Consider the following 57,671-nt stretch of genomic DNA (forward strand, 5'->3'; position numbering starts at 1 on the left):
CGGGCTTAACTGTTTTTCCATTGATTAAAGCCTTCGTTACTTGCCCGTGATTGGTTTCTATATACAAATGAGAGACTGGATTGTTCATCTGTGTTTTTGCATAGTATTCAAAAAGTCCTTGTAAATCTGTTCCCTTCATTTTTACAATGATTACTTCATTTTCAAAGGGCATTACTTCAAAGACGCTTTTCAATAGAATATCTCCTTTTCCGATGGTGGTACGGATTCCTCCGATATTGATTAAAGCGGCATCTACATCTTTATTAAGATTTGTCTTTGCCCAAGCATCAGCTCCGTCAAAAGTATAATCAGCTAAAAGATTTCCCAGATTACTATTGTCTCCTTCCTTGGTAAGATCTACGTTGGTATGGGAGATCTTCTGGTTCATTTCTTTATCCAGCTTTTGTTTATAAGGTTCAATAATTTTTACAAACTCCTCATCATTTTTCAGCTCATTATTAATAGAAATATTTTTCTGGGTTTTTACTTCCGAAATATGCATGGAAGAAGCCGATGAAGCTGTCTTACAAGCCGAAAGAGAAGCCAGAGCAATTCCTAATAACAAGAATTTATTTTTCATATGCAACAAATTATTTTTAAAAGGTCATATTGAGTTACCTGAATTTATAGGTAATTCTGGTAATATGATTTTTATAATACCTTTTAATATATGCAAATATAATTATATGTATAATAAAACATTCGTATTTATAACAAATTCTTGGGTTAAATTATTAAATTTGGAAAAATTATTCTAACAGATGAGCATTTTAAAAGGAGTAGGTGTCGCGTTGGTGACACCCTTTAATGAAGATTTATCCGTAGATTTCGATAGTTTAACGAAATTAGTTGAATATAACATCGAAAACGGAACCAATTATTTAGTTGTTTTGGGAACTACAGCTGAGGCTGCAACGCTTTCTGCTGAAGAGAAGAAACAGGTGGTTGAGCATATCATTAAGGTTAATAATAAATGCCTTCCATTGGTTTTAGGAATCGGCGGAAATAATACTCTTGAGGTCAAGAAACAGATCGAGGAGACAGATCTTTCTGCATTTGAAGCGGTACTTTCTGTGTCGCCTTATTACAATAAACCAAACCAGGAAGGACTTTACCAGCATTATAAAACAATTGCTTCTACAGGAAAAAATATTATTATTTACAATGTTCCTTCAAGAACAGGGCAGAACATTGAAGCAGAAACAACTTTACGCTTGGCAAAAGAATTTCCGAATTTATTCTTAATCAAAGAAGCGGCTCCAAATATTCTTCAGTATTTTGATATATTAAGAAAAAAGCCTGAAGGTTTTAATTTGGTTTCAGGCGATGATGAATTTACACTTCCTGTTACGCTTGCAGGTGGAAACGGGGTGATCTCTGTTATTGCGCAGGCATATCCGAAAGAGTTTTCAACAATGGTTCAACTAGCTTTTGACGGAAAAGTAAAAGAAGCATATGAAATTCATAACAAATTGGTTGATATCACGAGACTGATTTTTGCCGAGGGTAACCCTTGTGGAATAAAAGTTATTTTAACGGAAAAAGGAATCATAAAAAATTATCTGAGACTTCCTTTAGTAGCGGCATCTGAGGGGCTTTACGAAAAAATTAAAGCTGAAATGGCAAATATTTAACATTATTAAGGTAACATTTTAAGGTTACAAAAAACATATTAAGGTGAAAGGTATTGTGCTTTTCGCCTTTTTTATTCTTAAACAAATTATATGTTTCAGGGTAAGATTTAGATAAAATTTGAAATCAATGAAATTTATAAAAGCAACAGAAAAAGATATTCATCTCATTCAGAACCTGGCAAGAAGATCATGGGAAAATGCCTATGCAGAAATACTTTCCATCGAACAGATAGAGTATATGCTGAAGACGATGTATTCTCACGAGGAAATCAGTAAACAATTACAAGATGCTGACTATCATTATTTTTTGATATTTGATGAAATTAAAAAAACATTTGAAGGTTTTTTAGGTTATGAGCATGGTTATGAACAGAATACTACAAAACTTCACAGGATTTATCTGATTCCTGAAAGTAAGGGAAAAGGTCTCGGGAGAATGTCAATTGATTTTTTAAAGCAAAAAGTATCTGAAACTCATGATAAAAGGATAATCTTAAATGTAAATAAAAACAATACTGCAAAAATGTTTTATGAATCCCAGGGTTTCGACGTGTATAATGAGGTAATTGTAGATATAGGTAATGGTTTTGTGATGGATGATTATGTAATGGAATTTTATATCACTTAATTTTGACTTAAAATTTTGTAATATTTTCATGTAATTCTATAAAATGAGATGTATTGTTTTTTTACATCTTTGTAAAAGAACCGAATCATTATAAACAATATTCATATGCTTGGTTTTAAACTGTTTTTTCAGTTTTTTATCGGTATATTTTTTTCATCCTTAGTGTTTAAATTCCTGTATTTTTTAATGCAGGAGTTTTTTATTTAGGGCTTTTTATTGTAAAATTTTATTATATCACTTGAATTTGAAATAAAAAGTTTATATTTACTTAAACATTAAATACATAAGTTAAGGATGAAAATGTATGTAAAATTTGATTTCAATACCCTCTGTAGGAAGGTATTGGAAGATAAACTGAGGGATCAGGGTCTGAAATACAGGCTTATCAATTCCGGTGAAGTAGAACTGTATGAGTCTCTCACGCAGGAGCAATGCAAAGCATTTAAGGAGAATCTTGAGGACTATGGGATCGAAATTATTGAAAGCCAGAAGACAGCACTGGTTCAGAAGATAAAAGATGCTATCATGGAACTTGTGGCTTCTGACGAAATAATTCCCGTGAAGGCTTCCATATATATTGCAGACAAATTGAATCACAGCTACGGCTATCTCTCAAATCTCTTTTCGGAAATTGCAAATACTTCGATTGAAAACTTTATCATTATCCAGAAAATTGAGTACACAAAAGATTTGATTATCAGTGGTAAACATAATCTGACGGAAATTGCTCAAAGACTGAATTATTCCAGTGTTGCACATTTAAGCACACAATTTAAAAATATGACGGGGCTTACGCCTTCCCAGTTTCAGAAAATTGTTACAATGAGAAGGAAAATTCAACGGTACGATCACCAATATTCCAGGGCGATATGATTAAAGAATATCTTAATGTGATTTTGACAGATGGTGACGAAGGAAATGTCATCCTGTTTAAAAACATATTGCAGAATCTCAGAATCCAGGTGAAAATAAAATCTTTCTATAGTATTAAAGATATGATGGATCATCTCAATGCCAAAGATGCCATTATTCCTGAGATCTTATTTCTGAATTTTAATATTTCTCAGAAGAATTGTATTTCGTATTTGTCTGAACTAAAGGCTAATAATAAATTCGATCACATGACTGCCATAATTTATTCCGATCACTTATCCTCTGAAGATGAAGAGGAGATTTTTGTAAACGGAGCGAATGTTCTAATGAAAAAACCTGACAATTATAAAGATTTGAAAAAAAATGTAACGGAAATAATGACTGTCGCCTGGCAATATCATACTTCAGGACTTAATAAGAATAATTTTATCATGAAAGTGTGAAAAAAAACTGTCCGATTATTTTGATATTGAATTTAAAGTTTTATATTTGTACTTCAAGCTTCACAAAATAGTGAAAATAATGAAACTGAAAAATAAATGGTTAATCTTTAATAATAAGAACAAAATTTGACAGAAAAGTTAATAATGACAGTTGTTTTTTGAACTAAACTAAATTATATAAATCACAATGTTAGTTAAACAAAATGAATTATATGAATTTCCAATTACAAGCGCAGAAGATCTTTAAACAAAACGGTACAATCATGAAAACTCGAATTGTTAAAGAATATGTATGATGTTATTCTTTAGCATGTCAAGTTAGTTTTTATAAATAAGCAGATTGGGAACATAATTCATTTTGTTTTTTACTTATTTTAAGCTGAACACACCAAATTACATCACATATATTTTACACCGAATCACAAAATATTAAGCTAAAAAAAGTAAAGTAATTTCTTCAAATAACAGTTTTATAAGGGGGACCGCGTAAAGATTAATTTCTTTTCGCGGTTTTTTTATGAAATTTTACTCCATTTATTCTTACCGTTATAATGTCTCAGATAATAACTTTTAATGATCTGATTATCCGGTCTTGATAATAAAGGATCTGCTTCCAGAATTTTTTCTACCGTATTTTTAGTGGCTTTAATGATCGCTGAATCGTTCACTAAATCCAATCTTTTAAAATCTACCACACCACTTTGCTGTGTTCCAAGAATATCTCCCGGACCGCGAAGCTGCATATCGACTTCAGAAATTTTAAATCCGTCATTGGTCTCAACCATCGTTTTGATCCTTGTTCTACTGTCTTTAGACAATTTGTCGGAAGTCATGAGAATGCAATAGCTTTGCTCTGCGCCACGCCCCACGCGGCCCCTAAGCTGATGAAGCTGTGAAAGACCAAATCTTTCCGAGCTTTCTATTACCATTACAGAAGCATTCGGAACGTTTACACCCACTTCAATTACCGTTGTTGCCACCATGATCTGCGCATTTCCGGAAGCAAAATAATTCATTGCTACATCTTTTTCATCAGGTTTCATTTTTCCGTGAAGCATCGCGACATTGTATTTTGAAAAATTATCCATCACATTTTCCAGACCGGCTATCAGGTTTTTGTAATCTAACGTTTCAGATTCTTCAATTAAAGGATAAACGAAATATACCTGCCTTCCTTTTTGGATTTCTTCACGGCAGAAATTATAAACATATGCTCTGTCTTTTTCCCTTCTGTGAGCGGTAATAATAGGCTTTCTTCCCACCGGCAATTCATCAATTACAGAAACATCGAGATCAGAATAAAAGCTCATTGCCAGCGTTCTCGGAATAGGCGTTGCCGTCATCACAAGAATATGTGGCGGAATTTTATTTTTTGCCCAGAGTTTTGCACGTTGTGCCACACCAAATCGGTGCTGTTCGTCAATTATTGCTAATCCTAAATTCTTAAACTTAACCTTATCTTCCAAAACAGCATGCGTTCCCACTAAAATGGAAAGTTCACCGTTTTCCAGTTCTTCATGAATGGTATTTCGTTCAGATTTCTTTGTTGACCCTGTTAAAAGTTTAATTTTAACTTCCGTTTTTTCTAAAAGTTCCTTAATGCCGTTGTAATGTTGCTGGGCAAGAATTTCCGTGGGAGCCATAATGCAGCTTTGGAAACCGTTGTCTTTGGCGATAAGCATAGTCAATAGCGCTACCATCGTTTTTCCCGAACCCACGTCACCCTGCAGAAGCCTGTTCATCTGGATCGGACGTTTCATATCCATCCGGATTTCTTTTAACACTCTTTTCTGAGCTCCCGTTAAAGCAAAAGGAAGATGATTTTCGTAAAAATCATTAAAATAATCTCCGACTACAGGAAAGGGATTTCCGATGGTATGGCTTTTATGGTGAATTTTTTTTAATCCGAATCCCAGCTGGAAAAAGAAAGATTCTTCAAATTTTAAACGATAGTTGGCCTTCTCAAAATGTTCCATATCTTTAGGGAAATGGATGTTGAGATAGGTATGCTGCCTGGATAAAAATTTAAAAGCGTTCATCAGGTAATCCGGAAAATTTTCATGAATAAGATGAGGAATTTCTTTGCAGATATTTTTTAAGACAACTTGAAAAAATCTTTGATTTAATCCTCTTTTGGTTAATTTTTCCGAACTTGGATAAATGGGTTTTAAACGGTTTTCAGTGTCTTTTTTCTCTTCAATTTCAATTTCCGGATGTGGCATTGAAAACTGATTGTTAAAGACATTGATTTTACCGAAAATAAAAACTTCTTTGTTCACAGGAAGTTGCTCCTTCAGCCATTTTGAATACTGAAACCAAACCAGATCCATCGATCCTGTATCATCATTAAATTTAGCGGAAAGGCGTTTTGTTTTTCCAGTCTGTATTTCCTGAATATTCGTAATTTTTCCTTTCAGCTGAACATCGGTCGTCACATCGTGTAGCTGCGAAACTTTATGAACTTTACTTTTGTCCAGATAGCGAATGGGAAAGAAATTAAGAAAATCTTCTACGGTGAAAATTCCCAGCACATTTCTAATGAGCTTGGCTTTTTCGGAACCTATTCCTTTGACGTATTCTATGGAAGTTTCTAAAGTCATTTTTAAAGAACCACGAATTTCGGGAAAAATTAGAAATTAAAAAAGACTTTCGGATTTGAAAGTCTTTGTATTGGTTTTAATCTTTTATTTTTGATTTAAATTTTTTCTGGTAATCTTCCCATTGTTCCCTCGAACGGATTTTTTTGAAAAGATCTTTTGAAATAAGCTCCAAATAGGGTTCTAATTCTTTTGCGGAAAGCTCTCCCTGCAAAATGGTGATCGGCCCGCCTTGCTCGTCGAGAAAAACTGTACTCGGAACCGCTGCCACATTCATATATTGGGTGAATTTGTGTAAAGAATTTTTTCCTTTTCGGTGTTCTGTATTCGCATTTGAGAATTTTCTGCCAAAAACTTCTATGGTTTTTTTCTCTTCCGCATTAAATTTTACAGGATAATAATTTTCATTTAGAATGTCTGCTATAATAAGGTTTCCATAGGTTTTTTTATCCATAATCTTGCACGGGCCACACCAGTCTGCATAAAAATCGATCAGGATTTTTTTAGGATTTTCTTTTTGGGCTTTCAGTGCTTCTTCCATAGTCATCCATTTTACCTGCGCAAAATTTAGAGTGATGGCGAAAAGACAAATTATGCTTATAACTTTCTTCATGATTTGACATTTATGTAAAAATAAGCATAATTACTTATTTTTTATCTCACCTCCTGCATTAATTTTTTTACAAATGGTGATATCAAAATTAATACAATACCCGCAATTACAGCATATAATCCCAATTGTTTATATCCATCAGTATAAGAGATGAGAGCATCATAGTTTGTGGAACCGTCTTTTGCTGTTGCAAGGCCTGCTCCAATAATTCCGGCGACATACTGACCATAAGCGGAAGCCAGAAACCACATTCCCATCATCATTCCCTGAAGATTTTTCGTTGAAAGTTTTGTCATAATCGACAATCCGATAGGAGAGAGGCAGAGTTCTCCTAAAGTAATAACCAACAATGCAATTGTGAAGAAATTTAATGAAGTAATCCCTTGAAGATTAGCGAAAAACCTTGTGGCAAATAAAACGTAATATCCTAATCCTAGGAAAATAAAGCCTAAACCAAATTTAATAATGGTATTGGGTTCAATTTTCCTTTTACTCATCCAGATCCAAAGCAGTCCGATGAGTGGAGCCAGAAAGATAATAAAGAATGCCCCTCCGGAATTATTAACACCATTTGGATCCAAACCTAGTAAATCTTTATTTAAATTCTTCGCTGCGAAAATACTTAATGAACCACCGCTTTGCTCGTATATTCCCCAAAACAAGATAGAGAATAGGATGAAAACCAAAGCTGCCCAAAGCTTTTTACGTTCAGAAGGTGTTACTTTTGTCATTTCGTAGAACAGGTAGATCAACGTCAATGGCCCGACAATCCACATGAAATAGTCTGTATATTCCGTTTTTGCGACCATTATCATGATGATCGGAACGAAAATCAATGATAAAACATATACTCCGTATTCCTGCCATTTCGGGATGGGAGCCGATTTTATTTCGCTGTCAGGATGACCCGGCTGCAAACCAATTGTTCCTAAGCTTCTTTGCGTAAATACGAAATTAATAAGACTGATTACCATAACTATAGCTGCGAAACCAAAAGCAAGATGCCATCTTAATTCTTCAGGAATATAGTTTGCGAAAAGTTCTCCTTTACCGATTGCAATGCACAAATATCCTCCAAGCAATGCCCCAAGATTAATTCCGGCATAAAATAATGAGAAACCTGCATCTGCCCTTGAATCATTAGGTTTGTAGAGTTGCCCGACCATGGATGAAATATTGGGTTTAAAGAAACCTGTTCCGACGACTGTAAATGCAATTCCTAAAAAGAAAAATTTGTGTGGGTCTGTTGCCAAAATCAAACTTCCGACAATCATCAGAATTCCGCCCCAAAAGAGAGATTTTCGAAATCCTAATATTTTATCGGCAAATAGACCTCCGATAAATGTAAAGGCATAAACGAATGCCTGTGTTGCGCCATACTGAAGGTTGGCTTCTTTTTCATGGAAATTGAGTTGGGAAATCATGAAAAAAACGAGCATTCCTCGCATTCCATAGAAACAGAAACGTTCCCACATTTCAGAGAAAAACAGGCTCCAGATTTGTTTTGGGTATTTTCCTTTGAAATTTTGTATTTCATCTAAAGTTAAACTCATAATAGTATATGATTAAGTTTTAATTAAGGGTTTTATTCCTGCTTATTTGTCGACACAATGCGTCAACATTTGGAACAACATACGAAAATAAAAAAAACCTCCGACTTGGCAGAGGTTTACATTATATTTTATTTGATGCGGATTAATTTACACCGTGCATCATTTTCTTTAAGATTGGCGAAATTAAAGCTAAAATTACAGCTGCAATACCACAAAGAACTACGAATACCATGAAGAATTCAAATAAATTATGGATTTCAAATCCTACGAAAGTAGGATTCTCCAAAGGTAATTGTGCTTTTTCAAAAGCGGCAACCTGATCTGCATTCAGCGTAACCTTTTTATCTAAAACATCCTGAAGGTTCACTCCAATTTCCTGAGCTTTGGTAAATTTGTCTCCTGTAGCCGGAATTAACGCTCCCAAAGAACCTGCCAATGCATATCCCGCAGCATTGGAAATGAAGAATACGCCGTACAATAAAGATGCAAATCTTTTTGGTGCTAATTTACCAACCAATGATAAACCGATTGGGGATAAACAAAGCTCACCACAAGTCTGGATGAAATATAAAAGCATTAACCATTTTATCGCTAATAATCCGGAATTTCCAAGATCTTTTACGTTGTGGGCGATGATGAAGTAACTTAAAGCAATCAGAGCAAGACCCATTGCCTGCTTCATCGGAGAAACCGGCTCTTTTCCTTTTGCACGTAATTTATCCCAACATAAACTGAAAGGAACGGCTAATAACACAACGAAAATACCGTTGAAAATCTGAACCATTGAAGGCGGCATATTCCATCCGAAGATATTTCTGTCGGTCTGGTTGTCTGCAATAAACGTTAATGAAGATCCTGCCTGCTCAAAAGCTGCCCAGAAGAAAATAATAAAGAATGATACGATATAGATTACCCAGATTCTGTGTTTTTCTACCTTGTTTTCAGCAGAACTCATGATTAAGAACGCTAGGGAAATACCGGCCGCATAGATGAAAGGATAAATAATTCCTTTAATCAACTGTCCCATTTCTACTGCCTTAAACCCGAATTCTCCTACCAGTAAATATCTGAAGATAAAGAACAGGATAACAAATAATCCTCCGGTAATTCCTAAAGCTGCCCCTGAGAATTTAGCAGTCTGGGTTTCACCCTCTTCAAAATCGGCACTGGTATTATGTTTTGGCAATCCACCGATAGGTCTCCCTTCAGGTGTTACCACGTATTTATTTTTAAGAATAAAGAAGGTTACGGTACCTACAACCATGGCAATAGAAGCTGCAAGGAATCCCCATTTAAAAGCGAAAATATCTCTTACTCCTGTTGAAGCATCTTTTACATCACCTAAGTATGGACAGATAAATTGCCCTAAAAATGCTCCGATATTAATTCCCATATAGAAAATTGTGAAGGCAGAGTCTAATTTAGATTTTTCCTGTTTAGGATAAAGACTTCCCACCATCGAGGAGATGTTTGGTTTGAAAAATCCGTTACCGAAAATAATAACAAATAGCGCCAGCCACATAATCATTTTAGCGCTATCCAGACTTCCGGAAAATGTTGACGCACTGATGAAAAGTAAAAACTGACCGATGGCCATTAAAGATCCGCCAATAAGAATGGCGTTTCTGTTACCGATATATTTATCGGCTATAAAACCTCCTAAAAGCGGAGTAAGATAACATAAAGCTAAAAACCCACCATAGATGATCGCTGCATCAGCTTCTTTTATTAATAAGGAATTTACCATGAAGAGCGTTAAAAGTGCTCTCATTCCATAAAAATTGAAACGCTCCCACATTTCGGTTCCGAAAAGAACCCACAATCCTTTTGGATGTCTGGAACCTTTATTTTCTACAAATTCATCCTGTTTCGGATTTAATGCTTCAATATTATCCATATGTACTTGTTAAATTTTTGTTAAGACTGACAAATATAGTTTTTTTTGAGTTTTCGGCAAGGTTTTAATTTTATATTTAAACAAAAAAGCCACAGAATCATTCTGCAGCTCGATTTTGTTTATTTTTAATGAGGAATCAGTGTCCTTTTTCTTTCATGATTTTATTTAATCTCTTTAGCATTGACAATCCTAATACAGTAGCAAATATCAATAAAGCGAAATTCACAAGGAAATAATTCATTTTATTGTCATAACTGTACCATGTACTGGCCAAGATTCCTGAAAGTTTGTTCCCTACCGAGTTGGCGAGGAAAAAACCACCCATCATTAATGCTGTAATCCGCGCAGGTGAGAGCTTGGAGACAAAAGATAATCCCATAGGTGAAAGGCATAATTCTCCAACCGTAATCACTCCATAACTTGCAACGAGCCACCATGGCGAAACTTTAATGGCTCCGTTGTCTCCGGCCCAAACGGCTAAAACCATTACCAAACAAGACAAACCTGAAATAAAAAGTCCTAAAACAATTTTTGTTGGTGTTAAAGGCTCTTTTCCTCTTCTCCTTAAAAAGGCCCAGAATCCGACAATTAAAGGCGTTAAGGCAATCACCCAAAATGGATTGATAGACTGAAACAATTCTGTGTTGTATAAATAGGTTTTTGCCTCAGGATTTTTTTCTAATATGGCTCTTTTTTCAGGAGAAATGTTTTTAAAATAAACATCCTTCCCCTGTACTTTAATGGCTTTTCCATCTTTGTCTTTTTGAGACTGATACTGGTCATCGTAAACAGGAACTTCTTTGTCTTCATAACTTTTTCCATCAACCATGTAAATGCTCTCCAAAGGTTTTTCCATGGAAGCAGGGACGCTTCTGTCGGTATAATAATTGGCCCATCTAGTTAAGGCTGTTCCGTTTTGCTTAAAAACCGCCCAGAAAAACATACTGATCAGAAATACAGAAAGTAAGGCTCCGATAGATGATTTTTCTTCCGGTTTTGCTTTAAAATAAAGAGAAGTATAGAAATAAATAACCGGTACACAGGCAAAAATAAAGGCATCCGTACTGTCACTTCCGAAAATATTATCAGGAATGATCCATCCGATAACTCCGGCTATAATAGCAGGAACAAATACTTTTAACAAGATTTCAGAAAGCTTGGTATCACCTTCCTGTACAGGTTTCATTTGAGCTGCGTGAATGTAATGCTTCCTTCCAATGGTAAAAATAATGAGTCCCACAAGCATTCCGACTCCGGCCGTAATGAAGGCTTCACCCCAGCCGAATTTGTTTCGCATAAAAGCAGCAATAATGTTGCAGATAAACGCCCCGATATTGATTCCCATATAAAAAATATTGTATCCGGAATCTTTATTCGCTTTGTAAGGTTCTTCAGAATACAAATTTCCCAATAAGGTGGAAATAGTAGGCTTAAAGAAACCGTTTCCGATGATAATTAATGCTAAAGAAGAATAAAACAACGTAAGATCTTTGAAAACGCCCATCCCGATATATCCCGCTGCCATTAAAACTCCTCCCAGATAAATAGATTTGATGTATCCTAAAACTCTGTCGGCAAGGAATCCGCCGATAAAAGGGGTTAAGTAAGTAAGAGCAATATACGTCCCGAAAATATCATCTGCAGTTTTATCGGGAAGCCCAAGTCCGCCTTTAATGCCTGTTGGTTCAATAACGTACAATACAAAAATTCCCAGAATAAGATAATACCCGAAACGCTCCCACATTTCCGTGAAAAAGAGGAAAAGCAGTCCTTGAGGATGTTTAGTCTTCATAGTTGATAAATTTCAAATTTCACAAATATAGAATTTTAAAAATAATAATGGAATTTTGTTAACTTTGAGCAAATAAAAGATGGAAAAACTTCTCACGGAATCAGTTGAACAATATTTGAATCTTTTTGACTCAAAAGATAATTTTATAACTGATAATGCTTTTAAAGCGATGCTTCATCATTATTTAGAAGTAAAAATAGTTGACTTTTATTTAAAAGTAAATCCAAGTTATATTTTTATTTTACAATATGATAATTTAGGTATTTCAGTTACAACTAAAAGCTACAATTATCTTAGAATAATGTTTCAACGATTTTTTAAATTTAATAATGAGGATGATCAGATTCAAATAAGACTCGAACTATATTTTGAAAATATTAAAGATGATTCTATGTATGATGAATATTTTGAACTTTCAATTACTGATAATGATGAGATTTTTGAAGATAATATCATTTGTTTAGAAAAAGATCACTTTTATAATAGAGCAAAAAAAATGAAACCAACCAGTTATAGTTTACTGGTTCATTATGATTTTTAAAAGTATTAACATAAAAATTATTTTTCTATGATATATTAGGCTGATTTTTCAGTAATCTTAGTTTGTAAATAAATTTTGTATTTATATAAAAAAATCACTCAAAATTCTGAGTGATTTTTACTTTTAGCATCCCGCTTCAAACTTCCCGCTTTATCAAAGATTCTCCAAAATAAAATCAGTCATTTTCTGATACAGTTGCGGTCTTGTCTGGCCACCGTAAATACCGTGGTTTTTATCGGGATAAGCCATGAAATCAAACTGCTTTCTATTCTGAATTAAAGCTTCTGAGAATTCCATGGAATTTTGGAAATGCACGTTATCATCAGCAGTTCCGTGGATTAATAAGAATTTTCCTTTCAATAAATTGGCATATTCAGTTGGTGAATTTTTATCGTATCCATCAGGATTTTCCTGCGGTGTTCTTAAAAATCTTTCCGTATATACCGAATCATAATATCTCCAGTTTGTAACCGGCGCTACCGCAATTCCCATTTTGAAAACGTCTGCGCCTTTCGTCATAGCCAAGCTGGTCATATAGCCTCCAAAGCTCCATCCGAACATTCCGATTCTTGATTTGTCGATATATGACTGATTTCCGAACCATTTTGCTGCTGCAATCTGATCCTCAATTTCATATTTTCCTAAATTCATATAGGTTACTTTCTTGAATTTAGAACCTTTATAACCAGTTCCGCGTCCGTCTACACAAGCAATGATATATCCTTTTTGAGCCAGCATTTCAAACCATAAAGCATTTCCGTTATCCCATGAATTGGCAACCTGCTGAGATCCCGGACCGGAATATTGATACATAAATAAAGGATATTTTTTATTTTTATCAAAATTTTTAGGCTTAATAATCCATGCGTTCATCTGGTCACCGGCTTCGTTAGGAATAGTGAAGAATTCTTTTTCCGTGAAATTATCCGCCTTCAGTTTCTGAAGCTGTGCATCATTGTTCTGAAGTTCTTTTACAATTTTTCCATTTCCGTCTTTTAATACAAAAGTGTATGGTTTAGAAGCTGTAGAAGAAGTTTCTATGAAATAATTATAATTTTTACTGAAGCTTGCGGAATTATTCCCTTCTGCGTTTGAGATAAGCTGAGATTTCCAGTTTTCGATATTTACTTTAGAAACCACTTTATTAATGCTACCTTTTTCTGTCGTCTGAACGTAAATTTCCTTTGTTTTCGGATTAAAACCATAATAATCGGTTACTTCCCAATTTCCTTTGGTAACCTGTTTTTTCAGTTTCCCGTCTTTATCATACCAATATAGATGGCGATTTCCGTCCCTTTCCGAACCCCAAAGGAAAGAATCATCCTCTAAAAATTCTAAAGTCGGACTGTCAGTATCAATCCATTTGTCATCAGTTTCGGTAAATAGTTTCTGAACATTTCCTGTTTTTGTATTCACCTTTAAAACATCAGAAGCATTTTGAATTCTTTCTGAAGTAATAAGAACAATCTCGTCAGCTTTTGCTGTTTGAATAACATTTGGAATATAATAATTTTTAAATGAACTTAAATTCAAAGAAATTGTTTTTGCATTGTCAAGACGATACAGTTGTGCCGAAACTTTAGAATTTTTTTCTCCGGCTTTTGGGTATTTATATCGCATTTCAGATGGATAAAGCGTTTTTCCGTAAATAGGAATATAGATTTCCGGAACTTCACTCTCGTCTGATTTTACAAAAACAATCGCATCAGAATTTTTTGTCCATTCATATTGTCTGGCATGCCCAAATTCTTCTTCATACACCCAGTCTGCAAGCCCGTTAATGATTGAGTTTTTCTTGCCGTCAGTGGTAATTTGCGTAATTTTTCCTGAATTTAAATCCTGGTAAAATAAATTATTCTCGGCAATAAAAGCAACTTTTGTCGCATCAGGTGAAAATCTAGGTTCCTGAACAAATTTCCCTTCATTTAACGCAATTGTTTTACCTGATTTTAAATCTTTAACATCAAATTTTCCCAGAAATGAATGTCTGTAAATAGGTTCACTTTCCTTTAACAGAAGAATTTTAGACTCGTCATCAGAAAACTCATAGCTTTCAAATTGTCCGTCGACAATATTGCCTTCTTTTTGAGAAGTTTTGTAAGAATATTTGGCGATTCCTCCCTGTTCAATGACTAAATAATTTTCTCCGTTTTTCATGGAAGTAATCCCGGCGATGCCTCTTCCACGATAATATCCTGAATATATTTTGTCTAAAGTGATTTCCTGTGCGGCAACGCTTTGAAATGCAGCCGCTATTGTAAGCGTTAATATAAATTTTTTCATTTCTAATTTTAAAGATTTCAAATATAACAATTTTATGAATGGGAAAAAAAGCATTAAAACCGTAACTTTTGGCAAAAGAATTGAATATTAATTAATATAAATCAAATCACATAATAATTATGGAAACAAATGCTTACGATCAGAAATTGAATAGATACGAACTGGAAGACAAAATTGTTTATACAGGTTTTTCCAGTTATGAAGATGCAGCTGACTACAGTCAGAAAAAAAACGGTGAACTTGTAGAAATATGTTTCAGAGACGGAAATGACAATCCTGAAATATGTAATGAAGAACACTTACTGGAAAAAAAACTGCATTATTTCGTAAATGCGGGTGATGAGTATAAATTTATTCATTCTTCAGATCCCGGATTTAAAGATTATGCAGACGAATTACAAAAAATAAAAGCAAAGTTGCAGCAATCACCACCAGATGAGCGATATATTGCAAGTTTTGAAATTGAAAATGCAGAAGATCCAATTGTTGTTATCAAAAATGGCCACTTTGAATCGGTGACATCAAGAGAGCGGTCAAAATATCTTAAGCAGGCGAAAGTGTATGAAATAGGCGTTTCGGTACCAATATCTTAAAATATAAATAGTATGAGCAAAGAAAAATATTCAGAAAAAGCCCAGAAAAAAGTAGGGAAAGTAATGCACGAATTCAAGGAAGGAAAATTAAAGTCTTCTTCTGGAGATAAAGTGACGAGCAAAAAACAGGCAGTAGCCATAGGTATTTCTGAAGCCAGAGAAGAAGGTTTAAAAGTACCTAAAGAAAAAAAGAAAAAAGACTAGTTCGTAATAAAAAGCGGCTCGAAAAATTTTTCGAGCCGCTTTTTATTTATCCATTATAGTTATAAAGAATCTGATAATATTCGTCTGCCATACGGTCGCTGTTGAAATGATCTTTTACGTCGTTCATCGAATTGTATTGAATTTTTCTCCATTTGTCCGGATTGTCATAATATGCAGGAAGAATTTCGTTTTCAAGAATTTCGTATAACTTATTCATATCGTAATTATCCTGCTCGTACACACTCATATTGAGGTAATCGGCTTTGGGAACCACAAACGAATTTTCTCCATGTTTTGCAAATTCAGGAATCCAGCCATCATCGGTAGAAAGATTGACGGAGCCGTTCATTGCAGCTGTCATTCCTGAAGTTCCTGAAGCTTCCCTGGGAACCCTTGGGTTATTCAGCCAAAGATCTGAACCTTGCTTTAAAGATTTGCTAAGTGAAAGTTCATATCCTGTAAGAACAGCCATGTTTTTATGATTTTTACTTTCTTCCACCAGTGAATTGAAAATAGAAATTGCCGAAAAATCCATTGGGTAAGGCTTTCCTGCCCATATAATCTGTACAGGATATTTCGGATGATTCAGCAGTTTGTAAAATCTTTCTTTATCCTGTAGAAGAAGGTCTGCCCGTTTGTAACCTGCAAATCTTCTTGCCCATACAATCGTGAAAATATTAGGGTTAAAAAGATTGCCAGTCTGGTCGGCAACAATATTAAACAACCTCTTTTTTAAGTGTTTTTTACGATAATCGAAAATCGTTTCGTCGTTCACATCTTTCGCATTGTAAAGTACTTTATCCGACCAATATTTGAATTCCTGCGCATTGGTGATGGAAGTGATTTCGCAGATGTCTTTATATTTGCTCCACATCGCTCTTGATACCACGCCGTGAAGCTGAGAAACTCCGTTAGCAATATGAGCCATTTTCAGAGCGCACAGCGAATGATTGAATCGGTCGTCGGGAAATCCTTCAATTTTTTTAACATCTTCCATACTGAATCCTGAAAAATAAGACATGTCGTAGCAAAGTCTGAGATTATGCTTTTCATTTCCTGCCTCCTCGGGAGTGTGTGTTGTGAAAACCAGTTTTTCTTTTACTCTGTTCAGGTTTCCATTATATCTTTTCAATAAATGAAAGGCAGCCGGAAGTCCATGGGCTTCATTGAGGTGATAAATATCTCTTTCGGCATTCATTTCATCCAGCAGTTTTGCACCGCCTTTTCCTAACAGGATATACTGAGCCAGCTTGGTAGACTCATTGGCATCATACAGCTTATGACAGATGGTTTTTGAAACGTGGTCATTTTCAGGAACATCTGTAGACAGAAAAAACATCGGAGCGGTGTGGAAAATTTCAGGATCAAGATACCACACTTTTACCCAGACTGGTGCGCTGTGGATTTCAATCTGGAATTTTATTCCCGTATCTTCAAGGAAACTGTACATTTTTTTGGTCCAGACAGGCTGTAAGGTCTGGTCATGATTTCTTGCCTGGTCATAATATCCGAATTTCCACAGAATACCAATTCCAATAAGATCCTGTTTGAGATTGTAAGCACTTCTCATGTGAGATCCTGCCAGAAATCCAAGTCCTCCGGAATATATTTTTAAAACCTGCTCTATGGCAAATTCCATTGAAAAATAAGCTACTTTTTTAGAATATTTGGGATTAATGCTGAAGGGCATTGTAAAGTTTCTAAAATCCATGCATCACAGTTTTATATTTGAAAAGCCAAAGGTATTAAATATGAAAGTAAACTATATGTTAATTATTGGATAAATTATTTTAAAAAAAAGATTAGCATTGATTTTTTATTTATCTTTAGGTGTAAATTTTTGATAATCAAAACTTCATGACATGAAACCGGAAGTTTTATGTGTTCTATAACCCATAAAAAGCAAGCACATGAAAAAGGCATTTTCTGATGAAGATTTAATTAAAAATCTAAGCTTATATTATCTTAATCGACATTTGAAAAAGAAGCCGATTGAGAAATATCACCGTAAAATAGACGAATCTCCGCTGCATGACAGGGAAAAATACAAAAAAAAAGCAGAGATCTTACTTCTTAATTCTTTTATGCATCATTTTCCTGAAGTTAAATTTGAAGATTTAACTTGCGAAAGCCCCGACTTTATCGCAAAATTTAACGACAAAAAAATAGGAATAGAATTGACCGAGGTGATTAATCATCTTGAAATGAAAAAGATAGAAAGCAGCTTAAACAAAATTTTCCGTCAGGCAGAAATATTATTGGAACAGGAAAACACTACGAAATATCGTGGTGTTTATTTTTTAGAGTTCCACTCAAATATCCGTCCCGATACACCCGAAAATCAGCAGGAAATTATTTTAAATATTTATAAAAGTATTAAACGCGGAAAGCCGTTCGGATGTGTAAAAAGCCTGAGAAAGTCTTTTCATCGAAGAAATGTTTTCATCACCCACGAATACAATATGAATCTGTTTGACGAACTCTGCTCTGAAAAAATTGTTGAACTCATTGAAAAAAAGAATGAAAAATTTCCTTACTACGATACTTCTGTAGACGAATGCTGGCTGGTAATTGTTTCTGATATGAATTCTATCGCTTCCCGTTATACTTTTATTCAGGATAAAGAACATCTGCATCAGGTTAAAAGTCCCTTTCATAAAATTTTTCATCTCGAAAATCTTTGCGGAAATCTCACAAGTATAAAATGATTCTTTAAATATTTCTTATATTTTTAGGTTTTTTGGTGAATTGTTTTAAATAAATATGAAGTAATTGATGTGAAATGTTTATATTTGACAAACGCAACATTATTTCGCTAAAATAATAACCAAATTGAAAAAGCATGAAGAAATATTTACTCTTTTTTCTATTTTTACTATCACGAAATCTTTTTTCTCAGGCCGATTGCTCTACTGCGCTTTCAGTATGCGGAAATTCAGACATTACATATTCCCCATCGGGAATAGGTGCTACTAATGAAAATCTGGGAGGCTGCCTTATAAGCGGCGAACACAATTCGATCTGGTACAAAATTACCATCGCAACCGGTGGAACTCTTACCTTTGATCTGGTTCCTAGTGATCCGGATGCAGATTACGACTGGGCAGTATATGGCCCCAATTCGACATGTGGAAGCCTTGGTGCACCCATACGCTGCAATGCAGCAACGGTTATAGGTGTGGGAGCTTCAACGGGTTTGAATATGACGAGTACAATTACCAGTGCAGCAGGTGGCTCTCTTACGCCTTACTGCAGATATCTTGATGTTTTACCGGGGCAAACGTATTATTTGTACATCGACAATTGGGTAGATGTTTTTAATCCCATCACCGCTCCTTTTTCCCTTACATGGGGCGGAACGGCAACGCTGGCTTCTCCGTTTACGAATCCGAATATTCAGACGCAGCCCTTTACTCCGCCGGGAGCTCCTGCAGCGAACCCGGCAGATCCAAGAGAAATTATTATTTGTCAAAATCCTGCTGTTTTCGATTTCAGTACTTTATCCACGGGGATTCTGAATGGAAATTCCAATTTCCAGATTACCTATCATACTTCTCAGAATGATGCGCTTTCAGGAGCAAGTCCTATACTGACACCACAGACAGTGAGTATGACCGCTACCTATTACTACAGTATTCATTATCAGGATCCCGCCGATCCCAATAACCCGATCAATTCATGCAGACAGGTAGGCTCTTTTAAGTTTAAACAAGGAAATATTACCGGAACTAATGTCACCTTGTATAGCTGTAATAACAATAATGCGGGTACCGCAACATTTAATCTTACAGCCGCTGCTGTATTTGCAGATCCTACCGCTGTAAAACAATATTACCATACATTGAGTGATCTTAATGCAGGGATTAGTCAAATCAACAATCCCGCAGCATTTGTTTCAGCTGAAGGAATTGTATATGTAAAAATTACTTCTCAGTATGGCTGTGTGGGTACTGCACAGATTACTTTAAAATTCTACCCTCAGGTTGTAGTTACAGAAGCGACTTTAAGATCATGTTTCATTACGACGAATGTATCCACGGCATCGTTTAATCTTACTACAGCTGCGGTTACGGCTCAAACGGGCACAAAGAGTTATTACCCATCTCTTGCGGATGCACAAAATAATACCAATCCGATTTCGACTCCTGCAAATTACATATCCCCCAACGGAGTGGTTTTTATTAAAGTAACTGATGCAAATGGATGTTATGCCATTGCAAAAGTCAATCTGATTGTTCTTCCGCCTGTGTATTCAGACGTTCTTAAGGATAAAATTATTTGTATGGAAGATAAAACCACACTGGATGCAGGGCCAGGTTTTATATCCTATGAATGGAGCAGTGGAGCAACTACACAAGTTATATCCAACGTAGGAGTGGGAAGTTATTGGGTGAAACTGAAAACGGGAGATTGTGTCGCTTTACAGAAGGTAAATGTCTACGCCTCCGAACAACCTGTAATTTCTTCTGTTGATATTTCCAATAATACAGTAACGATAAATGCTGACGGAGGAACTGCGCCTTACCAATATTCTACAGATGGGATCAACTGGCAGGAGTCTAATGTTTTCGCCAATATGCCGAGAGGTGATAATCATGTTTATCTTAAAGATGCTTACGATTGTGAACCGATCACCATTACAATTGTTGTCCCGAATCTGATGAATGTGATTACTCCTAACGGAGACGGTGTAAATGATGTGATTGATTATTCTGCACTGGGAAATAAACAAAATCTGGTATTTAATATTTTTGACAGATACGGCAATAAAGTATTTCAGGCAGATAAACTCAGAGGTTATAAATGGGATGGAACCATAGATGGTAAAAAAGTTCCTACCGGCACCTACTGGTATTCTGTAACATGGAATGAAAACGATAAAAAGAATACCCCGATCAAATATTCCGGCTGGGTAATGGTGAAAAACAGAGATTAGAAAATAAAAACTGCCGCGAAAGTGGCAGTTTTTTATATAAATCAATGATTTAAAATGAAATGAGAAATTTTAAAATACAGTCTAAAGGTTTGGTTTCCGAAGAGTTTTTAAAAATAAATATTTCGGATTTTCATTGTGCGTGTAAATATATTTCAGAGTTGCCTTACAAAAGAAATTCTGATAAGAACGACATAAAAATTATTTTTAAAGATTTCGGCGGAACCTGCAGCACAAAGCATGCTACGTTAAGAAAGCTGGCGCTTGAAAACGATCAACCAAATATAAAATTGATTTTGGGGATTTTTAAAATGGACGCTGAATACACAGTGAAAATTAAAAACACATTGGATAAATTTTCTTTACATTATATTCCGGAAGCTCATAATTATCTAAAAATTGAAGATGAGTATTATGATTTTACAAGAAGTAACTCTGATTATGTACAGTTTAAAAATAAATTATTGATTGAAAAAGAAATTGATTACGATGAGATTACTTCAGGTAAAATTTTGTTTCATAAGAATTTTCTTGAAAAATGGATTTTTGATGAAAAAATTCCTTTTACTCCCCAAGAGATTTGGAATATAAGAGAACAGTGCATTGAAGATTTACAGGAAGATGATCCCGAAGAGATTCGTAATTTTTCGCCGGTCTGTTTTCAGGGAAGTGCTGAAATGAATGAAGAATTCAAACAATAGACCGAATCGATTTAGAGTTTGTATTAAATTGATTATCTTTGCAGCCACAAAATTCAGCATCAATAAATGTCTCAATTTCACAGAACTGCCGCATTTCATACCTTAGGCTGCAAATTAAATTTTGCGGAAACATCCACCATTGCCCGTCAATTAACCGATGCAGGATATGAAAAGGTAAGCTTTGATGAAAAAGCGAATATCTATGTAATTAATACTTGTTCAGTCACAGAAAATGCCGACCGCGAGTGTAAACTTCATGTAAAACGCGCAATGAAAGCAAATCCGGAAGGTCTTGTCGTAATTGTTGGATGTTATGCGCAGCTGAAACCCGAAGAAATATCGCAAATCGAAGGGGTTGACTTGGTTTTGGGGGCTAAAGAAAAATTCAATATTCTGAGCTATCTCGATGATCTGGAAAAATCTGAAAATGAAGGAATTGTTCATTCATGCGAAATTGAAGAAACCGACTTTTTCATTGGAAGTTATTCTATAGGAGACAGAACAAGAGCTTTCTTGAAAGTGCAGGATGGTTGTGACTATAAATGTACTTACTGTACAATTCCCTTAGCAAGAGGAATTTCCCGTTCCGACACTATTGAAAATGTTCTTAAAAATGCCAGAGAAATTTCTCAGAAAGATATTAAAGAAATTGTTCTTACCGGAGTCAATATCGGAGATTATGGCAAGGGTGAATTCGGTAATAAAAAACACGAACATACGTTTTTAGATCTGATCTCAGAACTTGATCAGGTGGAAGGAATTGAAAGAATCCGCATCTCTTCTATAGAACCGAATCTTTTGAAAGACGAAAGTATAGAGCTTGTTTCTAAAAGCAAAAGCTTTGTTCCGCATTTTCATATCCCGTTACAATCCGGAAGTGATGAGCTTCTGAAAAAAATGAAACGTCGTTATTTAACGAAATTATACAACGACAGAGTTAATAAAATTCGTGAAGTAATGCCTGATGCAGCAATTGGTGTTGATGTAATTGTGGGGTTTCCCGGTGAGACAGAAGAGCTGTTTATGGAAACTTACAATTTCCTTAATGAACTTCCGATCACATATCTTCACGTTTTTACGTATTCGGAAAGAGAAAATACGGAGGCTGCCGAAATGAAAGGCATCGTTCCCATTTCTGAAAGAAAAAAGCGTAATAAAATGCTTAGAATTCTTTCTGAAAAGAAAAAGATGGCATTTTATCAGACTCAGCTCGGAAAAACGCTTCCTGTACTTTGGGAGCATGAAAACAAAGACGGTAAAATGTTTGGCTTCACAGAAAATTATGTGAGAGTACAGAAAGATTTTGATGCCGCATCTGTTAACCAGATTGAATTCCTGAACTTAGAAAAAATACTGTCAGATGGCACGGTTTCTGTGCAGTCATCTTACGAAAGTTTTTTAGCTAAGATATAAGTAGATTCTCAATCCTCATTGGATTTTAAACTAATTTGACTTTGTTTTATTCCAATCCTTATTTCATATCTACATTATTAAGTAGTAAATTTAGTATAATAAATTATATCATCTGATTTTTAGGTTTTCTAAGCAATAATCTAATTGAGATTTAGTAAATCTAATTATCTGTTTGGCTAGATAGAATACTTCTGTCGAATAAAGGGTCGGTTGTCCATTAAGAATTTCAAAATTTTCTTTTGATGCTAGAGCTGCTTTTTGAATCTCTAAAGGCATACTTCTATTATCAAACCCTCCTATGATTTTTGAATTCACGTACTCTTTAAAACTCGAATAGCCAGATACTTCATCAGATCTCGGTCTTTCTGAATGAAAATGATAAAATAGCCAGAGTTCAAAACACGGATTACTTTGAACTACAAACCATCCTTTATAATCTTTATTTCGTTCTGCCAGATATGCTTTTAAAATATTGATTTTATCCCCTTCATTCCATCTATCAGTGTCAATCACAAACCAGATTTCATCTTGCAGTTCTTCTGAAAGGGTAAGTTTTGAATTAACTGCTTCGCTTCCAAAAAAAAGTAATTCAGAATTTTCTTTTAATTTTACTGGATCAGATTTACCATTATCGTTTGGTATGGGTATAATATCAATGTTTGATGCAAAACCTTGAAAATATCTGAAATAATTAACCTCTTTATCTCCTTCGCAAAATAGATAAAGTTTCTTAGCATTTTTAAAAGGTTCGATCTTGTGATATATTTTATTTCGATTTAAATATTTCATACTACCAATTTAAATCTTTTAGATTTCCTAAAAAGGGAATTCCACCAAATCTGCCCTTTAAATATCCATTTTCAATATCAATAGTATTATGAATTTTAAAGTCACTTAAAGAATATAGCTTACTTGAACCTTCAAAATCCTTTTGTGCAAACCAAATTTCATCAGGTCGAAGAATATTTTGATCAAGCAAATTAGATTCGTGTGTTGAAAAAATAAGCTGTCCCTTAACTTGTTCATCTAGAGTTAACTTGGTTACAATTTCTTTAATCGTTATTGGGTGGATACTTCGTTCTATTTCGTCTATAACATAAACTTTATCACTATTAATTATCTCTTGAAAGGCAGGAATATAATCAATCAATCTTTTAGTTCCATCTGATTCTTCACCTAAATTAAATTCAATATTATTGCCAAAAGAATCTTTATGTTTGGTAATTAATCGTTTAGCTATTATCTCATCGTTTTCATATACGAGTGCAACCTGTTCTCCAGTTTCTTTATTAGTAGCCACAGAAAGCGTATCAGGCTCGCTTTTTAAATCATCAAGTAATTTTTTTCTTAATTTCCTTCCTTCTTTACCAAAAAGGTCTTCAATTTTCTTTTTTTCAATCTCAATTTCGGAAATGCCTGTATTTAAACTTGGAATAAATTTATTAGCAAAATTGAGTATAGATTCATCTTCATCTAAAATATGTGCTATTCCACCGGGCTTTGCATCTGGCTTTATTATAATTAATGTTTTTTCAAACCAACCAAAAGCAGTATTTACTAATTTAAATTCTTCAGGATATTTTTTACTTAAAAATGTAATTAAAAGTTCATTTGGCTGAATTAGCTTTTCTGCTAGTACTTCTTCAAATAATTTTTCTTTTTCCGATCTGTAATAGTCCTCATAAAATTCAATATTTTGGCTATTATCATAATTTCTTTCAAAAATTAATTTATCCTTATCTTTATAACTTTGAGCCAAATATTCGTTCAAAATTTTATTATTTTCAAAAGTAATTGAATAAAAGAAAGTGTTATTTTCAGCTATAAACTCAATTCCAAAAGAAATTGGAAGATTTGCATTTTCTCGATTCAATTTGAACTTAAGATCATCAATTTCTATCGGAAGTTCTCCATTTTCAATTATTAATTCTAAAAATGATAATGATTTAATTAAATTGGACTTCCCAGACCCATTTGCTCCATAAATTGCACTGTATCTCAAAAATTCAAAATCATTTTTAGTTACTTTATGATGTTTTAACCTTTGCGTTTTATTAGGAAACAAATTAAATTCTGTTTCATCTTTAAAAGAAAATATATTTTTAACAATAAATCTTATTAGCATATTTTTATTTGTATCGTGAAAACATCACGCAATTTAATAAATTTATTTTAAATATAGAATTGTAGAGTTTTAATTTGTATGATATTCCGTGAGTTTTTCACTTGATTTGTGATGAGTATTATAAAAACCAAATGCCTAAACCTTCAAATTACTATATTAAAATCTTTTATAATTTTTATCTTTGGTAAAAAGATTATTAATGAGGAACAAATTTTTATCCTGGGGAATTATATTAGTAGTTGTTACGTGGGTAGTAGCGTTACTAATCAGAGCACATTACTGGATACCCATTCTCCTGACGGCAATTTATGCACTAGGGGTTTATAACACTTATCAAACCAAACATGCTATTCTGAGAAATTTTCCTGTATTAGGCTATTTCAGATATTTTTTTGAAAATATTTCACCTGAAATGCAGCAGTATTTTATTGAAAGAGAGACGGATGGGAAACCTTTTCCAAGGAATCAGCGTTCTGCAGTGTATAGAAGAGCCAAAAATTTGAGCGATACCGTGGCTTTCGGAACACAGCTGGAAGTCAATCACCGCAAATATGAAGGAATAAAGCATTCCATTTATGCAAAATCTCCTTCAGAAGAACTACCTAGAGTGTGGGTTGGGGGTGAGCAGTGTAGTCAGCCTTACCATGCTTCTTTATTTAATATTTCAGCGATGAGTTTCGGATCATTGAGTGACAGAGCACAAATGTCACTGAACAGAGGTGCAAAAAAAGGGAATTTTTATCACAATACGGGTGAAGGAGGGATTTCTCCTTATCACCTCGAAGGAGGAGATCTTTGCTGGCAAATCGGAACAGGATATTTTGGCTGTAGAGATGATGAAGGAAAATTTAATCCTGAACTTTTCAAAAAATATTCTAATCTTCCGAATGTGAAGATGATTGAAATTAAACTCTCACAAGGAGCCAAACCTGGTCATGGAGGAGTTTTGCCGGGAGTGAAAAATACACCTGAAATTGCTAAAATTCGTCACGTTACACCGGGAATGACAATAATTTCTCCGCCATCGCATTCTGCATTTTCCAATGCGTCAGGATTATTGAAATTTGTAGAGCGTCTGAGAGATTTGTCTGGTGGAAAGCCTGTAGGGTTCAAACTATGTATTGGTGATACGAAAGAATTTGAAGACATATGTGTTCAGATGAATGTGATGAAGATTTATCCGGATTTCATAACAATTGATGGTGCAGAAGGCGGAACCGGCGCAGCACCTCCGGAATTTTCAGATGGAGTAGGAATGCCATTAGAGCCAGCATTGATTTTCGTCAATAAAACCCTGAAAAATTACAACTTACGGAATAAGCTTCGTGTGATTGCAAGCGGAAAAGTTTTAACGAGTTTAGATATTCTAAGGGCTGTTGCTATGGGCGCAGATATGTGTAATAATGCAAGGGGCTTTATGTTCTCACTAGGCTGTATTCAGGCATTGAGATGTAATTCAAATAATTGCCCGACCGGCGTGGCTACTCAGGATAAAATGCTTATCAAAGGGCTGGATGTTACCGATAAGGCCGAAAGGGTATATCACTTTCATAAAAATACGCTTCATACGTGTAATGAACTTATTGCCGCTGCCGGAAGAAGTTCTTATGAGGAAGTGGATGCCAGTATGTTCATGAGAGGTGATGAATTCGATCATCTGTCAGATCTTTATTTCCCGGATATTTTAGGAAATGTAAAAAGTAAATCTGGTTTTTAAACATAAAAAAACGCTTCAAGAAAATGAAGCGTTTTTTTATTATTTATCATCTTCAGGCCTTATGTTAGCCTTATAGATTTCAAAATTAAATACAAAGCAATTATTTTGAAGAGAGTAACCTGTATAATTGTAGTGTGTATTTCTCGCAAAAGCAGCTCTCGATGGTACAATAATAATACCCTGTAAATTGTAAGCGTCACCATCTGCTTTGTCGGCATAGCCTTTAAAATATTTTAATCCTTCCTGAAGTCCTTCGATTTCATAATATCCTCTTTGCTTTGCTGCTTCAGAATTATTAGTATTAGTTAGTACAGAATTTTTAACATAGTAAAACATCGGATCTGTTACAGGTGATCCTGATCCGTTAATGGTATTTAAAAGAGTTCCTGCACTTCCAAAAGAAACGTTTCCGTCGCTCTCTGCAGCCAGATAGTAATTGGCTCTCATCATGGTTCTGATCTGCGTTGCGTTATTAGCTGTCGGATCTGTTTGTAATGTAACCTCTATTGAAGGTGGAGTAGTGTCGGCAGGCTGCGCTCCGCTTCTAACAATGTAAATAACTCCTGAAGAAAGTTTTACAGGATTAAGCTCTGATAGCTTTTTTTCATTATCATCAATGGTGTCGGTGGAACTGAAAGCTTTTATATTTCCTTGTGAATCGAGATAATTCTCATCCATAAACTTTTGAATAGCCTGATCGTCATATGAATTTCTTACTGCTATATCATCAGGTTCTACAAAAGTTTCAACCTCATCATCCTTTTTACAAGCAGAAAAACACAGGGATCCCGCAAGGATATATAAAAATATTTTTTTCATTTCAAAAACTTTAATTACTTTACAAAGAATATAACGGCAAAAGTATAAAAAATTATGAGAATAGATAAATTTTTATGGAGCATTCGTTTTTATAAGACCAGAACCATTGCTGCTGAGGAAATTAAAAAAAACAGAGTTTCTATTGGTGATTCGGTTGTAAAGTCTTCTAAGGAGGTTAAGGAGGGAGATGTGATTAAGATCCGTAAAAATCAGATTGACTATAAAATTAAGGTAATTCAGATCCCGAAAAGCAGGATAGGAGCGAAACTGGTTCCGCTACACATAAAAGATGTGACGGATAAAGAACAGTACGAACTACTGAAAATGCGTAAAATGTCTCAGGATTATTACAGAATTAAAGGAGAGGGAAGGCCTACGAAAAAAGATAGAAGAGAAATGGATGATTATGTAGAGAATGATATTTCTTCTGATTTTACCGACTGGGACGATTTTTTTGGTGAAGCGAATGATGATTCTGAAGAAAGTTAAAAGAAAAAAAAGCTCTAGAGATAGAGCTTTTCTATTATTTCAACGACAATTGCATCAGGTTCCCGGTTATCTGTATTTACAGTGAATTGTGCTTTACTGTAGAAAATATTTCTCTCAAATAAATGTTTTGCAATAAACTCCGGCAGATCTTCATCGGGAATGTTGGCTATCAAAGGCCGTTTTTCTTTCTGTTTAACCAGTCTTTCCGATAAAGTCGCTATAGAAGCTCTTAAAAAAACACTTTTTGAATTGGCATTGATAATTTCCATATTATTGTAGTAAGCGGGTGTTCCTCCTCCAAGACTCAGAATCACATTTTCTTCGGTAGCGAGAATCTCTTCCAACGCCTCTCTTTCAAGCTTTCTAAATGAGATTTCTCCCTTTTTTGCGAATATTTCAGAAATGCTTAATTTATTTCTTTTGGAAATCTCTTTATCGAGGTCAATAAGTTTAAAATTGAGTTTTTCGCTTAATATTTTGGAAATGTGAGATTTGCCACTTCCCATGTATCCGACCAGTGAAATTATCATGAATTTTTTTTTAACAAATTTGCAAAAAAGTTTTGAGAAATAAAAAAAAGCTATATCTTTGCACCACTTAAAACAAGGGACATTACTCAAATGAAAACTTGATAATAAAGTGGCCGACTCGGTAGCTCAGCTGGTAGAGCAATACACTTTTAATGTATGGGTCCTGGGTTCGAATCCCAGCCGGGTCACTAGCGAAAAAATTACTAAAACTTTGTAATTTTATGCCTGTGTGGTGAAATTGGTAGACACGCCATCTTGAGGGGGTGGTTTCCTAAGGATGTGCTGGTTCGAGTCCAGTCGCAGGCACTGCAGAAAATTTAAATAATTAATACTGAAAAATAAAATTTTTGTTTTATATTTATTAGTATAAATTGTGGCCGACTCGGTAGCTCAGCTGGTAGAGCAATACACTTTTAATGTATGGGTCCTGGGTTCGAATCCCAGCCGGGTCACAAGTTTACTGAAAAGTAAATTTTTTTCATATTAATATTTTGTGATTTGGTGTTTCAAAGGCTTCCTCAAGAAGCCTTTGATTTTTTTTATATAGTTTCTTTTATTTCAAAACCATATTTTAAGTCGAATAAAAAAGCGTCACCAAAAAGCAACGCCTGTATCTTTTATTGTAAATGTCTAAAGTCTTAGTCTAAACCTCAGCCTCAGTCTGTTCTTTTTAATCCAAATGCATATTATCAATCAATCGTATTCCATCTACGACAACAACGATGAATGCTCTGAACTTTCGGTCTTTGTAGAAAAAATCTGTTTCTTTTAAAGTTTCTTCGTCGGCAATCAGAAAATATTCAAGCTGCATACCTCTTTGATGGTCGAAGATATCCTGTACTCTTTGCTTGATTTCGGAAACGGTTAGAACCCGGAACCATTCATTAACTTTATTTAAAGTTTTATAAATAATTTTAGAGGCTTCTCTCCGGTCTTCGTGAAGTCTTTGGTTTCTGGAACTTAAAGCCAGTCCGTTTTCAGCTCTATAGATAGGAACTCCTTTTATTACCACCGGGATTTTATTTTTTTCAACCATTTTTTTGATAATGGCCAATTGCTGGAAATCTTTTTCACCAAAATAAGCATTGTTTGGTTTTACTTGTCTAAAAAGTTCTTCCACAACGGTTCCTACACCATCAAAATGTCCCGGCCGGGATTTTCCTTCCATTTCATCTTCCAGTCCGTCGAAATCATAATGCTTGCTCTCTGTTTTTTCAGGATAAATATCAGATATTTCAGGAATATAAACCGCATCTACGAGTCCTGATTTTTTAAGAATTAAAATGTCTCTGTTAATATCTCTCGGGTATTTTTCAAGATCTTCGGGATTGTTGAATTGAGTAGGGTTAACAAAAATTGATGAAATCACCAGATCGTTCTCTTCTCTGGCTGTTTTATAGAGGGATAAATGACCGTCATGAAGTGCTCCCATGGTAGGGGCGAATCCTATTTTCTTCCCCATTTCTCTCTGTCTTTCAATGAAATCCTGAAGAATTTTCTTGCTTTTTAAAACTTCCATAGTTTATTTTAATAGTAATTCAAAAATACTAAAAATATCATATAGTAATGATATGCTTCGGATGTGTTTTGATAATTTCACGGTACGAATTATCGTAAAAAAATGTTAATTAAACTAATGTTGAATGTTTTTTCGTAATTTTGCGCCTTAAAGCATTTTTACAAAAATTAGATAGAAGTTTATGCCGAATCAAAAAATACTGTACATTACTACAGAGATGTATCCATATCAGGAAGATACGAATATGGCTGCAGTGGTAAATAAAATGGCACTTAAGATGCACAATGAAGGCAATGATGTAAGAGTTTTTATGCCAAGATTTGGACAAATAAGTGAAAGAAAATTTCAGCTTCATGAGGTGATCCGCCTGTCGGGAATGAATATTATCATTAATGATCTTGATCAGCCTCTTATTATTAAAGTAGCATCTCTTCCGGGGGAAAGACTTCAGGTTTACTTTATCGATAATGAAGAATATTTCAAAAGAAAACCGTATTATTTTGATGATGAAGGAAATCCTTTTGAGGATAATGACGAAAGAGCGATTTTCTTTGCCAGAGGGGTTATCGAAACTATTAAAAAACTAAATTGGGTTCCGGATGTGATTCACCTGAACGGATGGATGTCTTCTTTTGTCCCTATTTATCTGAAAACATACTACGAGTCCGACAGCTACTTCAAAGATGCTAAGATTGTTCTTTCATTATATAATGAAAAGGATGCACCTTTAGCTTCAAATATTGATTCAAAACTGAAGTTTGATAATATTTCGGGATTAAAAGCGTTAGATAACCCAAGTGTAAAAACTTTTGTTATCGAGAGTATGGACTATGTTGATGTAGTTGTGAAAGGGGATGAGTTCCTTGATGAAGACCTCGACAAGGCTTTTAATGAAACAGCAACTTCAAAGTCAGAATATCTCGACGTAGACTCTATTAATCAACTTTATTAAAAAAACACATTTTTAATGATTCATACTATTAAAAAGGCAATCACTATATTTTCTTTGGTGGTTTTTGGAAGTGTAATACTTTATAATTGCGAGCCGGATGTTGATGCTCTTGGTGAACAGCTATTTCTGAACGGAGCTGCACAAGGAAAAGAAGAAGCTTTTGATGTTATTGCCTACAATATCAATAATCACGATACGATCCGAACTGATGCGGCTAAGCTTGCATATGGCGTGCTGGGAGCTTTCGATGAAAGCAAGTTTGGAATGCAGAAAGCATCATATTTAACACAGGTAAAACTTTCAACATACGATCCTGATTTCGGAACTAATGCAACGGTGGATTCAGTAGTTTTAGTAATAAAGCCGAGATATGCCACCGATTCTGTCACAACGAATACGGTAGACGACAACTATACTTATACTACAGCGGCTGATGGTGCTGTAAATGCTAAGAAAGTTGTGAATACATATCCTGCATTGAAATTTGGTAAGGCGAAAAGAAATTTAACTATTAACGTAAATGAAGTAACTACCTTTTTAAAGTCTGCTTCTGATACCGTGAAATCTAATGCTTCATATAGCTTTAATTCGCAAGTTATTGGTTCAAAGGTTTTTAATGGTTCTGTGAGTTCTGTAGCTGTTACGAAAGATGATGACGGCAGTGCCTTATTTACCGCTTCAACTCCCGGAATCAGAATTTCCTTGGATAAACAGTTTTTCCAAGATAAGATTATTGCAAAAAAAGATAAGCCTGAACTTTCAGATGCTTCCAACTTTATCAGATATTTTAATGGGTTGAGAATTTCTGTTGCTGAAGATGATGGATATCTTTTCCAGTTCTCTCCGAACGATATGGAAATGATCATGTATTATAAATATGATAAAACAGAGAACGGTACTACAACAAGGCCACAGACTTCTTACTCATTTGTATTAGGGGCAGGAAATACACACATTGGTCATTATCAATATGACAGAGTGGGCTCTGCGTTAGAAAATTTTGCAGGCCTTGGAAATACAGTAACAGGTGATGCAAAACTTTATACCCAGGCAATGGGTGGTCCTTCGATAGGAGTTAAAATCCCGGAGTCTAGTATTAATGATATTAAAAGTCATATCACAGATAAAAAGGGAGGGATCATCAGTGCCAAAATAAGAATTTACACAGATCCTTCATGGGATAATAAAAATTATGCTAAACCAACAGAGTTTACCTTGTTACGTAAATACATAGATCCAAGCTCAGATCACCCAACAAAAGTAAAAGCAGGCTTCACCAATGATTTGCTAAAACTGGCGGGAATTCCGGGATATACAATTTACAAATCTTACAATCTGGATCAGGAACAGGCATACTACGACTTTGTCGTTACCCAATCGATAAAAGAAATGGTGGAAGAAGGTAGTAAAGACTCAACAGACAAAACTCAATTCAAATATTTTAAAATAGATTTAGGTTCTTTCCTTCAGAATTCTGACGGAACAGGCTTGGCGGGATACAAATTTACATCCACGCCTTTTAATACAAGCAGAGCAGTATTTATAGGGACTGAAGCTGGAAATTCTAAACGTGTACAACTTTTAGTTACTTACGGTACAAAATAAAAAACACACTTAAACACTAGATATAATAATATGTGCGGAATCGTTGGATATACAGGTTTTCAAGACGCTTACGAAATAGTAATTAACGGTCTTAGAAGATTAGAATACAGAGGGTACGATAGTGCCGGAATCGTTCTGGAGGATGGAAATAATAAACTTGAAGTTGAAAAAACCAAAGGTAAAGTAGACGATCTTGTGAGCATCTCCGGTCAGTTGAAAGGGAAAGCCAAAATAGGAATGGGGCATACCCGTTGGGCAACTCACGGTGTTCCCAGTGACAGAAATTCCCATCCACATTTATCCAATAATGGTAAAATTGCCATTATTCATAACGGTATTATTGAAAATTATGATACCATTAAAACCATGCTTACTGAAAAAGGATTCAGCTTCAAATCTGAAACGGATACTGAAGTTCTGGTAAATCTTATTCAGTATTTTATGGATCTTAATGCTGAAACCGATTTTCCTACAGCTGTAAGATATGCTTTGAATGAAGTGTATGGTGCTTATGCTATTACAGTAATGCATGAGGATTATCCTGGAGTATTGGTCGTAGGTAGATTAGGTTCTCCTTTGGCAATCGGAATCGGTGATAAAGAGTATTTTATCGCTTCAGATGCTTCTCCCTTTGTAGAATTTACAAAAGAAGCCATTTATCTTGAAGAAGGTCATATGGCAACGATCTCATTGGATCATGGAGTAGATATAAGAACGATTAACGAAAATTCCAAAATTGAACCTGAAATTCAGGAACTTAAATTGAGTTTGGAACAGATCGAAAAAAGCGGTTATGAGCATTTCATGCTGAAAGAAATTTTCGAACAGCCAAAATCTATTCATGATACCATGAGAGGAAGATTATTGGTAGAAGAAGGCGTGATTAAAATGGCCGGAATCTGGGATTATATCGAAAAATTTAAAAATGCCAACAGAATCATCATCATTGCATGCGGAACATCTTGGCATGCGGGGCTTATCGGTGAATATCTTATAGAAGAATATGCAAGAATTCCTGTTGAAGTAGAATATGCTTCAGAATTCCGATACAGAAATCCAATTATCACCGATAAAGATGTTGTAATTGCAATTTCTCAGTCGGGAGAAACAGCAGACACTATGGCTGCTTTAAAACTTGCAAAAGAAAAAGGAGCATTTATCTACGGTATCTGTAATGTTGTTGATTCTTCTATCGCAAGAATCACAGATGCCGGATCATATACCCATGCAGGTCCCGAAATTGGGGTAGCTTCCACTAAAGCTTTTACCGCGCAGCTTACCATTCTTACTTTAATTGCATTTAAATTAGGTAAGCATAACGGAAATTTAGGAAATGCCGAGTTCATGAGCTTGATCGCTGAATTAGATGCTATTCCTAAAAAAATTGAAGAGGTATTGGATTCTACGCATGAACTGGTACAGAACATTGCTAAAGATTTTGTAAATGCGACAAACTTTTTGTATTTGGGAAGAGGATATAATTATCCGGCGGCGCTTGAAGGAGCTCTAAAACTCAAAGAAATTTCCTATATTCACGCTGAAGGATATCCCGCAGCAGAAATGAAGCATGGTCCGATTGCTCTCATCGACGAAAATATGCCGATTGTTATCATCGCTCCTAAGAAAGGACATTATGATAAGATTGTAAGCAACGTACAGGAAATTAAAGCCCGAAAAGGAAAGGTGATATCTGTAGTAAACTGTGGAGACACTCAGGTAAGCGAGATATCAGATTATGTTATCGAGATTCCTGAGACATCAGAATGCTTCTCACCAATTGTGGCATCCGTGCCTTTACAGCTTTTGGCATACTATATTGCGGTCTATAGAGGAGCCAATGTAGACCAGCCGAGGAACCTCGCAAAATCTGTAACTGTGGAATAAAAAATACTTGTAAATAAAATAAATTTAGATTTCTTTCGTTATTTCAAAAAAAATCTTAAAAGTTTCTTAAAAAAATTATATATTTACGGCTTAATTATAAAAATTAACATGAAAAGGATATTTCTTTTATTATTGTCTGCGTCAGTAGCGTCGGTATCTTGTTCAGGTGGTGGTACTTCTTCTGTGGGGAAACCAGGAACAAAAGGAGAGTTGATACCAAGAGAAAAAACAAAATCATTTGTTGCAGAAAGACCATACGGCATGGTTGCAATTCCTGCAGGTTCATTTGTGGCTGGTTTAACGGATCAGGATTTCACAGACAGTCCTGAAAAAGCTCAGGCGAAAACTGTTACTGTTTCTTCTTTCTTCATGGACGAGGCAGAAACTACTAATGCAGAATACAGAGTTTTTATCAATTATGTAAGGGATTCTATCGCAAGAACTCTGCTTGCTGAAGCTGCCGGAGAAGGCGGAGAAGGTAAAGGAAGAGGAACAAGCATAGGAGATTATGCATACCTTGCTCAAAAAGAAGAAAACTTAACACCATATCAGGAATATTTAGAATCGCAGGGTGGGGGAAACGAAAGCAGCTTCGATCCTACAAAAAAGATCGACTGGAAAGTTCCATTGCACTGGAATACGTCAAAATATCCTGACGTAGAATATGCAGAAGTTCTTGAGTCAATGTACTTACCTGCTTCTTCAAGAGTAGGCAACGAACGAATTCTGGATGTTAGTAAACTTAAATATACTTACAGATGGGGAGATATGGATGTTGCTATGGCTGAAAAAGAAAGAGGTGTAAACTACCTTAGAAGTGAAAGCATCGCCATCTATCCTGATACAACGGTTTGGGTAAAAGATTTCCATTTTGCATATAACGAACCATTGTTTGAGCAATATTTCTGGCACAAAGCGTACAAAGATTATCCTGTTGTAGGGGTGACTTGGGATCAGGCCAGAGCTTACTGTAACTTCAGAACTAAATTAAAATCTGATTATAACGAAAGTTTAAAAAGAAGAAAGCAAAAACCATTAATCTTCAGACTTCCTACAGAAATCGAATGGGAATATGCTGCAAGAGGCGGAATGGAAAATGCTACTTACCCTTGGGGTGGTCCATATTTAATGGATGACAGAGGTTGCTATTTAGCAAACTTCAAACCTAAAAGAGGTAATTACATGGAAGATGATAAAAAAGGTACTTATACATATACTGCTCCGGTAAAGAAATTTAAGAAAAATGGTTTTGGATTATTTGATATGGCTGGAAACGTTTCTGAATGGACAGAATCTGCTTATAACAATTCTTCGTATGGATTCTCATCTACATTAAATCCTTCAACAAAAAATAAAACGGATGACAAAAAATCTGTAAGAGGTGGTTCTTGGAAAGATGTAGGATATATGCTGATGACAGGTATGAGAGACTGGGAAAGAAAAGATTCAGCAAGAAGCTATATCGGATTCAGAACGGTACAGGATATTCCTGAAGCTGCTGTTAAGCCAAGAAAAATTAACAGATAATTCAATCGAACCATTATTTTCAATACAATTTTTATTTTAACACTAAAAAAAACTAACTTATATGTTTAAGACTAAAGATGCTTGGATGAATTTCTTTTATTCGTTCGGTGCTGCAATTGTAATTCTTGGAGCTTGGCTTAAAATTACTCACATCAATATTGGGCCTATCACGGGTAACGTTGCTCTTACAGTGGGACTTATTACGGAAGCAATCATCTTCATTATCTTCGCTTTCGACCCACCAAAAACTGAAGAGTCTTATGCTTGGGAAAATGTATATCCGGAATTATTAGATAAACATGCTAACCCAAATCCGTTACATTCTAATGTAACATCCAGAAATACGGTAGATCATTTTGCTGAACTTGAAAACTCTCTTTCAGGTAAATTAGATAAAATGCTTCAGGATGCTAAATTAGACGTACAGTTATTTGAAAGATTAAGATCAGGCATTGATAAATTTTCAAGTTCCGTTGACCAGATTAACCAGACAGTAGATGTTTCTGCTTCTACTCATAAATATAACGAGCAATTAAATTTAGCTGCTCAGCATATGCAAAGCATGAATGCACTATATGCAATGCAATTGGAAAATGGACAAAAACAGTCTGATTTTGCTAAAAAATATGTTGAAGATATGCAAAAATCTGTTGAACACTCAGAAAAATTCAACCAAGAATTACAAGGTTTAACATCTAATTTAAATAACTTAAACAGAGTTTATGGTGGTATGCTGACTGCTATGAAGTCTTAATTCCTTAACCATTTCTAAAATTTAACTACTTAATCTAAAACAAAAAGAAGAATGGCACAAGGAAAACAGACACCTCGTCAGAAGATGATCAACCTAATGTATCTGGTGTTCATCGCGATGATGGCTCTAAATATTGATGCGGAAATCATCAGATCATATTATGACTCTACGGTTGCTCTAAAAGATACTCGTTTATTGACTGAAAGAAAAAACGAAGATATTTTCGAGAAAACTTTAGAGGCTAAAGCTCAGCAGGTACCTGATACCTACGCTCTGCCTTGGCAGCAATACCAGAAGTTAAAAGAAAAAATCAATGCTTTGGTATCGCATGCTGATCAGATAAAAGATAAATTAAAAAAAGAATCTGAATTCGTAGAAAAAGATCCTAAAACAGGTAAATTAATTGATGTTAGTGAGAATTTTTCAGCACTTAATAACAATGAAGCCACTACGAAATACTTCTTTAAAGACGGAGATGAGAATTCTGCATCAAAAGGAGCGACAGAACTGAAAGCTAGAATTGATGATGTAAGAAACTTTATTAATACAACTTTTGGAAATGATCCTCAATTAAGAGATTTAATTGACAGAGCAAATAAGTCATTGATTGCTGAATATCCTAAAGGACAGTCGCCTAATAAAAAAACTTGGCTACAGAATAAATTCTATCATCAGCCGCTTATCGCTGCGTTGTCTAATCTTGAGATTATTCAGAATGACGCAAGAAACGTACAGTCTGATGCATTAGCATTGTTGTTACAGGAAAAAGTTGATGCAAGCATTAAATTCACAAGTTATGAAGCGATTGTATCGGCACCTGTAGATATTGTTGCAGGAAAACCTGCTGAAGCAGTTGTGATGTTAGGAAACTATTCCAATAGTAATAAAATTAATATCTCCGGTGTAAGCAGACAGGAAAACGGTAAAGGTTATGCAACTTTAAATACAAGCGGAATCGGAGAGCATACTTTAAGTGGTAATATTACATTAACGGATGCTACAGGTAAAGTACAGAGCTATCCATTTACGCATACTTATAATGTAATTGCAGGTCCACAGGAAGTAAAACTTCAAAAAGGTTTACTCCTTTCAGCTGATAAGATGAATGTAATGTACCGAGGTCTTGATAACCCTGTTTCAGGTTCAATCTTAGGTGCCGATAATGCTAAACTTTCATTATCTGCTCCGGGAGCATCTGTTAAAAGTACAGGACCAGGTAAATGGGATGTGAAGCCGGGTGCAGGTAATTTATTGAAAATTACTTTATCAGGAACGGATCCTTACGGAAAATCAATTTCTCAGGTATTTGAGTACAGAATTAAAAATGTACCTCCGCCACAAGGTCAGATCAGAGGTAAGAATATCTTAACATTGCCTGTAAGTTCATTAGAAAATCAATCTCTTCAGGCTGTTATTCCTGACTTTGATTTCCCAGTATCATTTAATGTAACTTCGTTTATGATAAGAGTACCGGGTAGAGCTTCAGTACAGGTTCAAGGAAATTCATTACAAGCAGCGTCTGGAATTTTCAGAAGTATGAGACCAGGAGATCCTGTATATATCTTTGATATCAAAGCAAATGCTGTAGGATTAGGTACAATGATTGTTCCAAATATTTCACCTGTATTAATTAATACTCAATAATAAATAAATTATGAAAAAATATATTAGCATTTTTTTAGTAGTAGTTTCGGGAGTTGCATTTTCCCAGACTATCCTGAATGCTTCTTCTCCTGAAGAATTCAGAAAAATGAGAGCTGAGAACAAAATGAAAGTAGGAGATACCGTTATCGACAAAACAGTAAAACCTTTGGAATACGGATTTGTTGACGAAAAAGATATCCTTAAAAGTATGTTTGTTTGGGAGGTTATTGATATGAATGACAAAATCAATCAGCCTTTCTATTACAACAATCCAAACGGATTATTATCTACAGAAACCAAATCTTTGTACAAATTGTTACTTGATGGCGCTCTTAGTGGTGATATTAAGGAAGTGTATGATGATGAAAATTTCGTACAGAGACTTACTCCCGAGCAGATTAAAGCAAGACTCGTTGATGTAAGAGTTGATGATGAAGCGATCAATATTTTAAATAGTGGTCGTCAGTTGACTGAACAGGAAAAGAAAGAACTTACCGATGTATATGAAACTACTACTGAAAAAGTTAAAGTTTTAAAAGTATTCGGTATGTGGTTCATTGATAAGAGAGACGGGCAGCTGAAGTACAGACCTTTGGGGATTGCTGCAATGGGTCCGGATCCTAAATTGATAGGAAGAACAACTCCGGATGGACAACCTTTACCGGGAGCTAACGATCTTATTGATCTTTTCTGGGTATATTATCCAAATGCAAGAGATATTCTGGCTAATAACTATGTTTACAATAGAAAGAATACTTCCGCAGACCTTTCCTTTGATGATTTAATTAATGCAAGAAGATTTTCTTCAGTGATTTTCAAGTCTTCTACAGGATTAGGTGATGGTGTAATCAAAGATTATATTCCGAGAGACGCAGACGAGCAGTTAGAAGAAAGTGACAGGATTAAAGAGGAAATCCTGCAAATGGAAAATGATATGTGGAATTACTAAAAGTTTCACTTGATAATTATATAAAACCTGAGTATTTTTACTCAGGTTTTTTTATTATGAAGAATGTAGATTATATTATTGTCGGAGATGGTTATGCCGCACTTTTTTTTGCCCATCAGCTTATCATCAGTAAAAAATCTTTCGTCCTTTTTTCGGAAGAGAAAAAAAGTGCTTCTCAGATTTCAGCAGGTATTATCAATCCTGTTGTTCTTAAAAAGTTTACCACCTTCTGGAAAGCTCAGGAACAAATTGATTTTTTAAAAATGACGCTTCAACAAATTGAAGAATATACGAAAGAAAATTATTTGATTGAAGCTCCGATACACAGAATTTTTCATGATGAAAAAGAACAACAGCTTTGGTTAAAAAAATGCGAGAATGATGATCTCAAAAATTTTTTAGATAAAAATTTTGATCGTTTAAATGGTGTAAAAAATGATTATCTATCAGGAAAGGTTAGTCAGTCTGCAAGACTTGATGTTAGCGGTTTTTTTGCAGGTATATTTAAGTTTTTAAAAAATGGAGAATATATTGTAAAAGAAAAATTTAATTACACCGAGCTAAATGTTTCTGAGAGTACTTACAAAAATTTTAAATATAAAAATGTACTTTTTTGTGAAGGGATGGGTGTCAAGGAAAATCCGTTTTTTGCTGATATTCCTGTTAACCCCAACAAAGGTCATCATATTAAGGTTGAACTCTCAAAACCAATTCCCGGAAATATTACTATTAAGAAAAAGCATTTCCTTTTTCCGTTAAATGAAAAAATATATTTTTATGGAGGGACTTATGACCGAGAACAGCTTCATCATCAAATTGACGATTCTGCAGTAGAACAGCTGATGAACGGACTAAAAGAATTTTACCCTGACAAATTCAGTCTTTCGGAAGTTAATTTCGGATTCAGGCCTACAGTGAAAGACAGACGACCGATTATCGGAAGACATCATAAATATGAAAATATGTATGTTTTTAATGGACTTGGGGCAAGAGGAATTCTCAACGGTTGTTACTTTTCAAAAAGCCTGTATGATTTCATTGAAAATAATATTCCTTTACATGAAGAAGTTTCTCTGGATAGATTTAAGCCTTCGGGATTATAATCATTGTAAGTATCCCCGAAAATTCTTATCTTGATTAAAAGATAAAATTATGGATGAGAATCTTCTCGGGATTATTGCAGGTATTTTAACATCGGTATCGATGATCCCACAAGTGATAAAAGTTTTGAAGGAAAAGAATGCTGAAGATTTGTCGTGGATGATGATTCTCGTCCTCATTTCAGGGCTTTCACTCTGGGTTTGGTATGGCTTTATTAAGGATGAACTTCCCATTATTCTTTCCAATGCTTTTGCGGTTCTTGTTAATATTGTTTTGCTTATCTGCTGTATTATTTACAAAAAGCGATAGTACAAAAAAATAAACACTTCTGCACAAAGCAAAAGTGTTCTCGTTTATATAGATGTGTTTATTAGTTGTTAATATTTTTTCTGGGTCTTGAATTAATAAGAAGCCATTCTGGTATTGCCTGTTGATATTTTACTTTTTCTATGATGAAATAACACCATATTATAATCTTTGTTCAGAAAAGTAACCTCACCTCTTATATCGGAATATTGGAAGTTTGCATCACTTGCAGTATAATCTGGTAATTCGTCTCTTTTTTTCAGATCATAAGTTTTCCCGGCAAGCCGTACGGTGATCGTGTTTTGAGTTTCATTAAGCGCAACTTCAAGTTCCTCTCCATATTCATCCGTAAAAATATCCTTTGTGATTTTGTCTTGGTGAAGGGGTTTATTTTGAGTGGCAACATTCTCAAGGCTCGTTTCTTCTTTTGCCTGATGTTTACATGCTGTTAAAATAAAAATCATTAAGATGGCCGTAATCTTGAGTAACTTTTTCATAGTAAGTGATTTTAATGTGATTCATGAATAAGGTGTTAATTATCCATAAAATTACAATTTAAATAAAAATAATTTGTTAAATATTTATAAATTATTATAATAATGTTAATTGTATTTAATAACTCTAATATTTCTGTGTAAATATTTTTTGATGTAAAAATGAAAAACTTATCAATAGAGTTGGTAAACAGTAGAATTTCGGTAAATCTAAAATAACATACGTTTAAATAATTCACTATATGTATTATTACTGAGATAGAAATTTTTTACTATTAAAATGAAGTACCGAAAAAATAATTGTGATTAATTAACATTTATAATCATTTTTTTAATGTTTATATTTTATGCAAATGAAGTGCCATAAAAAACATTATTACTAATATTATTTTATAATATGTTGTAAACGAAATTTATATATATTCTAAAAAGAAAAGTTTAGAGCGCAAACTCACATCATTCAGTAATTTTAAATAAATGTTAAATATTGTTAACAAAAGAGGTCGGGATGATAGTTTTTTTGAAAAGTAATCAAGGTAAAGACTACATTTGTGCCTTGAAATTATGAGAAACTATATAGTATATTTTTTGACAGCGCTTTTTCTGCTTTTCGTTGTGGAAAGTAAGATTAATGTCAGAACGTTGAAAAACGATTATACGGGACATACTTCTCAGAATTTACCCAAAAGAACCAACCGTCTCAATCAAACGTACGAAAAACTTTCTATTCAGCAAACCCTTGACGATGCAGGAAATGTGTACTCATTGGAGTTAATGGAAGATGACTTTCAGTTTTCTGACAACTTTCGATCGATTGCTGTATGGGCTTGTGTATTTACATTAGTTTATATTTTTGGTATAAAAAGTTTCAAGGCATCAAAGCCAACAATTCACGGCTTTCTTTCTGAATTTTCTCATGTAAAAAGATTCATTCTGATCCGTTCTATCAGGATATAAAAACTATTTTTCAACTTTATTTTTCTGCCGACCAGCTCAGCGGAAATATGCTGCGTTGTATTGCTGGTAATCATTACATCGTGTAGACTCTTATTACCATTTCCTATTAAAACATTAACGATTTATATAAACTCTAAAATTATGAAAAGAGTTGTCGCAAGCATTGCGCTAAGCAGTCTTTTATTGTTCAGCTGTAACAAAAAAAAAGAAGAAAAAGAAGAAGCTGCAGTTTATCCCGTGACCTCGCCGATAGCGATGGATACGGTGATTGATAAAGAATATGTAGCTCAGATTCAATCTGTAAAAAACATTGAGATCCGTGCGCAGGAAAAAGGTTTCCTGGAGAAGATCTATGTAGATGAAGGTCAGTTTGTACGTCAGGGACAGACCTTATTCAGAATTATGCCTCAGCTTTATCAGGCAGAGCTTATGAAAGCCAAAGCTGAAGTAGAGCAGGCATCTATCGAACTCAAAAATGCAAGTACGCTGGCCAGCAACAATATCGTTTCCAAAAACGAGAGAGCGATGGCTAAAGCTAAACTTGATGCCGCAAACGCAGAAGCAAAGCTGGCACAGATCCATCTTTCCTTTACAGACATCAAAGCGCCGTTTTCAGGTATTATTAACAGAATTCCGCGTAAGTTGGGAAGCCTTATTGATGAAGGTGATTTATTGACATCACTTTCAGACAACAGCAATATGTATAGCTATTTTAATGTTTCCGAACCGGAATACCTTAGCTATCAGATGCACGCCGCAGACAGAGGCAGTAACGAGGTGAGCCTTTTGATGGCAAATGGAGAATTGCTCCCTGAAAAAGGACAAATCCAGACCATTGAAGGAGAATTTGACAACGAAACAGGAAATATCGCTTTCAGAGCAAAGTTCCCGAATCCTAATAAGTTACTGAGAAACGGCGAAACCGGAAAAGTAAGAATGACATTGCCTTTGAGAAATGCTTTAATCATCCCTCAGAAAGCGACCTATGAAATTCAGGATCAGAAATATGTATTTGTAATTGGTAAAGATGGGGTTGCAAGATCTAAAAATATTAAAGTTGCCTATGAACTGCCTGATGTTTATGTTATAGGTTCAGGATTGGCAAAGAATGATAAGATCCTGCTGGAAGGTGTTCAGAAAGTGAAAGACGATCAGAAAGTTCAGACAAAATTACAGGATCCGAAGAAAGTTCTTAATTCATTAAAATTAAAAGCAGAGTAAAAAAATATATGATAATTGATAATCGATAATTGATCGGTAAAGATGTTCAAAAGTATCATCTATCATTCATCATTAATAATTCATATTATTTTATGTTTAAGAAATTCATTCGCAGACCAGTTCTGTCTATCGTAATCTCTCTGATTATTGTTTTCATGGGAGTTTTATCACTGGTGAAATTGCCGATAACCCAATTTCCTTCCATTTCACCACCAAAGGTAAACATCACCGCAGAATATCCCGGTGCCAACAACGAGTTGTTGATTAAATCCGTAGTTATTCCACTAGAAAGAGGGTTAAATGGTGTACCTGGTATGAAATATATGACTTCTGATGCCGGAAACGACGGAGAAGCGTCTATTCAGGTAGTTTTCGATTTGGGAACAGACCCGAACGTAGCCGCAGTAAACGTGCAGAACCGAGTATCTTCAGTAGTTAACAAACTTCCGCCTCTAGTAGTGCGTGAAGGGGTGAAAATTACAAGGGAAGAACCAAACATGTTGATGTACATTAACTTGTATAGTGACGACCCTAAAGCTGACCAGAAGTTTCTTTTCAATTATGCTGATATCAATGTAATGTCGGAATTGAGAAGGGTAAGCGGTGTCGGTTTTGCCGATATCCTTGGAACAAGGGAATATGCCATGCGTATCTGGTTGAAACCAGACCGTTTAACGGCTTACAGCATTTCAGCAGACGAGGTGATGGAAGCATTAAATCAACAAAGTTTAGAGGCTTCTCCGGGTAAAACAGGAGAAAGTTCCGGAAAGCGTTCACAGTCATTTGAATATATCCTTAAATATCCGGGACGTTTTAACAACGAAAAGGACTATGGAAACATTATTCTTAAAGCTAAATCCGACGGAGAATTTATCAGATTAAAAGATGTGGCCAATATTGAGTTTGGCTCATCTATGTACGATATTTATTCTACATTAAATGGAAAACCTTCTGCAGCAATCACCGTAAAGCAATCTTATGGTTCAAATGCAAGTGATGTTATCAAAAATGTAAAATCTTTGATGGCAGAATTGGAGAAAACAACTTTCCCGAAAGGAATGCATTATGATATCAGTTATGACGTATCAAGATTCCTGGATGCTTCCATTGAAAAAGTAGTTCATACATTATTTGAAGCTTTCGTTTTGGTGGCAATTGTAGTATTCCTTTTCCTGGGTGACTGGCGTTCAACATTAATTCCTGCGTTGGCGGTACCTGTATCATTGGTAGGTACATTTGCCGTCATGTCTGCATTCGGAATTACATTAAATATGATCTCGCTCTTTGCCCTCGTAATGGCAATCGGGGTTGTGGTCGATGACGCGATTGTTGTTATTGAAGCGGTACACGCCAAGATGGAAGAGAAACATTTATCTCCGTTAAAAGCTACAGAAGAGGCAATGCACGAAATCAGCGGTGCGATTATCGCAATTACTTTGGTAATGGCATCCGTATTTATTCCGATTGCCTTCATGTCAGGACCGGTTGGAGTTTTCTATCGTCAGTTCTCCATTACCATGGCTTCTGCAATTATTCTTTCAGGGGTCGTGGCTTTAACGTTGACACCGGCTTTATGTGCTTTAATTTTAAAGAACAACCACGGCAAGCCTAAGAGAAGAACTCCGATTACCATCTTTTTGGATAAATTCAACAGTTTATTTACTAAAGGGGCTGGTAAATACGAGAAAATGCTGAACAAAACAGTAAAAAAGAAAACAGTCACTCTGCCTTTGCTGTTAGCATTCTGTGCGTGTACATTCTTTCTGAGCAATTCACTTCCTTCAGGATTTATTCCTTCGGAAGATCAGGGAATGATTTATGCAATTATCCAGACCCCTCCGGGATCAACATTAGAGAGAACTAACCAGATTGCAAGGGAATTATTGAGAGAGTCAGAAGATATTGATGGAGTACAATCTGTTTCTTCATTAGCGGGTTACGAAATCCTGACAGAAGGTACAGGATCCAACTCCGGAACTTGTCTTATTAACCTTAAAAGCTGGGAAGACCGTAAAGAATCTGCTGCCGAAATCATTGAAAAGCTTGAAGAAAAAGCCAAAAATATTCCCGGAGCCAATATAGAATTCTTCCAGCCACCGTCAATTCCGGGTTATGGTGCGGCAGGTGGTTTTGAGCTTCGTTTACTTGATAAAGCGGGAAGTGGTGACTATCACAAAATGGAGAAAGTAAGCAACGATTTTGTAAAGGAACTGAAAAAACGTCCCGAATTGGGTTCAGCATTTACATTCTATTCTGCAAGTTTCCCTCAATATATGTTGAGAGTAGATAATGACCTTGCTGAGCAAAAAGGGGTTACAATTGAAAATGCAATGGACAATTTATCAACTTTGATAGGATCCAACTATGAAACGAGTTTTATCCGTTTCGACAGACCTTATAAAGTAATTGTTCAGGCAGGGCCACAGTATCGGGCGTTGCCGAGTGACTTATTAAAATTGTACGTTAAAAATGATAAAGATCAGATGGTTCCATATTCAGACTTTATGCATTTGGAAAAGGTATATGGCTTGTCGGAGATTACAAGGCATAATATGTACAACTCCTCCGAAGTAAGTGGAACACCTGCACCGGGATACAGCTCCGGACAGGCAATTGCTGCCATCAAAGAAGTTGCAGATAAAACACTTCCTAGAGGTTTCGGTATCGACTGGGCAGGGATTTCCAAAGACGAAGTGAGCCGGGGAAATGAAGCAATTTTTATTTTCTTAATCTGTTTAGGTTTCGTATATCTTATTCTTTCCGCACAGTATGAAAGTTTTATCCTTCCGCTACCGGTAATCTTATCATTACCAACTGGTATTTTCGGAGCATTTTTATGCTTGAAATTATTAGGATTGGAAAACAACATTTACGCTCAGGTAGCCATGGTCATGTTGATTGGTCTTCTAGGTAAAAATGCCGTATTGATCGTAGAATTTGCCGTACAGAAGAAGGCGGAAGAAGGTATTCCTGTTGCGCAGGCAGCTATCGAAGGAGCGGCCATTCGTTTTCGTCCGATCTTGATGACATCATTTGCGTTCATTGCCGGATTAATTCCTTTGGTAATGGCGACCGGGCCTGGAGCTGTCGGTAACCGTACCATTGGTACAGCAGCAGCTGGAGGTATGCTCATCGGAACTATTTTCGGTCTGATGATTATCCCTGGACTATACTACATTTTCGGAACCATTGCCGAAAAGTCGAGACTGGCAAGATATGAAGAAGAAAATCCTCTAACAGAACAAACAGAACCGTATCAGCACGATGACAAACATGAAGACTTATAATAAATATATAGCAGCCATCGCCTTATCGCTTGTTTTAGCAAGCTGTAAGGCGCCTATGGCGACCGTAATAAAAGACGAGGTGAAAGAAAATGTGCCTCAGAACTTTAATCAGGAAGATCAGGGTGATGCAAACAATAATAGCGGAACAACACCCTGGAGACAGTTTTTTACTGACCCTAATTTAGTTTCACTCATTGAAACAGCTCTAAAAAACAATCAGGAGCTGATGATTACTTTGCAGGAAATTGAAATTGCAAAAAGTGGTGTTTTAGCTAAAAAAGGAAGATTAACGCCTACAGTTTCCGCAGGAATCGGGGCGGGTGTGAAAAAGGCAGGGCGCTATACCAGCGAAGGAGCAGGTGATGCCACTACAGAGATCGAACCCGGAAAAGAAATGCCTGATCCGCTTGGGAATTTTGAAGGTGGCTTAATGGCCAATTGGGAAATCGATATCTGGAAAAAACTCAGAACAGAAAAAGAATCTGCGGTGGCTCATTATCTTTCAACAGTGGAAGGCAAGAACTTCGTTCTTTCAAATTTAATTGAAGAAATAGCAGATAATTATTATGAACTGCTGGCACTCGACAATCAGCTTGATATCATTCAGCAATACACAAAACTTCAGCAGAAAGCGCTTGAAATTTCAAAAATCCAGAAAGAAGCAGCAACAGCTACCGAATTGGCAGTAAAGAAGTTTGAAGCTGAACTGGCAAAGTCTAAGGCTACAGAATACACCATCCGTCAGCAGATCACTGAAAAAGAAAACGAAATCAATGCACTTTGCGGGCGTTTTCCGCAACCGATTATAAGATCAAAGGATGATTTTATGACAACCATTCCGCAAACGGTTTATACAGGAATTCCTTCGCAGTTACTGGCTAACCGTCCTGATATCAAGCAGGCTGAACTGGAATTAAAATCTGCAAAATTAGACGTAGAAGCGGCAAGGAAAGAGTTTTATCCCTCACTGGAAATTTCCGCAACATTAGGGTTGGAAGCTTTTAAACCTTCTTATCTGGTAAAAATGCCGGAATCTATTGCTTATAATTTGGCCGGAGAACTGGCCGGACCGTTGATTAACAAAAGTGCAATCAAAGCAAATTTCCAGACTGCCGATGCAAGACAGATTCAGTCTCTGTACGAATACGATAAAACGATTCTGAATGCGTATCTGGATGTCGCTAATTTAATGTCTAAAGTAAAAAATATAGATCAGTATTATAAACTGAAGTCTGAGGAAACAAAGGCTTTGGAACAATCGATAGATATAGCTAATCAGCTTTTCAGAAATTCAAGGGCAGACTACCTGGAAGTTCTCCTGAACCAAAGAGATGCTCTGGATGCCAAAATGGAACTGGTAGAAGCTAAACAAAAACAACTGAGTACAGTTGTGGACATTTATAAGAGCTTAGGCGGAGGCTGGAAGTGATTATAAATCCTTAATGTTTTAAAAAGAAAAGAGGCTGCCCGAATGGAACAGTCTCTTTTCGATTAAAACTGAAAATTCAAATAAAGATTAATAACAATCTTTTATTAAATTAATCTGCAGGATGTGCGCGCAGTTGAATATGATATCTTTAATATCTTTAAAGAAAATGGTTATTAGTTTTGAGATTAAATACTAAAAACCAACCTTCCAGAAAAGTAATTTCCTTTTAAGGAAGGTGGTGAAATTATTTATTATCTCATTATGTTTTCAGGGTTATTAGTTGTTACCCTTCGGTATTAGTTTTTTGTTATCTCATCAAATTCAGAAAATATACAATTACTTTCTTATTCTGCTTCCTGAGTTCAAAAATATCATCTTACATTGAATTATAAAAACAGTTGTTGTCTTTATTCATAAATAATGACGTCCCAATTCATAAATAAGAAGTTTTTAATATTTTGATTATTAATTTTTTATATCTATTGAATAGAAATAATTCGATCCTGCGTAATAATTCAAACTTGTTGGAGAAAAACCGTTCAATTTTTGTAATTTTGACCGCTATTTATAATGAATCATACCGAGGTGATTAAAAAACTATTTCTTTTATTTTGTACCGCTTGGTTTGGGTTATTCTTTTCTCAGGAATCGTATAGTCAGTACTACGAACTAAGACACCAATACGAAAACATGGAAGAGAATGACGTGAAAGCACTTCCTTATATTCAGCTGTACATTGATAAAGCAAAAAAAGAAAGAAAATACGAAAAGCTTGTTCAGGGATATAAAGACGGCATTTTTTATACCTCACTTGATGAGCAAAAATTAAAATATGCCGACAGTATGATCTGGGCAGCGGATCTTTCCCGCGACAGAGATCTTATCATTACTGCCCATATTGATAAAGGAGTCATTTATTATTACAATTACAAAAAATATCAGTTGGCCCTTAATGAATATCTGAAAGCATACGAATATTCTAAAAATACCAGTAATGACTATTTGAAATATCAGAACCTGTATCATATTGGCGTAGTGAAAAGCTATTTAGGGTATTATGATGAAGCGGCTGAACTGTTTGGTAAATGTCTTACATATTATAGAGAGAAATCAAAATCAAACCTCCATCCTAACGAAATTTACAACAATAAAAAAGGCTATTTCAACAGTCTTCATCAGCTGATTATCTGCTACAGGCATTCAGGAAAGAACAAAGAAATGAATGAAGCCATAGAAAAGGGACTTTCTGAAGTAGGAGACAGCCGCGACTATGCTCAGGAAAAAGCCTATTTTCTTTTATCAAAAGGAATTTCCGAGTACGGAGATAAACATTATGAACAGGCTTTGTCCGATCTTAACCAGTCTCTTCCTTGTATTGTAAAAAGTAGAGACTTTGCAAGGCTTTCGGTTAATTATTTCTTTATCGGAAAAAGCTATCTTGGTCTCAAAGATACTAAACAGTCTATCGGTTACTTCAAAAAGATTGATTCTATTTTCAATAAACATCAGTTTCTTCTTCCTGAGCTCAGGGAAAATTATGAAATCCTGATCGATTACAGCAAAAAACATAAAGATCAAGCACAGCAGCTGTATTATACCGGTCAGTTATTGAAAGCAGATAGTATCATGTCTAAAGATTTCAGTTATCTTTCTCCCAAGATCCATAAAGATTACGATACCAAAACGCTTCTGGAAGAGAAAAATAAACTGCAAAAAATCAATTATCTGGTAACCGTCATTATTATTCTTTTGATTATTTGGGCAATCGGGCTCATCATGCTGTTTAATAAAAAACAGAAAAAAGCAAAAATAATCAGGCAACAATATATCCTGCTTGAAGAAAAATTCGTTCAAGAACAGCAAATTCCTGAAGAAGCTCCGGTTATTCATGTAGAGGAAAAAAGAACCAACCTTAACGGAACTAAAGTAGAAGAACTTCTGAGGAAGCTGAAATTATTTGAAGATAAAAAAGGTTTCACGCAGAAAGGCCTTACCATCAGTAAACTGGCTTTGCAGTTGGGTACAAACTCCAACTATCTTTCCCAGGTTATTAATGAATATAAAGGCGGAAATTTTAATAAATACCTCAGTCAGCTCCGGATCAACTACATTACCAATTTACTTTTTGAAGACCGGAAATATCTTAAATACAACATCGAAACCCTCGCTAAAGAATGCGGAATTGCCTCCCGGCAAAACTTCTCCGATCTGTTTTACGAGATCAATGGGATACGCCCCACAGATTTTATTAAGAAGAGGATGCAGGAGATTGAGGACAAAGAATAAATACTTTGAATTCTGAATGTTTTATTGATTTCAGATTGTAAAATAATGTTAATCTTAAATAACCTTAAGGTGATAAAATTTTATTTTATATTTGCAGTGGTAAAAACATATAAACGATGAATGTATTTTTATTCCCGAACTCAATGTCTACTTCAGTACTTATTTTCCCACTAGAATAACACGACAGTTTTTTGATTTTATGGAGTATTAATTTTACATCAAATAAAATTTATTCTCCATATCATTAGAACTAATTATATAATTTTGATCCAATTAAGCTAATAATTTTAAAAATTCAAAACATGAGAAAATTTATTACTTTCTGTATTCTTCTTACGGCTAATTATCATATATCTGCGGTTAATATTAAATCTCCTGATATTTATAAATTTTCCAATCACAAATTTTAAATATAAATACGAGAAAACATTGTCTTGTATACCCTTATATATACATAGAAATTATAAATAACCTAGAAAAATGAAAAAACAACTATTTTTAATTGGCTTATTAACAAGTGCCTTATTTTATTCTCAATCTTTAGCTACGACGAGAGATGATGCCGGTGTTGCAACAAACCTAAGTGGTTTTTTTGAAACAAGTAATCCTGTCAATTTTCCCGGAGGTGGAGGCTGGTGGCATCTCTTGGATGTAAGACATACGGCTCCCAACAATATTTACGGAATGCAGTTTGCGGGTCGTTTTGACGACCAGGATGTATGGTTCAGAAAAACGAATGGGAACCCTTCTCAAGACTGGAGAAGAATAGTACTGGAAACCAATGGTGGACTTGTAGAGGTCGCTAAATGGCCATCAACAGGTAAGCTTATCGTATATAATAATACAGGAGGAGCCTCGGGATCAAACCAGTTTGAACTGCGAACAAACCTGAGTACCAATACAGATCATTACTTTATGAAAAACATTACTTCCGGCACAGGAACTGAGAATACAACTTTCTCATTAAGACATGACGGACAGATGTTTGTAAGCGGTAATACAGGAATTGGAATTGATACTCCGACAGAAAAACTTGATGTCTTTGGAAATATCAGAATAGGAAGCACACACTCAACTGAAGGAGTTAATGCTTTATCAATAAGGTATTTAAATGGCTCATTAAACAATTGGGGATCTTTAAGAAGTTCTTCTGCCACCTTTATGAGTTTCGGTGTGAAGGCTGATAATACGGTTTCTGATGGCTGGTTATCCAGTGATGGATCTCTAAACAGCAGACTCGCCATGACAATGGGCAACGGAGGTTTTTCTTTTTTATCAGCAAATCAACAATCGACGGCAATCAATTCTGCGGTAACGATGACTGAGGTGATGAAAATAACAACTGCCGGCAATGCTGCTCTTCAGGGAAAATTTGAAGCCAAAGAAATAAAGGTTACCCTTACTCCAACTGCCGATTTTGTTTTTGAAAATGATTACAATCTTCCGAAACTTGAAGAGGTGGAAAAACATATTAAAGAGAAAAAACACCTTCCGGAAATCGCTTCTGCAAAACAAATGGAAAAAGAAGGAGTGAATGTAGGGGAATTTCAGATTAAGCTTCTGCAAAAAATTGAAGAGCTTACTTTGTACACGATTGAGCAGGATAAAAGAATCAAACAGCTCAATGAAGAAAATAAGCAATTAAAATTACAATTTGATGAAATTTCAGAACTTAAAAAACAAGTTCAGCAATTACTATCCGCAAAAAAATAAACACTATGAAAAGAAAAATATTATCCCTTTCTTCTTTGTTGATAGGATTTCTGGGATATTCACAAACTGAAGTATATTTTAAATACGATGAAGCCGGAAACCAGAGATACAGAGGAACAAACTCAGCAGGCAAAACGGCATCCACTGAAGTAAAAAAAGTGGAAGAAACAAAAACAGCAAGTGTTGCGAAACAGGAACCCTTAATGGATGAGAAATCTTTCTGGAAGCAGATTAGATTATATCCGGTTCCGGTTAATGATTATCTCACAATAGACTGGACAGAAGAAGTCGATGGCCTTATCGAATCCGTTTCACTCTATCAGCACAGTACCGTACACTGGAAATTCCAGCAGCAGAATATCCCGGCTCTTAACAAAAAATTAAAAATTAACATGACTGGTTATGAGTGGGGAGTATACGTAGTACGCTTCACATTAAAAGACGGACGGGCATTCAGTAAAAACATTACCAAACGATAAAACTTTTAACCAAATAATTATTACTCACAATGAAAATGAAAATATTTTCATCATTTATAATGTCCCTGTGTGCAGTCATGGGCTTTTCCCAGACCATCCTGTATCAGGCAGAAACAACGACCCGAACGGTTCAGGATCCGCAGACGGTTGTATTGGCGCAGGGATTTCAGGCATCAGGAAGTGTATCGAATCCCTTTGTGGCAAAGATTGGTCCCGGAACGGAAAACCCAGGAGGTGGACCTGCTGATTCAAATGCGGGAGCGAATAACCCATCGGGAACCACTGCTCCTTCAGGGAAAAGCTTCCATGATACGAAAGGGAATATTGAAGTAAATGGCGCGGGCCAATTGCAGTTTACATTACCAATCGCTTTACCTCCGGGAGTGAAAAATGTTGCACCTCAGATTGACTTAGTTTACACAAGCGGCTCCAACAACGGTATCGCTGGATACGGGTGGAATATTTCAGGAATCACATCTATTTCAAGAATCGGGAAAACTATCGAAAAAGATGGAGAGGTAAAGGGTATTCAATTAGATTATAGTGATTACTATAGCTTTAATGGGCAGAGATTGATTTTAAAATCGGGAGAATATGGGAAAGATGGAGCAGAGTATGTCACTGAGAAGTATTCTAATGTAAAAATCAAATCTTTCGGATCTATAGCAGGTAAGAACTGGAAAGGTCCAGAATATTGGGAGGTGACCTTTGAAGATGGCTCTAAAGCGTGGTATGGCCAAACCCCATCTGGTGATCAAGTAGCAAGAACACCATTAGAATATAGTATGGTAAAGTGGAAAGATGTTCAGGGAAATTATATTAATTATCATTTTGCATCAACTCTGATAAGAAATAGTAATGACGCTGGAATATTAAGGATATCTGATATTTTTTGGGGTGGGAATGAAGTTTTGGGAAAAGAATGCTTCAATCATCTCGAATTTAAATATAATAATAGAAACCTTAGGGAATCTAGTTATTTACAAGGAATTGAATTCACACAAGATAAACTTTTAAATGAAATTGTTTTAACGTCAAACACGGATCAATTTAAAAAATATGTTATAGAGTATGGAGATAATGGCACTAGTTACCAATTTGTTAAAACACTCACAGAATATAATGCTACTAATGAACCGGCCAATCCAATAGTTTTTGAAAATGAACAAGACATAGGGTATAATAATCTTTTTAGACAGGATAGTCGCTTTGACGATATTAGAGGAGAAAATGTTATTTCTGGAGACTTTAATGGGGATGGAAAATTAGATTTTCTTAATGGAAATACTCTAATGCTGGGACGGCTTGACGGAAATGGGAATTTTGTCAATGTTAATTACACTGGTAAAGCATTATGCATAGGGACATATTCTGATAATAATACTCCTTTTGCCGATCAGGTCTTAATTACCGGAACTATAAATAGAAATACAAAGAAAAGTACGATATATTTTTATAAATATCTAAATGAATCTTTAATAAATATAGCTACTAAAGAAATTGATCTAAGTGCTTATCCTGATTTATTTGAATCTGCAGATTTGGATTCCTCACATTGCTATTATGAAGGCAGTTCAAATAAAATGTCTGCAAAAGAAGTAGACTTTAATGGTGATGGCTTATCCGAACTTATTCTTATGTTTAAGAATGAGCATCTATGGACCTGTCAAGATTATGGTTTTAGTTATACATGGCAAGAAACTACAGGTACAGAAATGAATATGTATGCCGATTTTAAAAATAATATTTTTTCGCAAATTGGTGGTATGTATGTTGACTTTGAGCGTGCTGTAAATATTGATTTAGATGGTGATGGGAAAACAGAACTTCTTGACAGAATATTTGGTGGATTGAGATTTCTCTCTTTTGATTTACAAAATTTTACATTTCAACAAAAGTATCCGGATATTCAGGTAGCAAATTCAGAACATGATGGTTCAATTCCTCCTATAATTGGAGATTATAATGGTGATGGTAAAACAGATATAATGGTGCCTGTTGGAGTAGATTCTTCGGATTGGAATATGTATATTTCGACAGGAAAATCATTTACAAATTATTATTATTCTGGTCTTTATCTGTATAAACCTTCTCAACAGGGAGCACCTAGAAAAAATAGGCAAACCTCAAGGTCTTATTGGGCTCCTGATTTGAATAAAGATGGTAAAAGTGATTTTTTAATTTTTGAATCACAGGTATGGTACAGGGATTGTGTGTTTTGTGTAAATAATCCTGATTCAAGCTATGGTTTTAATTACTTTAGAAATGACGGCGTAGATTCTATGGGAAAACCAATTTTTACGCATGCATATAGTATTGATCCAAAAGAAGAAACATATTTGGGGGCAGTTAATGATGAGGATATTAACTATTCAATGTATGGTGAGCATTATATGCCAATGTTTGGTTCTTTTAGATTGTCTCAATTGAATACTGAATTCGTTATACTACATAAAACTAAACTGATTACATGGAATCTAGGTTCAAAAGTTGATTTAATCTCAAGAATCAAAGCTATCCAGCAAAGCGGTATCAAAACGCAGGTTGAATATTCAAATTTGCAAAGTGGAAATATTTATCAATCTTTTTATGCTTCATCACCAGTTTACTATCCGTATGCTAATGTAGTTAGAAACTTTAATTATTATGTCGTTTCAAAACTTATCCAGGGAGAAAGAAAACAAGAGTTTAGATATAGAGATTTAATCGGTCATCTTCAGGGTAAAGGAATTATTGGTTTCAGACAAACAGCAAGATCTACATTCTTTGCTGATGGTTTAGAAAATACTAAAATCTGGAGTGGCTCAGAAATGACACCAACCAATGAGGGGCTTCCTTATAAAGATTGGTCTATAAGAACAACAGATGAAAATAAGATTTTTCCAACGGATATATCTTTGAATAATGGACAGTTATTAACATTTAAACAATATGAATATAAAATTGATAAATTGCTTGATGGAAATATTGTCACTACTGTTTCAAATGCAGATAAACCCAAAATTGTTTTAGCAATTAATCCGTATATCACAACATCAAAAGACTTTTTAACCAATACTAAAACAGTTCATACTGTAGAGCAATATGATAATTTATATCTGCCTAAAAAATCTGTAACTAAGATTAATGATGGCTACGCTGTTTCAATGTCAGAATTAGAATATTACCCGCCTATTCTTAACTTGGGATCTAGTTATAGCATTGGTAAACCTAAAAGCAAAATATTAACAGTACAGGCTTATGGCGATACAAAGGTTTCTAAAGAAGAATATGTCTATGAAAATAATTTATTAAAAAATTTAAAAACATGGAATAGAGATAATACTGAATATTTATTAGAAACCTACGACTATGACGGATTTGGTAATATTACGAACAAAACTGTAACCAATAGTATTGATTCTCAAATTCAGACCGCTGGAAGCATATATGATTCTAAGGGGAGATTCGTCGTAGAGAAAACGGATAACTTAGGTTTAAAAACCAACTTTGAGTACAATAATTGGGGGCTAATAAAAAAACAGATAGATCCTCTAAACAATACTTTGATCAATACATATGATAATTGGGGCAAATTGTTGACATCTAAAACGAATGTAGGTGGAACTACAACATATAAATATGAAAGGGATGAAAATGAAAACACTATTGTCAGCCAATATGATCCAAACGGAGATATCTCAAAAAAGTTTACCAACAAATTAGGTCAGGAATATAAAGTATCCACTAAAGCTTTTGGTCAAGGGCAGTATCTTACTAAAGCTACTTTATACGATGTTCTGGGAAGAAAAACTTCAGAATCGGAACCGACATTTAGTCCTGATGGTTTAGGAGGACTTTGGAATCTCATTGCTTATGATGATAGCATATTTCCTACAAAAGTTACTGCTACTTCATATAAAGGGCTTATAATAGAAACAACAATCTCAGGTTTAGTTACAACCACAAAAGAGCTCAACGGCTATCAGAGAACAACTTCTAAAACAACAGATGCAATAGGTAACGTAGTGTCTACTACTGATAAAGGAGGAACAATACAATTCTCATACAATGCCGCAGGTGAACAGATTAAGGCACAATATGCCGAAAATATTGTTACGACTAAATATGATTCCTGGGGAAGAAAGTCAGAATTTAATGATCCCTCCAATGGAATTTACAAATATGAATATGATGGATTTGGACAAACTAAGAAAATTATAAGTCCTAAAGGAACTAAAGAATATACCTATAATAATTTAGGACAGCTAATATCCCAAAAAGAAATTTCCACGGTTGATGGTGGTGAAGCAAGTAATAAATTAATTTCTTTTACCTATGATGATAAAGGAAGGATTACTTCAAAGACAGGAACATCGAAAGGCAAATCATATAATTCCAATGTTTATTATGATCCGCAAGGAAGATTATTATCATCTTCAGAAACCAGTAATGGAAAATATTTTATTCAGAAAGGAATTACTTATGACGATAAAGGAAGAGTTACGTCTTACGAAAAACAATTGTATTCTTCAGGGGTGCTGACTAAGGTACAGGTTGAGAATGTTTACAGCGAATGGAATGGAGATCTCTATAAAATCAAAGATAAAAATTCAGGTAAAACACTGTGGGAATTGAAAGAAACCAATGCACAGGGGCAGGTCGTAAAGGCAAAATTAGGTGCAACAGACGTTAACAATTCGTATGATTCTGCTGGCTTTTTAACAAATGTCAATCATTCGTCGACTATTAAACCTGGTATTTTACAAATCTCCTATTCTTTTGATGCTATTAAAAATGAATTAAAAAGCAGAACAACAGGTGGAGACTTAAATATTATAGAATCATTTGATTACGATGATAATAACCGTTTAGTAAACTGGACGAATCCTGTAACAGGCATTAAACCATCTTCTAACCGAAATGTTTATGATCTTAAAGGCAGGATCATGGAAAACGATCAGGTGGGCACCATGAAGTATGAAAATCCGGCTAAAATCTACCAGCCTACAGGAATGACTTTGAATGCAACAGGAGAACAGAACTATAATAATGATTTGATCCAAAGCATTAGCTATAATGAAAATAATGATCCTGTATTCATTGATGGAATGAAAGGAGATGTGGCATTCCAGTATGGCTTAACTTCAATGAGACAGAAAGTAACATATGGAGGAAATTTCACGAGTGATGGAGAAGGGAAATTC

At 35.0% G+C, this 57,671-nt stretch carries 44 protein-coding genes and 3 tRNA genes (2 of these 47 running past the window's edge); 33 read left to right on the forward strand and 14 right to left on the reverse strand.

Annotated features, from left to right (window positions below; translation table 11 throughout):
- Nucleotides 1-580, reverse strand: the 5' portion of a protein-coding gene (locus tag BLR30_RS07950; RefSeq protein ID WP_089856856.1) for a 5'-nucleotidase C-terminal domain-containing protein. It extends 188 nt beyond the left edge of the window; 580 of the gene's 768 nt are visible here — the first part of the coding sequence; it begins with the start codon at nt 578-580; its stop codon lies beyond the left edge, outside the window.
- Between the two features lie 181 nt (nt 581-761).
- On the opposite strand from BLR30_RS07950, the gene dapA reads away from it, so the two are divergent.
- The 4 genes from dapA to BLR30_RS07970 all read left to right on the forward strand — a co-directional run bounded on the left by dapA (nt 762) and on the right by BLR30_RS07970 (nt 3,578).
- Nucleotides 762-1,634, forward strand: a complete 873-nt coding sequence (gene dapA, locus BLR30_RS07955) for a 4-hydroxy-tetrahydrodipicolinate synthase (protein WP_089856858.1) — start codon at nt 762-764, stop codon at nt 1,632-1,634.
- Between the two features lie 127 nt (nt 1,635-1,761).
- Complete coding sequence (locus BLR30_RS07960) at nt 1,762-2,262, forward strand: GNAT family N-acetyltransferase (RefSeq protein ID WP_089856860.1); 501 nt, start codon at nt 1,762-1,764, stop codon at nt 2,260-2,262.
- A gap of 294 nt (nt 2,263-2,556) precedes the next feature.
- Nucleotides 2,557-3,135: a helix-turn-helix domain-containing protein gene (locus BLR30_RS07965; protein ID WP_089856862.1), complete on the forward strand. Its 579-nt coding sequence runs from the start codon at nt 2,557-2,559 to the stop codon at nt 3,133-3,135.
- Nucleotides 3,132-3,578, forward strand: a complete 447-nt coding sequence (locus BLR30_RS07970; RefSeq protein WP_089856865.1) for a response regulator — start codon at nt 3,132-3,134, stop codon at nt 3,576-3,578. The genes BLR30_RS07965 and BLR30_RS07970 overlap by 4 nt, the downstream gene beginning before the upstream one ends.
- Nucleotides 3,579-4,093: 515 nt before the next feature.
- Here BLR30_RS07970 and recG read toward each other — a convergent pair.
- The 5 genes from recG to BLR30_RS07995 form a co-directional block, all read right to left on the reverse strand.
- Nucleotides 4,094-6,178, reverse strand: a complete 2,085-nt coding sequence (gene recG, locus BLR30_RS07975; RefSeq protein WP_089856866.1) for an ATP-dependent DNA helicase RecG — start codon at nt 6,176-6,178, stop codon at nt 4,094-4,096.
- Between the two features lie 76 nt (nt 6,179-6,254).
- A complete protein-coding gene (locus tag BLR30_RS07980; RefSeq protein ID WP_089856868.1) occupies nt 6,255-6,788 on the reverse strand; it encodes a thioredoxin family protein in 534 nt (177 codons plus the stop codon).
- 41 nt (nt 6,789-6,829) lie between these two features.
- Nucleotides 6,830-8,341, reverse strand: coding sequence for a peptide MFS transporter (locus BLR30_RS07985; RefSeq protein WP_089856870.1), 1,512 nt, complete (start codon nt 8,339-8,341; stop codon nt 6,830-6,832).
- A 142-nt stretch (nt 8,342-8,483) separates the two neighbouring features.
- Nucleotides 8,484-10,238: a peptide MFS transporter gene (locus tag BLR30_RS07990; RefSeq protein WP_089856872.1), complete on the reverse strand. Its 1,755-nt coding sequence runs from the start codon at nt 10,236-10,238 to the stop codon at nt 8,484-8,486.
- Between the two features lie 136 nt (nt 10,239-10,374).
- Complete coding sequence (locus BLR30_RS07995; RefSeq protein WP_089856874.1) at nt 10,375-12,030, reverse strand: peptide MFS transporter; 1,656 nt, start codon at nt 12,028-12,030, stop codon at nt 10,375-10,377.
- A 79-nt stretch (nt 12,031-12,109) separates the two neighbouring features.
- On the opposite strand from BLR30_RS07995, the gene BLR30_RS08000 reads away from it, so the two are divergent.
- Complete coding sequence (locus BLR30_RS08000; protein WP_089856876.1) at nt 12,110-12,571, forward strand: hypothetical protein; 462 nt, start codon at nt 12,110-12,112, stop codon at nt 12,569-12,571.
- A 153-nt stretch (nt 12,572-12,724) separates the two neighbouring features.
- Here BLR30_RS08000 and BLR30_RS08005 read toward each other — a convergent pair whose 3' ends face one another.
- Nucleotides 12,725-14,854 carry a S9 family peptidase gene (locus BLR30_RS08005; protein ID WP_089857180.1) on the reverse strand — a complete coding sequence of 710 codons (2,130 nt, stop codon included), beginning with the start codon at nt 14,852-14,854 and terminating at the stop codon, nt 12,725-12,727.
- A gap of 119 nt (nt 14,855-14,973) precedes the next feature.
- Here BLR30_RS08005 and BLR30_RS08010 point away from each other — a divergent pair, with 119 nt between their 5' ends.
- Both BLR30_RS08010 and BLR30_RS08015 read left to right on the forward strand, forming a co-directional pair.
- Complete coding sequence (locus tag BLR30_RS08010) at nt 14,974-15,447, forward strand: hypothetical protein (RefSeq protein WP_089856878.1); 474 nt, start codon at nt 14,974-14,976, stop codon at nt 15,445-15,447.
- 12 nt (nt 15,448-15,459) lie between these two features.
- Entirely contained in the window at nt 15,460-15,651 is a 192-nt protein-coding gene (locus tag BLR30_RS08015; RefSeq protein ID WP_089856882.1) for a DUF6496 domain-containing protein, read from the forward strand.
- A 46-nt stretch (nt 15,652-15,697) separates the two neighbouring features.
- Here BLR30_RS08015 and glgP read toward each other — a convergent pair whose 3' ends face one another.
- Nucleotides 15,698-17,362: an alpha-glucan family phosphorylase gene (glgP, locus tag BLR30_RS08020; RefSeq protein ID WP_089856885.1), complete on the reverse strand. Its 1,665-nt coding sequence runs from the start codon at nt 17,360-17,362 to the stop codon at nt 15,698-15,700.
- A 199-nt stretch (nt 17,363-17,561) separates the two neighbouring features.
- Here glgP and BLR30_RS08025 point away from each other — a divergent pair, with 199 nt between their 5' ends.
- The 4 genes from BLR30_RS08025 (at nt 17,562) to mtaB (ending at nt 22,698) form a co-directional block, all read left to right on the forward strand.
- The gene (locus BLR30_RS08025) at nt 17,562-18,359 is read left to right on the forward strand and encodes a hypothetical protein (RefSeq protein WP_089856887.1); all 798 of its coding nucleotides are present in this window, start codon (nt 17,562-17,564) and stop codon (nt 18,357-18,359) included.
- 134 nt (nt 18,360-18,493) lie between these two features.
- Entirely contained in the window at nt 18,494-20,587 is a 2,094-nt protein-coding gene (locus BLR30_RS08030; protein ID WP_089856889.1) for a gliding motility-associated C-terminal domain-containing protein, read from the forward strand.
- Nucleotides 20,588-20,646: 59 nt separating this feature from the next.
- Nucleotides 20,647-21,285 (forward strand): hypothetical protein, encoded by a 639-nt coding sequence (locus BLR30_RS08035; protein ID WP_228400741.1) that lies wholly within the window; start codon nt 20,647-20,649, stop codon nt 21,283-21,285.
- 66 nt (nt 21,286-21,351) lie between these two features.
- Complete coding sequence (mtaB, locus tag BLR30_RS08040; protein WP_089856891.1) at nt 21,352-22,698, forward strand: tRNA (N(6)-L-threonylcarbamoyladenosine(37)-C(2))-methylthiotransferase MtaB; 1,347 nt, start codon at nt 21,352-21,354, stop codon at nt 22,696-22,698.
- A gap of 108 nt (nt 22,699-22,806) precedes the next feature.
- Here the strand turns inward: mtaB and BLR30_RS08045 are convergent, their stop codons facing one another.
- Nucleotides 22,807-23,487, reverse strand: a complete 681-nt coding sequence (locus tag BLR30_RS08045; protein ID WP_089856892.1) for an RloB family protein — start codon at nt 23,485-23,487, stop codon at nt 22,807-22,809.
- Nucleotide 23,488: 1 nt separating this feature from the next.
- Nucleotides 23,489-24,823, reverse strand: a complete 1,335-nt coding sequence (locus tag BLR30_RS08050) for an AAA family ATPase (protein WP_089856894.1) — start codon at nt 24,821-24,823, stop codon at nt 23,489-23,491.
- Between the two features lie 199 nt (nt 24,824-25,022).
- Between BLR30_RS08050 and BLR30_RS08055 the strand changes: the two genes are divergently transcribed.
- Nucleotides 25,023-26,540 carry an FMN-binding glutamate synthase family protein gene (locus BLR30_RS08055; protein ID WP_089856896.1) on the forward strand — a complete coding sequence of 506 codons (1,518 nt, stop codon included), beginning with the start codon at nt 25,023-25,025 and terminating at the stop codon, nt 26,538-26,540.
- Nucleotides 26,541-26,579: 39 nt separating this feature from the next.
- Here BLR30_RS08055 and BLR30_RS08060 read toward each other — a convergent pair whose 3' ends face one another.
- Nucleotides 26,580-27,359 carry a hypothetical protein gene (locus BLR30_RS08060; protein WP_089856898.1) on the reverse strand — a complete coding sequence of 260 codons (780 nt, stop codon included), beginning with the start codon at nt 27,357-27,359 and terminating at the stop codon, nt 26,580-26,582.
- Nucleotides 27,360-27,413: 54 nt separating this feature from the next.
- On the opposite strand from BLR30_RS08060, the gene BLR30_RS08065 reads away from it, so the two are divergent.
- Complete coding sequence (locus BLR30_RS08065; RefSeq protein ID WP_089856901.1) at nt 27,414-27,848, forward strand: RNA-binding S4 domain-containing protein; 435 nt, start codon at nt 27,414-27,416, stop codon at nt 27,846-27,848.
- Nucleotides 27,849-27,862: 14 nt separating this feature from the next.
- On the opposite strand, the gene BLR30_RS08070 is transcribed toward BLR30_RS08065, so the two are convergent.
- Nucleotides 27,863-28,378, reverse strand: a complete 516-nt coding sequence (locus tag BLR30_RS08070; RefSeq protein WP_089856903.1) for a shikimate kinase — start codon at nt 28,376-28,378, stop codon at nt 27,863-27,865.
- Nucleotides 28,379-28,493: 115 nt separating this feature from the next.
- On the opposite strand from BLR30_RS08070, the gene BLR30_RS08075 reads away from it, so the two are divergent.
- From BLR30_RS08075 to BLR30_RS08085, 3 genes are all read left to right on the forward strand, one after another.
- A tRNA-Lys gene (locus BLR30_RS08075) sits at nt 28,494-28,566 on the forward strand.
- A gap of 35 nt (nt 28,567-28,601) precedes the next feature.
- A tRNA-Leu gene (locus BLR30_RS08080) sits at nt 28,602-28,684 on the forward strand.
- Between the two features lie 73 nt (nt 28,685-28,757).
- Nucleotides 28,758-28,830 (forward strand) — tRNA-Lys (locus BLR30_RS08085).
- Nucleotides 28,831-29,048: 218 nt separating this feature from the next.
- Here BLR30_RS08085 and panC read toward each other — a convergent pair.
- On the reverse strand, nt 29,049-29,897 hold the full coding sequence (gene panC, locus BLR30_RS08090) for a pantoate--beta-alanine ligase (protein WP_089856905.1): 849 nt from the start codon (nt 29,895-29,897) through the stop codon (nt 29,049-29,051).
- Nucleotides 29,898-30,078: 181 nt separating this feature from the next.
- On the opposite strand from panC, the gene BLR30_RS08095 reads away from it, so the two are divergent.
- From BLR30_RS08095 to BLR30_RS08135, 9 genes are all read left to right on the forward strand, one after another.
- Complete coding sequence (locus BLR30_RS08095; protein WP_089856907.1) at nt 30,079-30,849, forward strand: glycogen/starch synthase; 771 nt, start codon at nt 30,079-30,081, stop codon at nt 30,847-30,849.
- A 15-nt stretch (nt 30,850-30,864) separates the two neighbouring features.
- Complete coding sequence (locus tag BLR30_RS08100; protein WP_089856909.1) at nt 30,865-32,454, forward strand: DUF4270 family protein; 1,590 nt, start codon at nt 30,865-30,867, stop codon at nt 32,452-32,454.
- A gap of 30 nt (nt 32,455-32,484) precedes the next feature.
- Nucleotides 32,485-34,338, forward strand: coding sequence for a glutamine--fructose-6-phosphate transaminase (isomerizing) (gene glmS, locus BLR30_RS08105; RefSeq protein WP_089856911.1), 1,854 nt, complete (start codon nt 32,485-32,487; stop codon nt 34,336-34,338).
- A gap of 108 nt (nt 34,339-34,446) precedes the next feature.
- Nucleotides 34,447-35,865 carry a T9SS ring complex lipoprotein PorK/GldK gene (gene porK / locus BLR30_RS08110; RefSeq protein ID WP_089856913.1) on the forward strand — a complete coding sequence of 473 codons (1,419 nt, stop codon included), beginning with the start codon at nt 34,447-34,449 and terminating at the stop codon, nt 35,863-35,865.
- A gap of 61 nt (nt 35,866-35,926) precedes the next feature.
- Nucleotides 35,927-36,619, forward strand: coding sequence for a type IX secretion system motor protein PorL/GldL (gene porL / locus BLR30_RS08115; RefSeq protein ID WP_089856915.1), 693 nt, complete (start codon nt 35,927-35,929; stop codon nt 36,617-36,619).
- Nucleotides 36,620-36,670: 51 nt separating this feature from the next.
- Nucleotides 36,671-38,263 carry a type IX secretion system motor protein PorM/GldM gene (gene porM / locus BLR30_RS08120; protein ID WP_089856917.1) on the forward strand — a complete coding sequence of 531 codons (1,593 nt, stop codon included), beginning with the start codon at nt 36,671-36,673 and terminating at the stop codon, nt 38,261-38,263.
- Nucleotides 38,264-38,273: 10 nt separating this feature from the next.
- The gene (gene porN / locus BLR30_RS08125) at nt 38,274-39,212 is read left to right on the forward strand and encodes a type IX secretion system ring subunit PorN/GldN (protein WP_089856919.1); all 939 of its coding nucleotides are present in this window, start codon (nt 38,274-38,276) and stop codon (nt 39,210-39,212) included.
- Between the two features lie 56 nt (nt 39,213-39,268).
- The gene (locus BLR30_RS08130) at nt 39,269-40,315 is read left to right on the forward strand and encodes an NAD(P)/FAD-dependent oxidoreductase (RefSeq protein WP_089856921.1); all 1,047 of its coding nucleotides are present in this window, start codon (nt 39,269-39,271) and stop codon (nt 40,313-40,315) included.
- A gap of 49 nt (nt 40,316-40,364) precedes the next feature.
- Nucleotides 40,365-40,622 (forward strand): SemiSWEET transporter, encoded by a 258-nt coding sequence (locus tag BLR30_RS08135; RefSeq protein WP_089856923.1) that lies wholly within the window; start codon nt 40,365-40,367, stop codon nt 40,620-40,622.
- A 92-nt stretch (nt 40,623-40,714) separates the two neighbouring features.
- On the opposite strand, the gene BLR30_RS08140 is transcribed toward BLR30_RS08135, so the two are convergent.
- Nucleotides 40,715-41,116 carry a hypothetical protein gene (locus BLR30_RS08140; RefSeq protein WP_089856925.1) on the reverse strand — a complete coding sequence of 134 codons (402 nt, stop codon included), beginning with the start codon at nt 41,114-41,116 and terminating at the stop codon, nt 40,715-40,717.
- Between the two features lie 561 nt (nt 41,117-41,677).
- Between BLR30_RS08140 and BLR30_RS08145 the strand changes: the two genes are divergently transcribed.
- The 8 genes from BLR30_RS08145 to BLR30_RS08180 all read left to right on the forward strand — a co-directional run.
- Nucleotides 41,678-42,070, forward strand: coding sequence for a hypothetical protein (locus BLR30_RS08145; RefSeq protein ID WP_089856927.1), 393 nt, complete (start codon nt 41,678-41,680; stop codon nt 42,068-42,070).
- Nucleotides 42,071-42,211: 141 nt separating this feature from the next.
- Nucleotides 42,212-43,291, forward strand: a complete 1,080-nt coding sequence (locus BLR30_RS08150; protein ID WP_089856930.1) for an efflux RND transporter periplasmic adaptor subunit — start codon at nt 42,212-42,214, stop codon at nt 43,289-43,291.
- A 92-nt stretch (nt 43,292-43,383) separates the two neighbouring features.
- Nucleotides 43,384-46,578 carry an efflux RND transporter permease subunit gene (locus BLR30_RS08155; protein WP_089856933.1) on the forward strand — a complete coding sequence of 1,065 codons (3,195 nt, stop codon included), beginning with the start codon at nt 43,384-43,386 and terminating at the stop codon, nt 46,576-46,578.
- Complete coding sequence (locus BLR30_RS08160) at nt 46,565-48,007, forward strand: TolC family protein (protein ID WP_175443625.1); 1,443 nt, start codon at nt 46,565-46,567, stop codon at nt 48,005-48,007. The genes BLR30_RS08155 and BLR30_RS08160 overlap by 14 nt, the downstream gene beginning before the upstream one ends.
- Before the next feature lie 570 nt (nt 48,008-48,577).
- A complete protein-coding gene (locus BLR30_RS08165) occupies nt 48,578-50,293 on the forward strand; it encodes a helix-turn-helix domain-containing protein (protein WP_089856939.1) in 1,716 nt (571 codons plus the stop codon).
- Between the two features lie 480 nt (nt 50,294-50,773).
- On the forward strand, nt 50,774-52,006 hold the full coding sequence (locus tag BLR30_RS17895) for a hypothetical protein (protein WP_228400742.1): 1,233 nt from the start codon (nt 50,774-50,776) through the stop codon (nt 52,004-52,006).
- A gap of 5 nt (nt 52,007-52,011) precedes the next feature.
- Nucleotides 52,012-52,485, forward strand: coding sequence for a hypothetical protein (locus BLR30_RS08175; protein WP_089856947.1), 474 nt, complete (start codon nt 52,012-52,014; stop codon nt 52,483-52,485).
- Nucleotides 52,486-52,544: 59 nt separating this feature from the next.
- Nucleotides 52,545-57,671, forward strand: the 5' portion of a protein-coding gene (locus tag BLR30_RS08180) for an RHS repeat-associated core domain-containing protein (RefSeq protein WP_228400743.1). 1,569 nt of this gene lie beyond the right edge of the window; only the first 5,127 of its 6,696 coding nucleotides appear in the window; the start codon lies at nt 52,545-52,547; its stop codon lies beyond the right edge, outside the window.

This window comes from Chryseobacterium taeanense, from assembly GCF_900099685.1.
GTDB classification, from domain to species: Bacteria; Bacteroidota; Bacteroidia; order Flavobacteriales; family Weeksellaceae; genus Chryseobacterium; species Chryseobacterium taeanense.

Excerpts from the sequence above, each read along its gene's own strand:
- panC (WP_089856905.1), bottom strand. The coding sequence starts at position 29,897 with ATGGAAGTTTTAAAAAGCAAGAAAATTCTTCAGGATTTCATTGAAAGA.
- BLR30_RS07985 (WP_089856870.1), bottom strand. The coding sequence starts at position 8,341 with ATGAGTTTAACTTTAGATGAAATACAAAATTTCAAAGGAAAATACCCA.
- BLR30_RS08015 (WP_089856882.1), top strand. The coding sequence starts at position 15,460 with ATGAGCAAAGAAAAATATTCAGAAAAAGCCCAGAAAAAAGTAGGGAAA.
- porL (WP_089856915.1), top strand. The coding sequence starts at position 35,927 with ATGTTTAAGACTAAAGATGCTTGGATGAATTTCTTTTATTCGTTCGGT.
- porN (WP_089856919.1), top strand. The coding sequence starts at position 38,274 with ATGAAAAAATATATTAGCATTTTTTTAGTAGTAGTTTCGGGAGTTGCA.
- BLR30_RS07990 (WP_089856872.1), bottom strand. The coding sequence starts at position 10,238 with ATGGATAATATTGAAGCATTAAATCCGAAACAGGATGAATTTGTAGAA.
- BLR30_RS08050 (WP_089856894.1), bottom strand. The coding sequence starts at position 24,823 with ATGCTAATAAGATTTATTGTTAAAAATATATTTTCTTTTAAAGATGAA.
- BLR30_RS08025 (WP_089856887.1), top strand. The coding sequence starts at position 17,562 with ATGAAAAAGGCATTTTCTGATGAAGATTTAATTAAAAATCTAAGCTTA.
- BLR30_RS08165 (WP_089856939.1), top strand. The coding sequence starts at position 48,578 with ATGAATCATACCGAGGTGATTAAAAAACTATTTCTTTTATTTTGTACC.
- BLR30_RS08030 (WP_089856889.1), top strand. The coding sequence starts at position 18,494 with ATGAAGAAATATTTACTCTTTTTTCTATTTTTACTATCACGAAATCTT.
- BLR30_RS08035 (WP_228400741.1), top strand. The coding sequence starts at position 20,647 with ATGAGAAATTTTAAAATACAGTCTAAAGGTTTGGTTTCCGAAGAGTTT.
- BLR30_RS08045 (WP_089856892.1), bottom strand. The coding sequence starts at position 23,487 with ATGAAATATTTAAATCGAAATAAAATATATCACAAGATCGAACCTTTT.
- BLR30_RS08060 (WP_089856898.1), bottom strand. The coding sequence starts at position 27,359 with ATGAAAAAAATATTTTTATATATCCTTGCGGGATCCCTGTGTTTTTCT.
- BLR30_RS08135 (WP_089856923.1), top strand. The coding sequence starts at position 40,365 with ATGGATGAGAATCTTCTCGGGATTATTGCAGGTATTTTAACATCGGTA.
- BLR30_RS08150 (WP_089856930.1), top strand. The coding sequence starts at position 42,212 with ATGAAAAGAGTTGTCGCAAGCATTGCGCTAAGCAGTCTTTTATTGTTC.
- mtaB (WP_089856891.1), top strand. The coding sequence starts at position 21,352 with ATGTCTCAATTTCACAGAACTGCCGCATTTCATACCTTAGGCTGCAAA.
- BLR30_RS07965 (WP_089856862.1), top strand. The coding sequence starts at position 2,557 with ATGAAAATGTATGTAAAATTTGATTTCAATACCCTCTGTAGGAAGGTA.
- BLR30_RS08000 (WP_089856876.1), top strand. The coding sequence starts at position 12,110 with ATGGAAAAACTTCTCACGGAATCAGTTGAACAATATTTGAATCTTTTT.
- BLR30_RS08160 (WP_175443625.1), top strand. The coding sequence starts at position 46,565 with ATGAAGACTTATAATAAATATATAGCAGCCATCGCCTTATCGCTTGTT.
- BLR30_RS08155 (WP_089856933.1), top strand. The coding sequence starts at position 43,384 with ATGTTTAAGAAATTCATTCGCAGACCAGTTCTGTCTATCGTAATCTCT.
- dapA (WP_089856858.1), top strand. The coding sequence starts at position 762 with ATGAGCATTTTAAAAGGAGTAGGTGTCGCGTTGGTGACACCCTTTAAT.
- BLR30_RS08065 (WP_089856901.1), top strand. The coding sequence starts at position 27,414 with ATGAGAATAGATAAATTTTTATGGAGCATTCGTTTTTATAAGACCAGA.
- recG (WP_089856866.1), bottom strand. The coding sequence starts at position 6,178 with ATGACTTTAGAAACTTCCATAGAATACGTCAAAGGAATAGGTTCCGAA.
- glgP (WP_089856885.1), bottom strand. The coding sequence starts at position 17,362 with ATGGATTTTAGAAACTTTACAATGCCCTTCAGCATTAATCCCAAATAT.
- porK (WP_089856913.1), top strand. The coding sequence starts at position 34,447 with ATGAAAAGGATATTTCTTTTATTATTGTCTGCGTCAGTAGCGTCGGTA.
- BLR30_RS08005 (WP_089857180.1), bottom strand. The coding sequence starts at position 14,854 with ATGAAAAAATTTATATTAACGCTTACAATAGCGGCTGCATTTCAAAGC.
- BLR30_RS07995 (WP_089856874.1), bottom strand. The coding sequence starts at position 12,030 with ATGAAGACTAAACATCCTCAAGGACTGCTTTTCCTCTTTTTCACGGAA.
- BLR30_RS08140 (WP_089856925.1), bottom strand. The coding sequence starts at position 41,116 with ATGAAAAAGTTACTCAAGATTACGGCCATCTTAATGATTTTTATTTTA.
- BLR30_RS07970 (WP_089856865.1), top strand. The coding sequence starts at position 3,132 with ATGATTAAAGAATATCTTAATGTGATTTTGACAGATGGTGACGAAGGA.
- glmS (WP_089856911.1), top strand. The coding sequence starts at position 32,485 with ATGTGCGGAATCGTTGGATATACAGGTTTTCAAGACGCTTACGAAATA.
- BLR30_RS08055 (WP_089856896.1), top strand. The coding sequence starts at position 25,023 with ATGAGGAACAAATTTTTATCCTGGGGAATTATATTAGTAGTTGTTACG.
- BLR30_RS07980 (WP_089856868.1), bottom strand. The coding sequence starts at position 6,788 with ATGAAGAAAGTTATAAGCATAATTTGTCTTTTCGCCATCACTCTAAAT.
- BLR30_RS08010 (WP_089856878.1), top strand. The coding sequence starts at position 14,974 with ATGGAAACAAATGCTTACGATCAGAAATTGAATAGATACGAACTGGAA.
- BLR30_RS08130 (WP_089856921.1), top strand. The coding sequence starts at position 39,269 with ATGAAGAATGTAGATTATATTATTGTCGGAGATGGTTATGCCGCACTT.
- BLR30_RS17895 (WP_228400742.1), top strand. The coding sequence starts at position 50,774 with ATGAAAAAACAACTATTTTTAATTGGCTTATTAACAAGTGCCTTATTT.
- BLR30_RS08145 (WP_089856927.1), top strand. The coding sequence starts at position 41,678 with ATGAGAAACTATATAGTATATTTTTTGACAGCGCTTTTTCTGCTTTTC.
- BLR30_RS08095 (WP_089856907.1), top strand. The coding sequence starts at position 30,079 with ATGCCGAATCAAAAAATACTGTACATTACTACAGAGATGTATCCATAT.
- BLR30_RS08070 (WP_089856903.1), bottom strand. The coding sequence starts at position 28,378 with ATGATAATTTCACTGGTCGGATACATGGGAAGTGGCAAATCTCACATT.
- BLR30_RS08175 (WP_089856947.1), top strand. The coding sequence starts at position 52,012 with ATGAAAAGAAAAATATTATCCCTTTCTTCTTTGTTGATAGGATTTCTG.
- BLR30_RS07960 (WP_089856860.1), top strand. The coding sequence starts at position 1,762 with ATGAAATTTATAAAAGCAACAGAAAAAGATATTCATCTCATTCAGAAC.
- BLR30_RS08100 (WP_089856909.1), top strand. The coding sequence starts at position 30,865 with ATGATTCATACTATTAAAAAGGCAATCACTATATTTTCTTTGGTGGTT.
- porM (WP_089856917.1), top strand. The coding sequence starts at position 36,671 with ATGGCACAAGGAAAACAGACACCTCGTCAGAAGATGATCAACCTAATG.